Source organism: Paraburkholderia sp. BR10936 (assembly GCF_040965735.1).
GTDB lineage: Bacteria > Pseudomonadota > Gammaproteobacteria > Burkholderiales > Burkholderiaceae > Paraburkholderia > Paraburkholderia nodosa_A.
In genome coordinates this window covers 226,426-283,438 of the sequence record NZ_JBFRCM010000013.1, presented here as the reverse complement: position 1 = coordinate 283,438, position 57,013 = coordinate 226,426, and the positions used below count along the sequence as shown (strand labels likewise).

The 57,013-nt window shown below is 61.7% G+C and carries 49 protein-coding genes and 3 pseudogenes (2 of these 52 running past the window's edge); 23 read left to right on the top strand and 29 right to left on the bottom strand.

Annotated elements, in window-relative coordinates:
* On the bottom strand, positions 1-513 hold the 5' portion of the coding sequence (locus tag AB4Y36_RS26225) for an NAD(P)-binding domain-containing protein (RefSeq protein ID WP_342947617.1). Its footprint begins 168 nt before the window's first position; 513 of the gene's 681 nt are visible here — the first part of the coding sequence; its start codon is at positions 511-513; its stop codon lies beyond the left edge, outside the window.
* 138 nt (positions 514-651) lie between these two features.
* Between AB4Y36_RS26225 and AB4Y36_RS26220 the strand changes: the two genes are divergently transcribed.
* Together AB4Y36_RS26220 and AB4Y36_RS26215 are read left to right on the top strand one after the other, a co-directional pair.
* The gene (locus AB4Y36_RS26220) at positions 652-1,110 is read left to right on the top strand and encodes a nuclear transport factor 2 family protein (RefSeq protein ID WP_368684524.1); all 459 of its coding nucleotides are present in this window, start codon (positions 652-654) and stop codon (positions 1,108-1,110) included.
* Between the two features lie 129 nt (positions 1,111-1,239).
* Entirely contained in the window at positions 1,240-2,151 is a 912-nt protein-coding gene (locus AB4Y36_RS26215; protein WP_342947280.1) for a LysR family transcriptional regulator, read from the top strand.
* A gap of 75 nt (positions 2,152-2,226) precedes the next feature.
* On the opposite strand, the gene AB4Y36_RS26210 is transcribed toward AB4Y36_RS26215, so the two are convergent.
* Entirely contained in the window at positions 2,227-3,138 is a 912-nt protein-coding gene (locus AB4Y36_RS26210) for a LysR family transcriptional regulator (RefSeq protein WP_368602187.1), read from the bottom strand.
* 212 nt (positions 3,139-3,350) lie between these two features.
* Here AB4Y36_RS26210 and AB4Y36_RS26205 point away from each other — a divergent pair, with 212 nt between their 5' ends.
* Positions 3,351-4,328, top strand: a complete 978-nt coding sequence (locus tag AB4Y36_RS26205) for a zinc-binding alcohol dehydrogenase family protein (protein WP_368684523.1) — start codon at positions 3,351-3,353, stop codon at positions 4,326-4,328.
* Positions 4,329-4,371: 43 nt separating this feature from the next.
* Here the strand turns inward: AB4Y36_RS26205 and AB4Y36_RS26200 are convergent, their stop codons facing one another.
* Genes AB4Y36_RS26200 through AB4Y36_RS26185 form a run of 4 tightly spaced genes read right to left on the bottom strand, consistent with a single transcriptional unit; the run spans position 4,372 to position 7,060 of the window.
* On the bottom strand, positions 4,372-5,304 hold the full coding sequence (locus AB4Y36_RS26200) for an MBL fold metallo-hydrolase (RefSeq protein WP_368684522.1): 933 nt from the start codon (positions 5,302-5,304) through the stop codon (positions 4,372-4,374).
* A gap of 53 nt (positions 5,305-5,357) precedes the next feature.
* Positions 5,358-5,756, bottom strand: coding sequence for a cupin domain-containing protein (locus tag AB4Y36_RS26195; RefSeq protein WP_368684521.1), 399 nt, complete (start codon positions 5,754-5,756; stop codon positions 5,358-5,360).
* Positions 5,757-5,779: 23 nt separating this feature from the next.
* The gene (locus AB4Y36_RS26190; protein ID WP_069266424.1) at positions 5,780-6,259 is read right to left on the bottom strand and encodes a carboxymuconolactone decarboxylase family protein; all 480 of its coding nucleotides are present in this window, start codon (positions 6,257-6,259) and stop codon (positions 5,780-5,782) included.
* 45 nt (positions 6,260-6,304) lie between these two features.
* Positions 6,305-7,060, bottom strand: a complete 756-nt coding sequence (locus AB4Y36_RS26185; RefSeq protein ID WP_342947277.1) for an SDR family oxidoreductase — start codon at positions 7,058-7,060, stop codon at positions 6,305-6,307.
* A gap of 182 nt (positions 7,061-7,242) precedes the next feature.
* Here AB4Y36_RS26185 and AB4Y36_RS26180 point away from each other — a divergent pair, with 182 nt between their 5' ends.
* Positions 7,243-8,832 carry a winged helix-turn-helix domain-containing tetratricopeptide repeat protein gene (locus AB4Y36_RS26180; RefSeq protein WP_368684541.1) on the top strand — a complete coding sequence of 530 codons (1,590 nt, stop codon included), beginning with the start codon at positions 7,243-7,245 and terminating at the stop codon, positions 8,830-8,832.
* A gap of 185 nt (positions 8,833-9,017) precedes the next feature.
* Here AB4Y36_RS26180 and AB4Y36_RS26175 read toward each other — a convergent pair whose 3' ends face one another.
* Positions 9,018-10,703 (bottom strand): sialidase family protein, encoded by a 1,686-nt coding sequence (locus tag AB4Y36_RS26175; RefSeq protein ID WP_368684520.1) that lies wholly within the window; start codon positions 10,701-10,703, stop codon positions 9,018-9,020.
* A gap of 468 nt (positions 10,704-11,171) precedes the next feature.
* Here AB4Y36_RS26175 and AB4Y36_RS26170 point away from each other — a divergent pair, with 468 nt between their 5' ends.
* A complete protein-coding gene (locus AB4Y36_RS26170; protein ID WP_368684519.1) occupies positions 11,172-11,432 on the top strand; it encodes a hypothetical protein in 261 nt (86 codons plus the stop codon).
* A gap of 26 nt (positions 11,433-11,458) precedes the next feature.
* Positions 11,459-12,445 (top strand): aldo/keto reductase, encoded by a 987-nt coding sequence (locus AB4Y36_RS26165; protein ID WP_342947273.1) that lies wholly within the window; start codon positions 11,459-11,461, stop codon positions 12,443-12,445.
* On the opposite strand, the gene AB4Y36_RS26160 is transcribed toward AB4Y36_RS26165, so the two are convergent.
* Complete coding sequence (locus AB4Y36_RS26160) at positions 12,442-13,491, bottom strand: methyltransferase (RefSeq protein ID WP_368684518.1); 1,050 nt, start codon at positions 13,489-13,491, stop codon at positions 12,442-12,444. The two genes, AB4Y36_RS26165 and AB4Y36_RS26160, sit on opposite strands and share 4 nt — an antisense overlap.
* Before the next feature lie 402 nt (positions 13,492-13,893).
* Here AB4Y36_RS26160 and AB4Y36_RS26155 point away from each other — a divergent pair, with 402 nt between their 5' ends.
* Complete coding sequence (locus AB4Y36_RS26155; RefSeq protein ID WP_368684517.1) at positions 13,894-14,655, top strand: hypothetical protein; 762 nt, start codon at positions 13,894-13,896, stop codon at positions 14,653-14,655.
* Between the two features lie 66 nt (positions 14,656-14,721).
* Here AB4Y36_RS26155 and AB4Y36_RS26150 read toward each other — a convergent pair whose 3' ends face one another.
* On the bottom strand, positions 14,722-15,639 hold the full coding sequence (locus tag AB4Y36_RS26150) for an AraC family transcriptional regulator (RefSeq protein ID WP_069266417.1): 918 nt from the start codon (positions 15,637-15,639) through the stop codon (positions 14,722-14,724).
* Between the two features lie 96 nt (positions 15,640-15,735).
* On the opposite strand from AB4Y36_RS26150, the gene AB4Y36_RS26145 reads away from it, so the two are divergent.
* The 3 genes from AB4Y36_RS26145 (at position 15,736) to AB4Y36_RS26135 (ending at position 18,007) form a co-directional block, all read left to right on the top strand.
* Complete coding sequence (locus tag AB4Y36_RS26145; RefSeq protein ID WP_342947271.1) at positions 15,736-16,485, top strand: SDR family oxidoreductase; 750 nt, start codon at positions 15,736-15,738, stop codon at positions 16,483-16,485.
* Positions 16,486-16,504: 19 nt separating this feature from the next.
* Positions 16,505-17,263, top strand: a complete 759-nt coding sequence (locus AB4Y36_RS26140; protein ID WP_368684516.1) for an SDR family oxidoreductase — start codon at positions 16,505-16,507, stop codon at positions 17,261-17,263.
* Positions 17,264-17,650: 387 nt separating this feature from the next.
* Positions 17,651-18,007, top strand: a complete 357-nt coding sequence (locus AB4Y36_RS26135) for an STAS/SEC14 domain-containing protein (protein ID WP_368684515.1) — start codon at positions 17,651-17,653, stop codon at positions 18,005-18,007.
* Between the two features lie 210 nt (positions 18,008-18,217).
* Here AB4Y36_RS26135 and AB4Y36_RS26130 read toward each other — a convergent pair whose 3' ends face one another.
* Positions 18,218-19,102, bottom strand: a complete 885-nt coding sequence (locus tag AB4Y36_RS26130; protein ID WP_368684514.1) for an alpha/beta fold hydrolase — start codon at positions 19,100-19,102, stop codon at positions 18,218-18,220.
* A gap of 103 nt (positions 19,103-19,205) precedes the next feature.
* Between AB4Y36_RS26130 and AB4Y36_RS26125 the strand changes: the two genes are divergently transcribed.
* Positions 19,206-20,108, top strand: coding sequence for a LysR substrate-binding domain-containing protein (locus tag AB4Y36_RS26125; protein WP_368684540.1), 903 nt, complete (start codon positions 19,206-19,208; stop codon positions 20,106-20,108).
* Here the strand turns inward: AB4Y36_RS26125 and AB4Y36_RS26120 are convergent, their stop codons facing one another.
* The 4 genes from AB4Y36_RS26120 to AB4Y36_RS26105 form a co-directional block, all read right to left on the bottom strand.
* Positions 20,109-21,581 (bottom strand): NAD-dependent succinate-semialdehyde dehydrogenase, encoded by a 1,473-nt coding sequence (locus tag AB4Y36_RS26120; protein WP_368684513.1) that lies wholly within the window; start codon positions 21,579-21,581, stop codon positions 20,109-20,111.
* Positions 21,582-21,663: 82 nt separating this feature from the next.
* Complete coding sequence (gene hpaI / locus AB4Y36_RS26115) at positions 21,664-22,455, bottom strand: 4-hydroxy-2-oxoheptanedioate aldolase (RefSeq protein WP_368684512.1); 792 nt, start codon at positions 22,453-22,455, stop codon at positions 21,664-21,666.
* Positions 22,430-23,764, bottom strand: coding sequence for an MFS transporter (locus AB4Y36_RS26110; RefSeq protein WP_368684511.1), 1,335 nt, complete (start codon positions 23,762-23,764; stop codon positions 22,430-22,432). Before AB4Y36_RS26110 ends, hpaI begins: the two co-directional genes overlap by 26 nt.
* A 57-nt stretch (positions 23,765-23,821) precedes the next feature.
* Entirely contained in the window at positions 23,822-25,369 is a 1,548-nt protein-coding gene (locus AB4Y36_RS26105) for a UxaA family hydrolase (RefSeq protein WP_368602170.1), read from the bottom strand.
* Between the two features lie 206 nt (positions 25,370-25,575).
* Between AB4Y36_RS26105 and AB4Y36_RS26100 the strand changes: the two genes are divergently transcribed.
* On the top strand, positions 25,576-26,628 hold the full coding sequence (locus AB4Y36_RS26100) for a LacI family DNA-binding transcriptional regulator (RefSeq protein ID WP_069266407.1): 1,053 nt from the start codon (positions 25,576-25,578) through the stop codon (positions 26,626-26,628).
* Between the two features lie 81 nt (positions 26,629-26,709).
* Here AB4Y36_RS26100 and AB4Y36_RS26095 read toward each other — a convergent pair whose 3' ends face one another.
* From AB4Y36_RS26095 to AB4Y36_RS26080, 4 genes and pseudogenes are all read right to left on the bottom strand, one after another.
* Entirely contained in the window at positions 26,710-27,897 is a 1,188-nt protein-coding gene (locus tag AB4Y36_RS26095) for a porin (RefSeq protein WP_342947261.1), read from the bottom strand.
* Positions 27,898-28,005: 108 nt separating this feature from the next.
* Positions 28,006-29,337 carry an MFS transporter gene (locus AB4Y36_RS26090; protein WP_069266405.1) on the bottom strand — a complete coding sequence of 444 codons (1,332 nt, stop codon included), beginning with the start codon at positions 29,335-29,337 and terminating at the stop codon, positions 28,006-28,008.
* 1,530 nt (positions 29,338-30,867) lie between these two features.
* Positions 30,868-31,023, bottom strand: a pseudogene (locus AB4Y36_RS26085) (LysR family transcriptional regulator); the annotation flags it as partial.
* Between the two features lie 23 nt (positions 31,024-31,046).
* Positions 31,047-31,673 carry a response regulator gene (locus tag AB4Y36_RS26080; RefSeq protein WP_368684510.1) on the bottom strand — a complete coding sequence of 209 codons (627 nt, stop codon included), beginning with the start codon at positions 31,671-31,673 and terminating at the stop codon, positions 31,047-31,049.
* 369 nt (positions 31,674-32,042) lie between these two features.
* Here AB4Y36_RS26080 and AB4Y36_RS26075 point away from each other — a divergent pair, with 369 nt between their 5' ends.
* Entirely contained in the window at positions 32,043-34,022 is a 1,980-nt protein-coding gene (locus AB4Y36_RS26075) for an ArnT family glycosyltransferase (protein ID WP_368684509.1), read from the top strand.
* A 177-nt stretch (positions 34,023-34,199) separates the two neighbouring features.
* Here the strand turns inward: AB4Y36_RS26075 and AB4Y36_RS26070 are convergent.
* Both AB4Y36_RS26070 and AB4Y36_RS26065 read right to left on the bottom strand, forming a co-directional pair.
* A pseudogene (locus tag AB4Y36_RS26070) lies at positions 34,200-34,343 on the bottom strand (2-hydroxy-6-oxo-6-phenylhexa-2,4-dienoate hydrolase); the annotation flags it as partial.
* Between the two features lie 219 nt (positions 34,344-34,562).
* Positions 34,563-35,141 (bottom strand): TetR/AcrR family transcriptional regulator, encoded by a 579-nt coding sequence (locus AB4Y36_RS26065; protein ID WP_368602166.1) that lies wholly within the window; start codon positions 35,139-35,141, stop codon positions 34,563-34,565.
* A gap of 129 nt (positions 35,142-35,270) precedes the next feature.
* Here AB4Y36_RS26065 and AB4Y36_RS26060 point away from each other — a divergent pair, with 129 nt between their 5' ends.
* Both AB4Y36_RS26060 and AB4Y36_RS26055 read left to right on the top strand, forming a co-directional pair.
* Positions 35,271-36,005 (top strand): SDR family NAD(P)-dependent oxidoreductase, encoded by a 735-nt coding sequence (locus AB4Y36_RS26060; protein WP_069266401.1) that lies wholly within the window; start codon positions 35,271-35,273, stop codon positions 36,003-36,005.
* Positions 36,006-36,100: 95 nt separating this feature from the next.
* Positions 36,101-36,703: pseudogene (locus tag AB4Y36_RS26055) on the top strand (NADPH-dependent F420 reductase); the annotation flags it as partial.
* Positions 36,704-36,806: 103 nt separating this feature from the next.
* On the opposite strand, the gene AB4Y36_RS26050 reads toward AB4Y36_RS26055, so the two are convergent.
* Positions 36,807-37,274, bottom strand: a complete 468-nt coding sequence (locus AB4Y36_RS26050; RefSeq protein ID WP_368684508.1) for a CBS domain-containing protein — start codon at positions 37,272-37,274, stop codon at positions 36,807-36,809.
* Between the two features lie 155 nt (positions 37,275-37,429).
* Complete coding sequence (gene argC / locus AB4Y36_RS26045; RefSeq protein ID WP_368684507.1) at positions 37,430-38,359, bottom strand: N-acetyl-gamma-glutamyl-phosphate reductase; 930 nt, start codon at positions 38,357-38,359, stop codon at positions 37,430-37,432.
* A gap of 139 nt (positions 38,360-38,498) precedes the next feature.
* Between argC and AB4Y36_RS26040 the strand changes: the two genes are divergently transcribed.
* The 6 genes from AB4Y36_RS26040 (at position 38,499) to AB4Y36_RS26015 (ending at position 47,541) form a co-directional block, all read left to right on the top strand.
* Positions 38,499-39,383, top strand: a complete 885-nt coding sequence (locus tag AB4Y36_RS26040; protein WP_342947253.1) for a LysR family transcriptional regulator — start codon at positions 38,499-38,501, stop codon at positions 39,381-39,383.
* 871 nt (positions 39,384-40,254) lie between these two features.
* On the top strand, positions 40,255-43,065 hold the full coding sequence (locus AB4Y36_RS26035; RefSeq protein ID WP_368684506.1) for a bifunctional YncE family protein/alkaline phosphatase family protein: 2,811 nt from the start codon (positions 40,255-40,257) through the stop codon (positions 43,063-43,065).
* 164 nt (positions 43,066-43,229) lie between these two features.
* The gene (locus tag AB4Y36_RS26030) at positions 43,230-44,006 is read left to right on the top strand and encodes an energy transducer TonB (protein ID WP_368684505.1); all 777 of its coding nucleotides are present in this window, start codon (positions 43,230-43,232) and stop codon (positions 44,004-44,006) included.
* Between the two features lie 25 nt (positions 44,007-44,031).
* A complete protein-coding gene (locus AB4Y36_RS26025) occupies positions 44,032-44,763 on the top strand; it encodes a MotA/TolQ/ExbB proton channel family protein (RefSeq protein ID WP_368684504.1) in 732 nt (243 codons plus the stop codon).
* A gap of 15 nt (positions 44,764-44,778) precedes the next feature.
* On the top strand, positions 44,779-45,195 hold the full coding sequence (locus AB4Y36_RS26020) for a biopolymer transporter ExbD (RefSeq protein WP_069266394.1): 417 nt from the start codon (positions 44,779-44,781) through the stop codon (positions 45,193-45,195).
* A 384-nt stretch (positions 45,196-45,579) separates the two neighbouring features.
* The gene (locus AB4Y36_RS26015; protein ID WP_368684503.1) at positions 45,580-47,541 is read left to right on the top strand and encodes a TonB-dependent receptor; all 1,962 of its coding nucleotides are present in this window, start codon (positions 45,580-45,582) and stop codon (positions 47,539-47,541) included.
* Positions 47,542-47,553: 12 nt separating this feature from the next.
* Here the strand turns inward: AB4Y36_RS26015 and AB4Y36_RS26010 are convergent, their stop codons facing one another.
* The 3 genes from AB4Y36_RS26010 to AB4Y36_RS26000 all read right to left on the bottom strand — a co-directional run bounded on the left by AB4Y36_RS26010 (position 47,554) and on the right by AB4Y36_RS26000 (position 48,971).
* Positions 47,554-47,868, bottom strand: coding sequence for a DUF4148 domain-containing protein (locus AB4Y36_RS26010; protein ID WP_368602160.1), 315 nt, complete (start codon positions 47,866-47,868; stop codon positions 47,554-47,556).
* A gap of 162 nt (positions 47,869-48,030) precedes the next feature.
* Positions 48,031-48,522, bottom strand: coding sequence for an aminoacyl-tRNA deacylase (locus tag AB4Y36_RS26005; protein ID WP_069266391.1), 492 nt, complete (start codon positions 48,520-48,522; stop codon positions 48,031-48,033).
* A 128-nt stretch (positions 48,523-48,650) separates the two neighbouring features.
* Positions 48,651-48,971, bottom strand: coding sequence for a DUF4148 domain-containing protein (locus tag AB4Y36_RS26000; protein ID WP_368684502.1), 321 nt, complete (start codon positions 48,969-48,971; stop codon positions 48,651-48,653).
* Between the two features lie 307 nt (positions 48,972-49,278).
* Between AB4Y36_RS26000 and AB4Y36_RS25995 the strand changes: the two genes are divergently transcribed.
* A complete protein-coding gene (locus AB4Y36_RS25995; protein ID WP_368684539.1) occupies positions 49,279-50,430 on the top strand; it encodes an MFS transporter in 1,152 nt (383 codons plus the stop codon).
* Between the two features lie 56 nt (positions 50,431-50,486).
* On the opposite strand, the gene ccsB is transcribed toward AB4Y36_RS25995, so the two are convergent.
* The 4 genes from ccsB to AB4Y36_RS25975 all read right to left on the bottom strand — a co-directional run bounded on the left by ccsB (position 50,487) and on the right by AB4Y36_RS25975 (position 55,519).
* Positions 50,487-51,677, bottom strand: coding sequence for a c-type cytochrome biogenesis protein CcsB (gene ccsB / locus AB4Y36_RS25990; protein ID WP_368602337.1), 1,191 nt, complete (start codon positions 51,675-51,677; stop codon positions 50,487-50,489).
* Positions 51,678-51,765: 88 nt separating this feature from the next.
* Positions 51,766-52,437, bottom strand: coding sequence for a cytochrome c (locus AB4Y36_RS25985; RefSeq protein WP_368602159.1), 672 nt, complete (start codon positions 52,435-52,437; stop codon positions 51,766-51,768).
* A gap of 52 nt (positions 52,438-52,489) precedes the next feature.
* Entirely contained in the window at positions 52,490-53,998 is a 1,509-nt protein-coding gene (locus AB4Y36_RS25980; RefSeq protein WP_256094851.1) for a cytochrome C, read from the bottom strand.
* A gap of 453 nt (positions 53,999-54,451) precedes the next feature.
* On the bottom strand, positions 54,452-55,519 hold the full coding sequence (locus AB4Y36_RS25975; protein ID WP_368602158.1) for a purine nucleoside permease: 1,068 nt from the start codon (positions 55,517-55,519) through the stop codon (positions 54,452-54,454).
* A 41-nt stretch (positions 55,520-55,560) separates the two neighbouring features.
* On the opposite strand from AB4Y36_RS25975, the gene AB4Y36_RS25970 reads away from it, so the two are divergent.
* Positions 55,561-57,013 carry the 5' portion of a metallophosphoesterase gene (locus AB4Y36_RS25970; protein WP_368684501.1) on the top strand. 152 nt of this gene lie beyond the right edge of the window, so 1,453 of the gene's 1,605 nt are visible here — the first part of the coding sequence; it begins with the start codon at positions 55,561-55,563; the stop codon falls past the right edge of the window.

The window sequence follows — 57,013 nt, the reverse complement described above, 5'->3', positions numbered from 1 at the left end:
ATCGTCCGCTGCATAAAACAGCACGGCCCGCTCCGGCGACCGGTTCGCGCCGGCCTCCAGCGATTGCGCACCCAGCGTGCCGAACGCCTTGACGAGACGCGCCCGAGCCGGGAGCAGCCCGGAAATCAGCACGCCAGAAGATTGCTCGTCAGGAATGGTCTTTCTGTATCCGCCCTTACCGTCCGGGGCGATCGGGTTTGACGGGTCCACGATGATCTTCCCCGCCAGCGCCTCACGATGCGTAACGAGAAATTGCCTGATCGCGTCGAACTGGATCGCCAGGACAATGACGTCCGCCTTGGCGACTGCATCCTCGACCGTCAGCGCTTCGGCATGGCTGCCGAGGTCTCGGGCCACCTCCTCTGCCTCGTCCGGCGTCCTTGCCGCGACGATGATCGTCTCGCCACCCGTTACCAGATTCTTCGCCAGCCGGGAGCCTATGTTTCCAAGGCCGATGATTGCCGTGCTCATGACAGTTGCGCTCCTTTCTGTTTCCCGCTTGCGTGACCGCAATGTGATCTGAATGGTAGCCAACCGTTCGGTCGACCGCTAACGGACAGTGCGGAAATCGGATTTCCATTTCTGGAAAGCTCACGCGAGCGGCCGCGTTTGTATGCTTGAGCGTGTGCCCTGATGAGGAGGAGAAAGCCCATGCTCGCGCCAACCGAAGTGCTGTCTTCGATACTCGAGAAGCCAACCGATATCGAGCGCGTCCGTTCGCTCGTCACACCTGACGTGATCTATGTTTCGCTCAACTACGACAATCCCGATCTGAAGCGGATCATGCCGTGGGCCGGTACGTCTCGTGGTCCCGAGAGCATCGTGAAGACCTTTATGGATGTCGGCCGCTACTGGCAGATTCAATCCTTCGAGCCGGAGGCGCTGTTCGGCACCGACGAATACGCCGCCATGTTCGGTCGTTTCACGTACCGGTCGACGGTACTCTCAAAGGTCGTGACGACGCCCTTCGCGGTGTTCGCCAAGGTCGAACATGGCCGCTGCACGTATCTCCAGTTCATGGAGGACACGTTCGCGACAGGCGCGTCGTTCCGAAGCGGCGGAAGCTGGACTTTTCAAGGCAATCCGAACGGCGAGCGAGTCGTGCTCTAGCCGACTGGTTCCTTTACCTCGCCAGGCGGACTGCCGCCTTGCTGCCGCCCGGTTGCGGCGGTAATCTGCGTCAGACGATGGAAGCTGCAGATCGCCAGCAAGTTGCAGGTCGAACGGAGCGTAACGGTAATGAAAGATCTCAATACGCTGCTCATTTTTGCGAAGGTCGTCGAGGCGAGCAGCTTTTCGGAGGGCGCGAGGCGGCTCAAGATGCCCATTTCCTCTGTGAGCCGCCGCATTGCCGAACTCGAAAATCAGCTGGGTGTTCGTTTGCTCGATCGATCCACGCATCACCTGAGGCTCACGGACTTCGGCACCGAAGTATTCGAGCTCGCAAGACAGGCCACCGAGGTCAGCGAAGCCGTCGACAATGTCATTTCGAACCGCCTGCCCGAGGTGTCCGGCGCCGTACGGCTGTGTGCGCCGCCAAACCTCTCCGACTCGCTGATCGTGCCTGTCGTCGAAGCCTTTCAGCAGTCTTACCCGAACGTGGAGGTCAAGGCGTTCATTACCGAACGCATCGTCGACCAGATAGCCGAGGACGTCGATATCGCGTTCAAGGTCGGAACCTTCACCGACGCGACGCTCGCAGCGCGCACGCTTCTGACTTACCGGCATCAGGTCGTTGCAAGTCCGAAGTACCTCGCCAGATGCCCGCCTCCGCAGTCGCCGCGGGACCTTCCCGCGCACCGGCTTTTCGCGTTCTCTTTCTGGAAGCCGGACTATAGCTGGAGCTTCGTTCATGTCAACGGCCGGGATACCGAAACGGTCTCCTTCCAGCCGACAATGGCCATGAACGACTACACCGGGCTCATTGTGGCGCTGCTCGAGGGCTGCGGCATCGGGGAACTGCCGCCCATCGTCCAGCCAGACCTCGTGCGCAGCGGGCAGCTCGTCGAGGTCTTGCCGGACTGGCATCTGCCTGTGTTCGACCTGACCATCGCCAACCTGCGCGACCGCTATCTGCCCCGGCAGGTACGCATCTTCAGGGACTTCGCCTCGAAGATGGTGCCCGGGCTCTTTGGCACCTTACCATCCTGAAAGGCGAAAACAGGCGATACCATCGAACCCGTTTCAACCATTCGAAATCATTCAGGAGTTCGAATGGTCTGCATCTTACTGCGGAAAATCCGGAAACAACACGGGTGCCATTTCAATCGCGAATTCCTTGAAGAGCCTGCACGGTTTCGAAATGTGCCGGTTGCCCAGGTACACGAGCGAGAGGTCGTATGTCGGGAGGCGCCACTGCGGCATCACCTCCACCAGCTTGCCCTCGCGAACAAGATCGGGCCGGACCACAGGGGGCAGTTCACCAATGCCGGCACCCGCCAGCAACATGGAAGCGAGGCCGGCAAAATCGTTCATCGCGAATAACGGCTGGAACGTGAGCGTCTGCTTTTCCCCTCCATTCTCGTGCACGAAACACCAGCTGCAATCCGCCTTCCAGTGCGAAAACGCAAGGAGGCGATGCTCGAGCAGATCCTGCGGCTTTCGGATCGCCCCGCAGCGCTTGAGGCACGCAGGCGTCGCAACGATGCGATGACGATAGGCCAGAAGGCGCCGCGCGACCAGCGACGAATCGCGCAATGCGCCAACCCGGAACACAAGGTCGACGCCGTCCGCGATATGTTCGACGTAGCGCTCGGTAACGAGTATCTGAAAACGCACGTTCGGATAGCGCTTCTGAAATTCCAGGACAAGCGGCGTCAACAAGGTGTCCGAAACGCTTGGCGGCGCCGAAAGGCGCAAGAGCCCCGACACGTCCGAGAGATGGCTGGACGCGACGCTGTCGATGGCCTCACCCAGCTCGACGCCTCGCACGGCTTGCTCATACACCTCCTTGCCGAGGTCGGTAAGGGTGAGATTACGCGTGGAGCGCTCAAGGAGCCGAACGCCCAGCGCCTGCTCGAACTCAGCGATGTGCCGGCTGACCGTAGAGACCGGCATGCCAAGCCGGCGTGCCGCCCCGGAAAGGCTGCCCGATTCGACCACCTTTGCGAATATCACCAGCGAGTTGAGGTTCGCCATCGCTTTTCCATCCTTGGAAAACCATTGTGCGCCAATCGTCGGCGGCGCCGCAAGGATAGATGCCAACCCGGAGCACGAGCGCCCACGTGACATATCATGGCACGCTGATCTTTCCGGAAGTGGAAAACGATTTTCTGCATTACCGCCTACCGGAAAATCGCAGCTGCTCTATGGTTTCGAATAGACACTCGCGAGCCGCAAAGGAGGCGTCGATGACGACCATGAAAGCAGCAGTGATCCACGAGCCCGGTGGTCCTGAGGTGCTCAAGCTCGAACAACGGCCTATACCGACGCCGCAGCGCGGCGAGGTACTGATCCGCGTGAAGGCGTTCGGACTCAACCGATCCGAAATGTTTACCCGCCAGGGATTTTCTCAGAGCGTGAAGTTTCCACGTGTGCTGGGAATCGAGGCGGTCGGCATCGTGGAAGACGCACCGGGAATGGAGTTCGCCAAGGGCGAGACGGTTGCCACCGCGATGGGAGGCTTGGGGCGTGAGTTCGACGGCAGCTATGCGGAGTACACCTGCGTACCTGCCCGGCAGGTACAAAAACTAGTCACTGGCTTGCCCTGGGAAACGCTCGGCGCAATGCCGGAAATGCTTCAGACCGCGTGGGGCTCGCTGTTCAAGGCCCTCGCGCTGAAAGAGCGGGACCGGCTGCTGGTTCGGGGCGGAACGACATCGGTTGGACTTGCCGCTGCGGCAATCGCCAAAGCGCACGGTGCGTTTGTGATTTCGACGACCCGCAATCCGCAGAAAGGCGACGCGCTGCGTGCGAACGGCGCCGACCGTGTCGTCATAGACTCGGGCACAATCGCGCAGGAGATCGGCGAAGTGTCGCCCGGCGGCGTGGATAAAGTGCTGGAACTCATCGGAACCACGACGCTGAAGGACTCGTTGCGCTGCGCGAAACAAGGCGGTGTGGTGTGCATGACTGGCATTGTTGGCAACCAGTGGTCGTTCGACACCTTCAGTCCGATGGAAGTGATACCGAGCACGGTGAAACTCACCATTTACGACGGCGGAGTCAATGAATTCATGGCGACGCCGTATGACGAATTGCTGGCGCAGGTGAAGGCCGGAACACTTCGCGTCCCCGTTGGGAAGGTTTTTCGACTCGACGAAATCGTAGAAGCACACCGGTGCATGGAAGAGAACATGGCCGGCGGGAAGATCGTCGTGCTGCCATGAAGGCGGCCTTCACGCCCGCCGATGATTGACAGGCGTTCATCAATCAGTAATCCCACTGCACCGGCACGAAACGGAAGCCTTTACCGTTCCTTGCAACGTGACCGATGGACGGGAACGCCACATGTGCTGCGGCCAGCAAAGCGCCGGTTTCAGCGGCGTCGGTGAGCAGCGCGATACGCACGTCCGCAGCCACGTCAGGATCGTGCTCGAAGCCATTCTGCCATTCGGGATGGTCGAAACCGACTTCGAAAATCGCGTCGCCTGCGAACGTCAGTTTCTCGCCGTTCGAGGCGACGTCTACGACGCAATGCCCCGGCGTATGCCCACCCGTTACGCGCGCCGACACGCCCGTTGCGACTTCGACGGTCTGATCGAACTGCATGATGTTTTCGCTGTAGAGTTCCGTGAACTTCGCAGCCGCTTTGCGGAGCGCGGGAGGAACGGCTTCCGGCATCACCGTCTTGCTGAAGTCCGGACTTTTCCAGAATTCCACTTCGGCCGCAGATACGTGAATGCGCACGTCCTGGCGCAGTCTGGCCTTAACGCCATCGACGTTCAGTCCGCCGACGTGATCCATGTGCATATGCGTAATCACGATATCGGTGATCGTAGCCAGGTCGATGCCAGCCGATTCCAGTCGCATCACCGACCGACCTGCACGGGTGAAGTATTCGAAACCGTCGCCCACACCCGAATCGATCAGGATCAGGCGTTCGCCGCTGCGCACGAGCGCAATATTCAGCGCCCAGTCGAACATGTCGCGTTGCAGGAAACGACCGTCGAACCATTCGTTGCGGTCCGCTTCGCTCACGTTGGTGGACATGGTCGAGGTCGGAAGCGGCAGAATGCCATCGCTGATCAGCACGACGTCGACGTCACCCACGCGCACGGCGTAGCGGGAAGGCACGAGTTCGACTGAACCTGCTTTGCCAAGGTTGGCGGTGACAGGCTGCACATTGCGGGTTGCTTTAGTCATTTTAAGTAATCCTATTAATAGATTTCGTGAGCCGCGCCGGGCGACGGCATGGTTTACTTCGCTGGCACGAGAACCGGTGCGCCCTTGTCCTTGAGCAGCACTACGATGAACGTCGCGGGCTTCGTCTGGCTCGCATTGCGCCCAACCGTATGAACGTCGTTCGGCCCCTCATAAAACGTCTGTCCCGGACCGAGCGCGACTTGTTTGCCGCCCCTGACCTGCATCACGATGTTGCCTTCCAGCACGTAGATGAAACCGTGCGCATTGTGCCGATGCACGGGGTCCGACGCGCCGGGCGGATATTCCACGCGGATCATCAGCGCTTCCTTGCCCGGATAGTCGTCCAGCGCCTTGGTCATCAGCGGCGTGACTTGTGCTTGCGCCGGCTCGTGCGCTTGCCCAGCGCCCCCAGCGAGCAGCAGCGATGCGATCAGCAATCTAGAAATTTGCATGACGCTACCCCTTTGCGCCGCGGTCAGGCCAGGCCCGACTTGTCCACGCCGAAGGCTTTGTCGTAGATCCCCGGCGGGATGCGGAAGCCGATGTTGACCCGGTTCCACGCGTTGATCGACATCACCTGGAAGGTGAGATCGGACAGCTCCTTCTCCGAAAACTGGGTCCGCACGCGGTCGTAGATTTCATCGCTCACGCCAAGCGGTGAAATCTGGGTCAGCGCTTCGGTCCAGGCCAGCGCGGCACGCTCGCGCGGCGTGAACAGGTTGGACTCGCGCCACACGGCGACGTGATGAAGGCGCAGCGGACGCTCGCCATGGATCGTGGCTTCCTTCACGTGCATGTCGACGCAGAACGAACAGCCGTTGAGCTGTGAGGCCCGGATATCGACTAGATGGCCGATGGATTCCTCGATAGCGGACTTCTTGAGCACGAGGCTGAATTCGACAAATTTTCTGAACAGTTCCGGGGATTGTTGCTGGTAATCGATGCGCTGGGTCATGGCATGTCCTTTATGGGGTTAAACAGAGGAAAATCGTTGCAGGAATCAGTCTTTCGCAACGGAGAGGCTGAGCCAGGTGTGAAAGCGCGTCGGGCCGACGCGATGGCCACTGCCGGCGACCAGGGTGCGGTCGTCGAGTTCGCTGCCGAAATAGCGCGCGTGGACATCGGCGATCACCGTGCGTGGATCCTTGTGTGCGGCGAGGAACTTGCGGGCCAGGTCGTCCAGCGGGAAGCGGTCCTGACCGGCGACTTCAATGGTGTCGTTCAATGGCATCCCCGCCGCAAGATCGGCGAGGACTGCGGAGACGTCGTCGGCAGCAACCGGCTGGATCAGCGCGGGCGAAAGGTGCACCTCGTCTCGCTGGGTGCCGGAGGCGATGATGCCGCCGACGAATTCGAAGAACTGGGTGGCGCGCAGCAGCGTGTACGGGACCGGCGACGCCTTGATCAGCGTCTCCTGCGCGGCCTTGGCGCGAAAATAGCCGCTTTGCTGCAGGCGTTCGGTGCCCACGACGCAGAGGGCGAGGTGGTGCTCGACGCCCGCAGCGTATTCGGCGGCCAACAGGTTGCGGCCCGCTGTCTGGAAGAAGGCCATCACGGCGTCGTCCTCGAAGGATGGCGCGTTGGCGACATCGACAACGACCTGCGCGCCTTCAAGCGCCCTCACCAACCCCTCGCCCGTCATCAAGTCCACCCCGGTCGAGGGGGATGCGGCCACCACTTCGTGCCCATCGCGGCCAAGCCGCCGCACCACGTTCGAGCCGATCAGTCCGCTGCCACCTATGACGACCACTTTCATGTTGCACTCCCGCTGGCCAAGTTTACGAAGGGCTTGCCGCCTTATCCGATGAGTGCAGTATGATTTCCGGACGCGGGCGCCGCTTTGCCTGCACCTTGTATTTCCGTCCAAAATTCCTTGATCTGCTTCATCGGCGCGCCGGGCACCCCATGCCCGGCGGCCTTCTCGCGCTGGAGCCCCGAATGCAATGGGTTTTCGCTGACTGCACGCTGGACCTGGAACGTCGCGACTTGTGCCGTGCTTCCCAACCGGTCGCCACGACGCCGAAGGTGTTCGATCTGCTGGTTTATCTGGCGAGTCATCGCAACCGTGTCGTGGGCCGTGACGAGTTAATCAATGCGGTGTGGGACGGACGCGTGATTTCCGAATCCACCATGGCGAGCCACGTCAATGCCGCGCGCACCGCGGTCGGCGATGACGGTCAGCAGCAGCGTGTGATCAAAACCGTGGCGCGCAAAGGATTCCGGTTCGTCGCCGATATCACCGAACGACCGCTGGCGCTTCAGTCCGGCGAGACAACCACGCCGTCCGAAGCATCGTCGCCGCACGCGGCGCAGCTCAACAAGCCTTCCATCGCCATCCTGCCGTTCGTCAATCTCAGCGGTGACCCGGAGCAGGATTACCTCGCCGACGGTGTGATCGAGGACGTCATCACGGCGTTGTCGCGATACCGCTGGTTATTCGTCGTGGCACGTAATTCCAGCTTCACGTACAAGCATCGAAACGTGGATGTGAAGCAGATCGGGCGCGAGCTTGGCGTGCGCTACGTGCTCGAAGGAAGTTGGCGCCGGGCACAGGGCCGCGTTCGCATCACCGGTCAGCTCGTCGATGCGAGCACCGGCGCGACTCATTGGGCTGGTCGCTTCGAGGGCGTGCTCGACAATATTTTCGAGTTCCAGGATCAGATCGCCGACAGCGTGGTCGGCGCAATTGCGCCGCAGCTCGAACAGGCGGAGATCGCTCGCGCCCGGTTCAAACCGACCGAAAGTCTGGATGCGTACGACTTCTACCTACGCGGCATGGCGCGGCTTCATCGAGGCACCCGCGAAGCGATTGACGAAGCGTTGCCGCTATTCCAGCGCGCGTTTGAGTGCGACCCGGAATACGCTTCGGCGTATGCAATGGCGGCCTGGTGTCATTGCTGGCGCAAGGTCAACGGCTGGATGCAGGATCGCCCGCGGGAAATGGCCGAAGGCGCGCGTCTGGCGCGCCGCGCGGTCGAGCTTGGCAGATATGACGCCGTGGCCCTGGCGCGTAGCGGGCACGCCCTCGGACATCTTGCCGGTGACCACCTGGCGGAAGGCATTGCGCTTCTGGATCGGGCGTTGGAGCTGAATCACAATCTCGCCGCCGCGTGGTTCCTCGGCGCATTCGTTCGCTTGTGGCACGGCGAAACCGAACAGGCGATCAGGCAATTTACCCATGCGATGCAGCTGAGCCCGTTGGATCCAGAACGCTACCGGATGCAGTTTGGGTTGTCTGCTGCGCATTTGTTCATGGGCAACTTCGTCGAGGCCACCGCGTGGGCAGAAAAGGCGATGCGGGATTTGCCGAGTTTCGGCCTTGCCCATGCAACGCTCGCCGCGAGTCAGGCCTGGCTCGGGAATCAACGGGAGGCTCGACAAGCTGCGATTCGTCTACGTGAACTGGTTCCCGATTTGCGTCTCGGCAACTTGACCGAATGGATGCCGATCCAGCGCAACGAAAATCTTGCCGTTTTCACGGAAGGCTTGGCCAAGGCTGGATTTAATCCACAACCCTGCAAGGATTGATGCGATCCGGCGAGCACACCGCTGTTACTTCATGACAGTTTCTCTCGCAGGTCAACGAGGCGCTCTCGCCGCCGTCCTGACGAGGAATGCGCGCGTGTCCAACTTCCCGCGTCGGCCGGATCGGTCGTCTACACGTGCTTCCCGATTCATGGGCGGCGACCTCCGCCGGCCGCCGCCGTTAGCGCTTACGGCAAGGTGATCTTACGGGTGTATTCGGCCGTCACGTTGGCACTCGTGGCAACACCGAATAAGGGGTAAATAGTTTTCGGTCCGCTAGCGGCCAGACCCATGTAGTCGCCGAGGAAATGTCCGCCCGCTACGGGTGCGTTCAGGATGTTGAACGAGGCGTCAGTCAGTTTCCGTTCGTTACCCCAGTTGGCGGAGTTCGTGCAGGCAGTGGCGGTCGAGCAGAACACCGCGAAATAGTCGCTGCCCTCGAAGCCCACAGGCGTGTTCGTGTCATTACGAAAGTCGTAGTAGGTCACCACGATCGTATTGCCGTCGCCCGAAGGCACTATCGCCGGAATGTACGCCTGCTGACGGCAGGGGTTCGTACCGTTCGGCGGCGTCTTGTTGATCATCACGGGTGCTGACCAGGTCGCCCCGCCGTCATCCGACTCGCTGAAGACGATCCCGACAATCGGAATCGATCCGGTGGGTGTGGTGCAGGTCCCGGACGAAAAGCGATCGTCCTGCCAGGCAAGATAGATAGCCCCCGAGACCGGGTTCACAGCGACACTGTAGAGAATAGCGGCGTCGCGTATCGGCTGACCGCTGTCAGGTGTGACCACGCCGGTGACCACGCCGCCGATCGTATGAATATTGTTGGTGAACGTCGGCCCCGACCAGCTCGCGCCTTTGTCCGTCGACTTGATATAGCCGATGCTCAGTGGCGATGGCGTGACGTTGATCGCGGTGAAGAAGTCGAGCACGGTTCCATCAGGCAGCACGCGCACCATGTTGTCGATTGTCTGCGCGTTCGTGCCAGGCTGGTAGATCGGTGCGGCTGTGCTCCACGTCGCGCCATTGTCGGTGGACCGTGAGAAGAAGCTAGGGCCGGTGAAACTGAATTTGGAGGAGGGGGCACCACCCGCGCACGGCGGCGTCCGACATGTCGAAGAGAGGCCCGCCAATTGGCGCGCGATCTCAACACCGTCACTTTGCGCGAGCAGTTGGGCGCCCTCCTTCGTCGGCGGGAACACGCTCAACTGATCCCAGACCGCATAGACGTATTTGTTCGCGGTCGGATCCGCAGTGAGTGAGTTCTTGTCATTGAGCACGTGCGGCGAGTTGGTGCGGATCAGCGTAACGGGAGGCTGCCACGTCGCGCCATGGTCAGTGGAGCGGCTGACCAGCATTCCGCTATTTCGGGCTCCGAATGGAGTCGTCGGCTGCGCAGGGTCCAGTACCAGAGAGAAGAAGAAGGCCGTTCCGTCTTGCGCGAAATCTACCCAGGGATCGGAAGCTCGCCGGAATTTGCCTGCGGTGCACGCAGTCACGCCGGACGGAATCGTATTGGACCAGGTTGTGCCCGCATCGCTCGAGGCGACGCCGACGAGCCCGCGTGAACCGCCGTCGTTCCAGCGATCCTGCTGGTGGCCGGCGAGGAGACGAGACGGGTCGGTCGGATCGACCGCAATCCATGGCTCAATCGAGGTCGCCGGATACAGGACGCTGCCGAATGCCGATTCCTGCGCATGCACCTGGTCGGCGGCACATCCGCTGAACGGGTCGCCCGCGGCTACCTGGACGAGCGATCCGAGTGTTTGCGCGTTCGCGCCTGGGCCGATCGAGCATGCGAGCGCAATGACCCCGCCGCCTGCCACGCCCTGGAAGGCAAACCGGGATAAGCACCTGATATTGATTTTCATTCTGAGCCTCGCGAAAAAGGGAAAACGCCTGTGCACTTTCCGGCTGTCCGTCACCGGAGCCATGACTGTCATATCGTGATCTTCCGGTATATGTGAAACCGACTTGCCCCCACCGCAAAACCAACGCTTGCTACCGTCCGCGTAAACATGCAGCGAAGATGCCACTACCAAAACACACTAGGTCGCTGTAGGCGCATTTGTGTGAAAAAAACATTACGGATTCCGATTCATCACGCGGCGCCCTCACTAATATTGGCTTGGTACGAGGATTGCAGATCCACGGTCAAATCATGTATACGCTTGCAGAAGCATGGTGACGGAACTCCATGGGAGCCATAGACGACTGCGTGTTCGACGGCTCAGTTCTTTCAAACATCGTCGTTTTATTCGGAATGCTTATTTACCTGAAATGAGAATGATCGCGCTTCCACAAGCGTCACAAAGGAAGCGTTTCACGATATTCCCGGCGTGCTTCTGGACGAGATGGAGGACCTTATCCGGCACATGTCCCAAGCGCAGATCGATGCGAGTGACATCATCGACCAGGCCGGCAAGCCAAGCGCGCAGCTCGACGGCATGGGTCGTGTCTATTGCGCTGACTGCGAGGTCGCACTCGCATCGCCTTGCGACGACTCAATGGAGTTGGTGAGCGTCCCTTATCTGCAGGAGAATCGTGCAAGCAATCAGGAGTATCGTGCTAACACGTATCCGACGCGCGTGCCATGCTAGGTAGCTAGCCACCACAGGAGGGCAATATGCTGAACACGCGCAAGCTTGGACGTGAAGGACTCGCCGTTTCGGAGATCGGGCTGGGATGCATGGGGATGTCCTACGCCTACGGCACGCCCGACGACGCCGAGTCGATCGCCACGATTCATCGGGCGATCGAGCTCGGTTGCACATTCCTCGATACCGCTGAGATCTATGGTCCTTTCGCCAACGAGGAACTGCTCGGACGCGCGCTAAAAGGGCGTCGTCACGCAGTGACGATCGCGACGAAATTCGGCTTCAAGATCGACAACGGCGTACGCGGCCTCGACAGCCGCCCCGAGCATATCAAGGAGGTGATCGACGCGTCGCTCGTCCGGTTGCAGACCGATCACATCGATCTGCTCTACCAGCATCGCGTGGATCCCGACGTGCCGATCGAGGACGTGGCGGGCGCGGTCAAGGACGCGATCGCCGCGGGCAAGGTTCGCTATTTCGGCTTGTCGGAAGCGAGCGTCGATACCATCCGGCGCGCCCATGCCGTGCAACCCGTCTCGGCCGTGCAAAGCGAGTATTCGCTGTTCGAGCGCGGCGTCGAAGACAAGGTGCTGCCGGCGCTGCGCGAACTGGGTATCGGCTTTGTTCCCTACAGTCCGCTTGGCCGGGGCTTCCTGACCGGCAACGCCAGGCGGGCGGAGGACCTTCCCGCCAACGACTGGCGGGCAGCCAACGATCCGCGCATACAGGGCAGCAACTTCGATACGAACGTCAAGCTCGCAGATTTCATCAAGGCCCTTGCCGACGAGAAGTCCGTGACACCGGGCCAGCTCGCGCTCGCCTGGCTGCTCAAGCAAGGTGACGATCTGGTGCCGATCCCCGGCACCAAACGGCGCCAATACCTCGAGGAAAACGTGAACGCAGCTTCAGTTCGGCTGACGCCGGCGGATCTGGATCACATTCGGAGTTTCCTTGCCGGACACCAGACCGCGGGCACACGTTACCTGCCGCCCATGCTGTCGCATCTCGACCGCTAGCGAACGCCAATCACCATCGAGTTCTGCCCGCCCAGCGGTTCGACCCTGATCTCCCGAAAGCCAGCCTCGGTCATCCATTCGCGGCACTGCCTGGCGGTATAGTCGAAACCGCCGGGCGTCTCGACCAGCATGTTCAGACTCATGAGCAAGCCGAACGCATTGCGCCTGCGCTCGTCGTCGATCATCGCGTCGTAGACGATCAGACATCCGCCGGCGGGCAACGCCTGATAACTCCTCGCGAGCAGTTCGCGCTTCTGTTCGAGATCCCAGTCGTGCAGAATGTGTCCCATCACCATAACGTCGGCTGAAGGCAAGGCGTCCACGAAGAAGTCGCCCGGATGAAAGCGAATTCGATCCCCTAGCGCGTTCGCCGCGATGTAGTCGTTGAATACCGGAGCGACGGCGGGCAGATCGAACCCGATTCCCGCAAGATGCTCGTGCGTACGCGCAATCTCGGCCACGAGGGCGCCCTGCGCGGTGCCGACGTCGACGACCGAGCGATAGTTCTGCCAGGGAAACTTTTGCGCAATCTCCTTTGCCAGATCCATGCTGACACCGCTCATTGCGCCCAGAAACTCACGGAGTCCGCGTTCGTCACGATAGATTGCATCGAACGGGTTACCGCCCTCCTTTGCTTCGTTCTGCGGGAGCCCCGTGCGCAATGCTTCGGTCAACGAGCCCCAGAACGGATATAAGCGGTTGTTAGCCATGAGCAAAAATCCGGCGATACAACCCGGCCTGGATCTGTCCAGAAATGCATCGGCCTCGGCGGTATTCCGGTACAGCCCGTCGTCTCGATCCAGGACCCCTAGCGCGACCAGAGCGTCGAGGAAGTCGTGTGCCGATCTCGGATGCAACTGCATTTGATCCATCAGTTGTGTTGCTGTGCGCGGACCCCTTCCCAGAACGGTGAACAGGTCGAGTTCGACCGCGGAGAGCAGCGTCTTCGAGGCCCAGAAACCCATGGCCAGCTGAAGCAGCTTTTGTGGGGAGGCGGCAGATGCGTTCGCGGTTTCAGACGTCAAGGTGCTCAATTGCGTTTCCATTGTCTTGTTTCCTTTCGCAGAGATAGCAAGTTTCTCGATGGCTTTGCTTTGCTACACGAATCGTCTTTGCGTCAACAGAACACCTTGCGGGCGAAGACTATTCCGCGCTTACCTCATCTTCAGGCGGCTGGAAGCGCACGGCGTCTGAAAGAGTGCTTTGCTTCGGCAAGACCTCGACATGCCGCCTTCGAGCCTTCCGGAGCCGAATCGAGTGTATATACGGGAAAGTGAGCCATGATTTTTCCTTGGGAGTCGGACGCATGCATCAAGGGGCGATGACACGACAAACAAAGAGTAGTGATGCGCCGCAGCCTCGCCAATTACATGGGGTGTAATACAAAATAGTCGTTCAGGCATCCGGCGAAGGCAACCACGCCTCCAGCGAAAACGGAGAATCGAACCGTGCCACACCTGGGCATTGCGATCATTGTGTTTGCATGCGTGTTTAGCTGCGCCCTGCTCGGCCTGTATCTGCATACCATGCTGCCAGCGCATCATCTCGGCGACGAATCGGTCAGCGTCATTAAGCTGACGATTGGATTGATAGCCACCATGGCCGCATTGGTGCTCGGGCTGCTGATCTCGTCGGCGAAAAACTCATTCGATGCCGCGAACGCCGCGGTCGTACGCGACGCCACCGAAATCATTCTGCTCGATCGCACACTCGCCCAGTACGGTCCAGAGACGCAGGAGATCCGGGTCTTGCTGAAGCAGGGCGTCGCCACTGGCATCCAGAAGATCACCTCCGGCGATCCGGCTCAGCTGGCAAGCATGCGCAGCCCCGAGGAGCTTAAACGCGGGGAAAATATTCAACGCCGGTTGGCGCAACTGTCACCGAACAGTGAAACGCAACGCCGGCTACAGGCGCGCGCCATTCAGATCGCCGGCGACGTCCTGGCGATGCGCGAGCTTGCACTGCTGCAGGCGGCAGGCTCGACCCCGATGCCGCTGCTGCTCACGCTCGTGTTGTGGCTGTGCATCATCTTCGGCTCGTTTGGGCTGTTCACCTCACCCAACACGACGGTCGTCATCACGTTCTTTCTGGGCGCGATATCCACCTCTATCGCCATTTTTTTGATTCTGGAAATGAACACGCCGCTCGGCGGCATCGTCGCTGTCTCCCTCGCGCCCGTGCATGAGGCGCTCTCCATACTCGGACAGTAGTCGCCGCAGTACCGCCTGGAAATTTGCCGACGCGAACAGCCCTCCCGGCAACCCGCTCGCGCCTGCTTACGCGCCATCCGGGGCCACCTGCTCCTCACGCGCGTACTGCGTAGGCGGCCGGCCGACGTGCCGCGTAAAGGCAACGCTGAACGTGCTGGCCGAGCTGTAGCCGACAAGTTGCGCAATCTCGGCGATACGGCCGTGATTGCGACGCAACAGGTCCTTCGCGAGCGCCATGCGCCAGGTCAGCAAGTATTCCATCGGCGCGACGCCGACTGCGCGGCTGAAGCGTTCGAAAAACGTCGAACGTGAGAGCGCGGCCTCCTTCGCGAGCGCGGCAACCGTCCACGGCTTCGTCGGGTGCTCGTGCATCTCCCGGATCGCGGCCGCGAGGCGGCTGTCGGAGAGTCCGCGCACGAGCCCCGGTGGCGCATACGTTCCCGCCGTGGATCGCAGTGCTTCGATGAGCAGCACTTCCAGCAGGCGAGAGAGCACCACTTCACGCGCAGGCCGCTGCGCTCTCGATTCCTCGCGCACGAGCTTGACGAGTGTGGCCAGCCGTTCCTGGCCGCGGACATGCACGAGTTGCGGCAGCAGCGAAACCAGCAAAGATGAATCCGGCGACCCGAAGCTGCAGTGGCCCGCCACCATGCGCGAATCGACCGGGTGGTCCGCGGCGCCGATTCTGAATTCATTGTTGCCCAGCGCGACGGGCGTCACTGGCTCGACGTCCGGCGGGGGAGGCTCGAGGCTGCTCACCTCGATGCCATAGGACGCAGGAATCAGGACGAAGTCGCCGGCCACGAGTTCGAGCGGCGCGTGATCGTCGATCGTGATGCAGCACCCGCCATCGAGGATGACGCAATAGAAAGGCTCGCCCGCACCCGAACGACTGATGCGCCAGGGGCCGGCGCCGAGGACGAGTTTGGAGAAGCGCGCACTCGGCTGCAGCAGCGTCACGACTTCAGCCAACGGATCGATCATGGCCGGACTCCTGCAAACGAAATTCGGACCTTTGATTGTAGCAAGTACGGTCTGCGCGATCTATCGTATGGACACACGCAAACCAAAGGAGATTCCATGCAAACCGTGCTGATCACCGGCTGCTCGTCCGGCTTCGGGCTCGAGATCGCCCGCTACTTCCTGGCCCGTGACTGGCGGGTCGTCGCCACGATGCGTACGCCGCGTGACGACGTGCTGCCGCCTTCGGAACATCTGCGCGTGCTGGCGCTCGACGTCACGAAGCCGGAAAGCATACGCGCGGCCGTCATGGCTGCGGGCCCGATCGACGTCCTCGTCAACAATGCGGGCTTTGGCGCGGCTTCCCCGGCTGAGCTTGTTCCGATCGACGCCGTGCGCGAGGTCTTCGAGACCAACACGTTCGGCACGATCGCGGTGACGCAAGCCGTGCTGCCCCAGTTCCGCGCGCGCAAGGCCGGCGTCGTCGTGAACGTTACGTCGAGCGTGACGCTGAAGGCGCTGCCGCTGATCGGCGCGTACCGCGCGAGCAAGGCGGCGGTGAACGCGTTCACCGAGTCGATGGCGCTGGAACTCGAACCGTTCGGCGTGCGCGTGCGCCTCGTGCTACCAGGCCGTTCGCTGGAGACGCGCTTTGGAGAGAACGCGCGTGCCCATATCCACGGCTTCGACAATGAGGCCTATGCGGGTCTCGTCAAAGAAGTCATCGCGCGTCTGGAGGACACGGCGTCCCCGCTCACCCAGGCACAGGACGTCGCCGAAGCCGTGTGGCGCGCGGCGACCGATCCCTCGACTCCGATGCACATTCCCGCCGGTGCCGATGCACAGGCGTGGGCAGCTGAGGCGAGCTAATCAACACCAGGAGATTTGCATGCAGGACAATGTCATCGCGCTCGTCACCGGCGCCAATCAGGGAATCGGTCTGCAGATCGCGAAGGATCTCACGTCACACGGCCTCACGGTGCTCGTCGGGTCGCGCAATTTCGAACGCGGTGAGGCCGCGGCCAGGGAGATTGGGCCGAACGCGCGTGCGCTCCAGCTCGACGTGACGGATCAGGCTTCGATCGCCGCCGCCGCGCAGCGCATTCGCGACGAGCATGGCCGCCTCGACGTGCTCGTCAACAACGCCGCGATTTCGAGCACGAACCGGCAGCCCGGCCAGTCCGTGGAGGACTTCGCGAAGACCACCCGCCCGAGCAATGTCTCTTTCGACGAAATGCGCGCGGTGTGGGACACCAACGTGTTCGGCGTGCTGGCCGTTTATCAGGCGATGCTGCCGCTCCTGCGCAAATCGATGGCCGCCTGCATCCTCAACGTGTCGAGTGGTGTGGGATCGCTCACGACAAACTCGGACCCTGCGTTCCCGTGGCGCTCGATCTTCGGTCCGGTGTACCCCGCGTCCAAGACGGCGCTCAACGCATTGACCGTTGCCATGGCGATCGAACTGGAACCGGAGGGCATCAGGGTCAACGCCGTTTCGCCGGGCTACACGCGCACGAACCTGAACGGCTTCACCGGCACGGAGACCGTCGAGGAAGGTGCCCGCGAAGCGGTACGCGTCATTCTGCTGGGTCCGAACGGCCCGTCGGGGACATTCACCCGCTGGGAAAATCAGACGATTCCGTGGTGAACGAGGGGCCGCCGCTGAAGCACCTTCATCAAAAGCGACGCGGCCGATCTAGCCCAGACTGCAGCGCACCGCAAGATTCCCTAATTTGTTGTTGCGCCGTGTCGACACGAAGCGCCGTTATTTTTGTCGGCTAGATGAATGTCACACAGCTTGAGTAATCTGGCTATGCGCCTGCACACGGAATAGCCCCCGTCAGGTGCCCCCCTCGGCCGCGTCCCTGTATGCGGCTTTTTTTCTGCACTGCAAACATTTGAGGCGGCTTTCAAAAGGCACACCACTTTCTTGCGGGCAGCATGGCGCATGAAAAGGGGTACTATGAAAGTGCTGTCGAACGCCAGGCCTCGCCGCGCCTGAGCGTGTAACGTCTCCTTACCGTGGGGGCCCGCCATGATCCAGTATCACTCCACTCCCGATTCGCCCGTCGTCGAAATCACCGTCGAAGGCAAAATCACCGACCACGATTTGCGCGAAGCCATCGAGCGCATGCGTGGCGATCTTGAACTGAACGGGAAGACCCGTGTGCTCGAACGCATCGAGCATTTCAGCGGTATCGAGCCAAAGGCGGTGTGGACCGACATGACGCTAGGCGTGTCCGTCGCCCGCAAGGTCACGCGCGCCGCGGTGGTGGCCGATGCGGCCTGGATTCGCGCCTCGATGCATTTGGCGCGATTCTTTACCAAGGCTGAAATCAAGGCGTTCCACGTCAACGAGCTGGAACAGGCGCGTGCCTGGATCAACGCGTGAACGTCGCCTGCAACCGCACGCTTCGGACGGTGGGCGGCGAGGAGCCGCCCACTGTTCCCCAACGTCGGATTGACTGATTTCGTAGTCACGATGCGTTTCGCCTTCATGGCAGCAGGGAGCGCCGTATCGAGGACGGCGTGGACACAATTTATTCCGGCAGATTGACGAAGGGTCGCCAAGTACCCGCCGCCAAGCCCCTGCGCGTAGCGCCTATCGGCAGAACCGCAAAATCGCATCGGCAACGTCCTTTGGCGCTTCGCGCTGCGGGAAGTGGCCTACGCCATCGAGTACCTTCCTCTCATACCGTCCAAGGAACAACGACTCCCGCCCGCTGGAACTTTCGGGATGGTTGCAGGTGTCCGCGCCGCCGTGCAGCACCAACGTTGCGACCGACAGCCTCGGCGCGGGATTCAGACGCGCCTCATCCTCGGCATAGGCAGGGTCGCCGTCGACAAAGCCCCAACGGTGCCGGTAGCTATGAAGCACGACCTCTGCCCAATCGTCGCCCTCGAATGCCTGCGCCGCTTCGTCGAAGTCGGCCGGCGCATACCAGCCAGCCGGCGCCCAGGTATCCCACATCTGCCGGGCGAAAACCTCACGTTCGTCCCGCACCACGCGAGCGCCTCGCGGCGTCGCCATGAACCAGTGGTACCAGTAATTGCGCACCTGCTGCAGGGTCAGAATCTGGTTCGGATCATTGGTACCGTATCCCACCGATAGCATCACCAGATGAGAAGCCACGCCGTCACGCAGGCCGCACGCATTCGCGACCGCGCGTGCGCCCCAATCATGGCCGACCAATACCGGCTGCTCAACGCCCAGCACGGCGAGAAAATCCAGAAGATCGCGGCCCAGCGCGGACAACTGGCCGCTGCGCGGCGTGGCCGTATCGCGGAAGCGGGTGGGTGCGAAGCCCCGCAGCGCCGGCGCGAGAACGCGGTAACCCGCATCGGCCAGAATGGGCGCGACGTTCTTCCAGGACTGGGGGCTGTCCGGCCAGCCGTGCACCAGCACCGCTGTGCGCGCCCCCTGCGGGTTCCATTCGAGCCAGGCGATGTCGAGCCGCCCGGTGGCGGCATGCTGGTAGGTGTTCATCGTGTTCCTCGTGCAAACAGGGAAGTCCCACGATAGCTCGACGCCTCGTGCCGATTGGTGAATAATCACTAATCATTGGTGATTTTTCGCGTTGAATGATCTGATGGACACGCTGCCCACTGCCGACGGTGTTCCGCTCGATACCGTGTTGCTGCGCACTTTTTTCGAAGTCGTGGACAGCGGCAGCTTTGCCACGGCCGCCGAGCGTCTGGCGCTGACCCCTTCGGCCGTGAGCGGACATATCAAGCGCCTCGAACAGATCGTCGGTGTCGGACTACTGACACGCACGACTCGCCACCTGGAATTGACGCAAGCCGGCGACACCTTGTACGCCTACGGCCGAAACATCCTGGATCTGGAACGCGAAGTCCGCGCGAAACTACGCGGTACGCCGCTGCGCGGGCTGCTGCGAGTCGGTGCATCGGAAGATTTCGCGGGCGCGTGGCTGCCCCAGGTGTTGCAGCGTTTTCGCCGCCAGCATCCCGAAGCGACAATCGACCTGAGAGTCGGCATCACGGCCGATCTGTTGCGTCAGCAGGAGCGCGGCCGTCTGGATCTCGTGTTCGGCAAGCAATGCAGCCGTGTCGGCAAAGGCGGCACGCTGCTGTGGGAAGAGCCGCTAGTCTGGGCCTACGCGGAAGATGCGGATCTGGATCTCGACCAGCCGCTGCCGCTGGCCGCTTTCCCCGATCCCTGCATTTATCGCGAGTCGGCGATCACCGCACTGAACAAAGCCGGTCGAGCGTGGCGCCTGGTGTTCGAGAGCAGCAGCATGGCGGGCTGCCTGTCGGCGGCGAGATCGGGTTTCGCAGTGACGGTCATCGCCGATAGTCAGCGAGTCGATGGCTTGCGCTTGCTGGGTCGCAAGGAAGGACTGCCCGCGTTGCCAGTTGCGCGTTTCTACGCGTTTCCTCGTACCGACTCGCCGGCCTGCGCGGCTTTGATCGATGCTGCATGCCGCGCAGGCCAGCAGGGCCGCTTCAGCCCACGCGCACTTCGCGGGTGATCAGTCGAGCCCGCCCTGGCACAAATACTTGATGCTCAGGTAGTCGTCGAGGCCGTACTTCGAGCCTTCGCGCCCATAGCCAGACTCCTTCACGCCGCCAAAAGGCGCCGCCTCGCTGGCCACGGCGCCTTCATTGATGCCAACGATGCCGACTTCCAGTTTTCGCGCCACGCGATCGATCCGGCGCACGTCGTTCGTGTAGAAGTAAGCCGCGAGACCGAAAGGCGTGTCGTTTGCGATCCTGATGACCTCGTTCTCGTCCGTGAAGCGGAACAGCGGCGCGACAGGGCCGAACGTTTCCTCGCAGCACAGCACCATTGCGTCGGTCGCGTCGGCGAGCACGGTGGGCGCGTAATAGTTCGGCCCCAGCTCGGCGAGCCGCTTGCCGCCCGCTAGTGCGCGCGCGCCATTCGCCACGGCGTCCTCGACGTGCTTCGCGATCTTCTCGATCGCACGCTCGTTGATCATCGGACCGATCTGCGCCTTCGGGTCCGTTGCGGGTCCCACGTGAAGCGCTGCGACGCGCTTCGCCAGCAGATCGCCAAATCGTTCGTACACCGATTCATGCACGTAGATGCGGTTGGGGCACACGCAGGTCTGCCCGCCGTTGCGGAACTTGGCCGCCATCAAGCCGTTGACGGCTGCCTCGAGGTCGGCGTCCTCGAACACGATAAACGGCGCGTTGCCGCCCAGTTCCAGCGAGAGCTTCTTGAGCGTGGCTGCCGATTCGCGCGCCAGATGCTTGCCCACTGCGGTCGAGCCTGTGAAGGTGATCTTGCGCACGCGGTCGTCGGCGAGCCAGTCGGCAACAGCGGCGATCCCTTTGTCCCGCGCGGCCGAGATCATGTTGAGCACGCCGTCGGGCAAGCCCGCTTCCTGCGCGAGCGCGGCCAGTGCGAGCGCCGTAAGTGGCGTGTCCTCGGCGGGCTTAGCCACGACCGTGCAGCCAGCAGCGAGCGCCGGTGCGATCTTGCGCGCGATCATTGCGAGCGGGAAGTTCCACGGCGTGATCGCGGCGACCACGCCAATCGGCTCCTTGATCGCGCTCATGCGCTTGCCGCGCTGTGTCTGCGGAATGATGTCGCCGTAGACCTTGGTCGCCTCTTCGGCAAACCATGCGACGTACGACGCACCATACGCAACCTCGCCGCGCGCCTCCGCAAGCGGCTTGCCCTGCTCCATCGACATGAGGCGCGCGAGGTCCTCGGTGTTCTCGACAATGAGCGCGTGCCAACGGTTGAGCACGTGCGCCCGCTCGCGGGGCAGCCTGTCGCGCCAGGCGGGCAAGGCGCGGCTCGCCGCGTCCGTCGCCGCGCGGGCGTCGGCGGCGCTGCTGCTGGCCACCTGCGCGAGCGTGCCCTGCGTCGCCGGATTCGTCACGGCGTAACGGTTGCCTCCGGCGGCGGCGATCCACTTGCCGTCGATGAAATTATCCTGTCGAAGCAGTTCGCCTCGCGTCAACTCCAAACTCACTGCGTGCTCCTTTCTACAAGGGATGTCGTGATCCGTTAAACCGTCGCGACGGGTGTGACCGGCGAACCGAACGCGCGCGGCATTAGCCCGCCGTGCGCACGTCCGCGAAATCGCGCGCGAGCTTGCGCGCCGCGTTCGCGAACATCAGGATGTCCACGCCGGTCGCGACAAACGTGCAGCCGAGCTCCAGGTAGTGACGCGCGAGCGCCGGGTCGGACGTGAGTGTGCCCGCCGCCTTGCCCGACGCGACGATCGTGCGGATCGCGTTGTCGATCGCCTGCTGCACTTCGGGATGCGTGGCCTTGCCGCGATGGCCCATCGAGGCCGCGAGATCGGCCGGTCCGATGAACACGCCGTCCACGCCGTCCACCGCGCAGATCGATTCGAGGTTGCCCAGCGCCGTCGCCGTTTCGGCTTGCACGAGCAGGCACACTTCGTCATCCGAAATATCTAGATAATCGGTCCGTAGACTCCAGCGCGACGCACGGCCCACGGCGCTGCCCACGCCGCGAATGCCATGCGGCGGATAGCGCACGGCGGCGACGAGCGCGCGTGCTTCTTCGGCGGTATCGACCATCGGCACAAGCAGGTTGCGCGCGCCGATATCGAGCAGCCGCTTGAGCAGCGCCGGATCGCCGTTCACGGGGCGAACGACCGGCTCGGCCGGGTACGCCGCCACGGCCTGCAATTGCGCGAGGATCGTGCGCAGTTCGTTGGGTGCGTGCTCGCTGTCGATGAGGAGCCAGTCGAAACCGGCCGTCGCGCTCACTTCGGCGAGATACGGATCGGCCATGGAAAGCCAGAAGCCGACTTGCTTCCTGCGCGCGGCGAGCGCGGCTTTGAACGGATTAAGCCCTGACGTCTGCGGGTTCATGAATGCGTGTCTCCTGTGAGGGGTCGCCGAATTGAATGGGTTCCACCTTCCCGAGGAGGAACAGATAGTTGAGGATCGCTATGCCGATCAGCGCCGCCGAGAACAGCAGCGCGGCAACGAACGAGCCGGTCGCGCCGACGATGGCGCCCGTGACGATCGGGCCGACCACACCGCCGAGATTCGACACCGTGTTTTGCAGCCCCGCGATCATCGAAACCGCATTGGGCGGCGCGACGTCGCCGGGCAGCGCCCACACCTGCGAGGCCGCGACCGTCGTGCCGGACTTCGCGATGCACAGCAGCAGCACCGCCACGAGCGCCGAATGCGCGAACGCCGCGAAGCCGATGCTCGACGCCATCACGAGCCCGATCACGAGAAAGAGCTTGCGCGTTGCCGTGAGAGAAAGCTTGCCGCTCGCGAAGACGCGATCCGACGCCCAGCCCGCGAAAATCTCGACGACGATCGACACGAGCAGCGGCAACGAGGCCATCCAGCCCATTTGCAGCACGCTCATGCCGCGTTCCTTCATCAAATACGTGGGCAGCCACGTGATGAAGAAGTACGAGTTGTAATTGATCATGAAAAAGCCGATGCACATCGCCCACACATTGCGGTGCGCAAGCAGCTTGCGCCACGGCGGACGCACGGGCGGCTGCGCGCTGTGCACGCCTTTATCGCTTTCGATGTGCGCGAGTTCCGCCGCATTCACGCGCCGATGATCGGCGGGTGAATCGGTGAAGCTCACTAGCCACACGACGAACCACACAACGCCGAGCAGGCCCGTGAGCACGAAGGTCATCTTCCAGTCGAATGCGGCCAGCATCCACGCGATCAGCGGCAAGGCAATCGCGCCGCCCAGCTTCGAGCCGCTGTCGAAGATGCCCGCGACGGTCGCGCGTTCCTTGCGCGGAAACCAGCGCGTGGCGATACCGGCGTTGCTCGGGTACGCACCCGCCTCGCCCACGCCCAGCGCCACGCGCAACGCGACGAGCGAGCGAAAGCCGCTCGCGAGGCCCGTCATCGCGGTTGCGAGCGACCACCAGAGCACCGCGAAACCCAGCACTTTCTTCTGGCCCAGGCGATCGGCGAGCAAGCCCGCGGGCAATTGCAACAGCGCATACGACCAGAAGAACGCCGACATGACGATGCCCATCTGCATCGCGTCGAGATGAAACTCCGACTGAATTTTCGGGGCTGCCGCCGAGAGCACCGTGCGATCGATATAGTTGATCGCGATGGCGGCCCACATGAGGCCCGCGACCCACCAGCGCATCTTCGATCGGCCATGCCGTCGTGCAGATTCGAGCATCTGCTGTCTCCCTTCCTGTTCTATTGATACCGATTCGAGGCGCGCAGTTACGCGCCTTCAGCTCACGATGCCCATGTGCCAGGGCACGAATTCGTTGTCGCCGAGTCCGAGCAGTTCGCTCTTCGTGCGCTCGCCGGAAGCCGCGCGAACTATCAGATCGAAGATGTCCTGACCCATTTCCTCGATCGTGCGTTCGCCGTCGATCACGAGACCGCAGTTGATGTCCATGTCCTCTTCGAGGCGCGTGAACATAGGTGTGTTGCTCGCGAGCTTGAGCGTCGGCGCGGGCTTCGAGCCGAACATGGAGCCGCGCCCCGTCGTGAAGCAGATCAGGTTCGCGCCGCTCGCGATCTGCCCCGTCACCGCGACGGGATCATAGCCGGGCGAGTCCATGAACACGAAGCCCGCGCGATCGATCGGTTCTGCGTATTCGTACACGGCCTGCAGCGGCGTCGTGCCGCCCTTCATCGCGGAACCGAGCGACTTTTCGAAGATGTTGGCGAGACCGCCCTGCTGGTTGCCCGGCCCGACCACGCCGTTGAACTGACCATTCTGGCCGCGCGTATAGCGCTCCCACCACGCGAGCCGGTCGAGCAGCTTCTGGCCGACTTCGGGCGACACGGCGCGGCGGGTGAGCATGTATTCGACGCCATGAATCTCGGGCGTTTCGGAGAGGATCGCGGTGCCGCCGTGCCGCACGAGCAGGTCCATCGCCGCGCCCAGCGCCGGATTCGCGGTGATGCCCGAGAAGCCGTCCGAGCCGCCGCATTCGAGACCGATCTTCAGATGGCTGACGGGCACCGGCGTACGGACGATGTCGTTTGCGGCAGGCAGCATGTCCTGCACGGCCTGGATGCCGGCTTCGATCGTCGCGCGCGTGCCGCCCGTGTCCTGCATCACCAGCGCGTGCACGGCCTTGCCCGTCTCCAACCCTTGCGAGTCGAGCAGATCGCCGACCTGGTTGCGCTCGCAACCCAGTCCGACGATGAGCACGCCGCCCAGGTTAGGATGACGCGCGTAGCCCGCAATGGTGCGGCGGAGCACGTCGAAGTGCTCGCTCGGCGAGGACATGCCGCAACCGCTGGTTTGCGCGAACGCGACCACGCCGTCGACATTGGGATAATCGCGCAGGCGTTCGGGCGTGAAGTAATCGGCGATATGGCGAATGACCGTGGCCGAACAATTGACCGACGCGATGATGCCGACGAAGTTGCGCGTGGCGACGCGGCCGTCGGGCCGCACGATGCCGTTGAACGTCGCGCGCTGCTCGGGCGCAACGTAATCGACTGGCTTTACGTCGAGACCGAAGCCTGGATCGCGGTCGAAATCGACGAGCGTGATGTTGTGCGTGTGAACGTGGTCGCCGGGCTCGATGTCGCGCGCGGCCACCCCGATCACGGTGTCGTACTTGCGGATGGGCTCGCCCGACGCAATGCGCCGCGCCGCCACCTTGTGGCCCGCGGCGACCTGCGCGCGCAGGCGAATCGCTTCGCCTTCGATCAGGACTTGATGCCCGATCGTCAGCGGCTCGCGCGCGATCAGGACGTTGTCGTTTGGGTTGAGCCGGATCAACGGCCCGCTATAGGACTTGTTGGACTGGAGCATTCGCCTGTCTCCGCTGACGATCCGGACGGCGCGCAGGGGCACCTGCTCCGGTCCCATGCGAGATGGTTGCTGGCGGCGCCGGGAAACGCGCTGCCTATCGTTCTGGAACAAAGTTACCGGTTAATGTAACCGGTAACATAGATGCCATCGTAGTACAGTTTTGGGATAATTGCCAACACCTTTTTGCAGCAGGAGCGCCCGCGCCCGTGACCAAGACCTCGACAGAATTCGCCCCGCCCGCCACCGGGACCGCGTCGCGGCGTGCCCGCAAGAACACCGGCCGGGTCACGCTCAGCGATCTGGCCCGTCTGACCGGGGTCACGAAGGTCACGGTTTCGCGCGCCCTCAACAACCCCGAGCTCGTTTCGGTCGAAACGTTGGAGCGCGTGCGCGAGGCCGTGCGGCAAACTGGCTACACGCCCGACCTGATCGCGGGCTCGCTCGCCTCGAATCGCAGCCACCTCGTCGTCGCGCTGATCCCGGCGATGGCGGGCAGCGTGTTCCAGGAAACCGTCGCGGCCCTGACCGCAGAGCTGGAGACGGCCGGCTATCAGTTGCTGCTCGGCCAGAGCGGCTACGACGAATCGCGCGAAGAGGCGCTGCTCGACGCCATCATCGGCCGGCGTCCGGCCGGCATCGTGCTCACCGGCGTGATCCACTCGGAGGCGTCGCGGCAGAAACTGCGCGCGGCCGGCATTCCCGTGGTCGAAACGTGGGACATCACGCGCTCGCCGCTCGACATGCTGATCGGTTTCTCGCACACGCGCGTGGGCGAAGCGGCTGCGCGCTACCTGCGTGAGCGCGGCGCGCGGCATCCGGCCATCGTCACCCCGGGCGACCGCCGGGCGAAGCTGCGCGCCGACGCCTTCATCGAAGCCTTCGGCAGCGAGCGCGAGATTCCCGTGGCCGCCGTGCCCTCACCCGCGCATCTCGGCGACGGACGACGCGCGTTCGCAAAGCTGCTCGACGACCATCCGCAGATCGACGCAATCTTCTGCGGCGCCGACATCATGGCGCTCGGCGTGCTCATGGAAGCCCATGCGCGCAAGCTCGACGTGCCGGGACGCCTCAGGGTGATTGGCTACGGCGACCAGAATTTCGCCGCCGACGCCGACCCGCCGCTCACGACGATTCGCATCGACGGCACGAAGATCGGCAAGCTGGCGGCGTCCATGCTGATCGAGAAAATCGAGACCGGCACGAGCAAGCGCGCGAAAGTGGACGTCGGTTTCACGCTGATCGAGCGCGGCTCGGCCTGAGATTCGTCGTCTCGCGATGACTACGCAAAAAGGCCTCGCAAACATCGCGAGGCCTTTTGCTTTTAGCGCCTGAAAGCGCGCTCAGAACTTCGTGCGGATACCCGTGAACACGTCGACCTGGCGATTCGTGGACGATGCGCCGCCCGCATAGGCGATCGCCGCGATCCGGCTGTAAGTCGAACCCACGCGCGTCGACGCGTCGCCGGCCGCGAGCTGATACGTGCCCGAAAGGTAGACGTCCGTGCGCTTCGAGAGCGCGTAATCCACGCCCAGCGTGAACTGATGCCACTTCGGCTTGAGCGTCGCGCCGCCCGTGCCCGGCAGACCGTTTGCGCGGCCGTCGGTGAACGTGTACACGCCGATCAGCGTCGTGGCCGGCGTGAGCAGGTAGCGCAGGTTCGCGTCGTAGTTGTTGAACTTGCGCGTGGAACCGTCGTTGTAGTTGAGTTCGGTGTGGCTGAACGCAAAGCCCGCAATCGCGCTGCCGATCTTGTAGTTCGCGCCGGCCACCGCAATCTGCTGACGGGCTACGCCGCCGTCGAGCCCGTAGAAGAATCCGCCGCTGTAGTCGTCGCCGGTCGTGCTCGACGCGCCGCCGATCGCGCCGCTCGTGTTGGTCGTCGTGTTCGGATGATCGAGCAGCACGTAGCCGCCGCCGATCGAGAGCGGTCCGTTCACGTAATTCGCGGCGACGCCCCAGGCGCGATTGTTGCCGAAGCCTTGCCCGGCCGAGCCGCTCGCCTGGTTGCTGAACGCGTACATGCCGTCGACAGTGAAGCCCGCGATGGTGTCGCTGCGGAACTTCAACGCGTTGTTGATGCGGAACGTCTGGTTCAGGTTGTCGTTGTCGCCCACATGGGTGGACGGCGACCATGTGCCCGGACCTGCGTACTGCGCAACGAGATCCGCCAGCGGTTCATACTGACGGCCGAGCGTGAACGTGCCGATGCCGCTCTTCGCAATGCCTACGAACGCGCTGCGGCCGAACAAACGCCCGCCTTGCGCGGCCGTGCCGTCGTTGGGCTTGAAACCGCCTTCGAGCGTGAACACCGCGCTCAATCCACCGCCGAGATCCTCGTTGCCTTTCAGGCCCCACCGGCTGCCGCTCAGGCGGCCGCTCGTCAGCTGGAACGCCGAGCCGCCCTTGATGTTGTTGACGTAGCCAATACCGGCATCGACGAGACCATACAGCGTGACGGAACTCTGGGCCTGCGCCACGACGGGTGCGACGGACAAAAGCCCGGCCGCTGTGAAAAGTGCTTTTTTCATACAGGTGACCTGTCTGGTTTTAATATTTACAGGAGTACTACGCATTCCGGCTTGAAAGGAATTAGCGGGAATTTTTCCATCGACAAAACGAGGGCCGAGCCGGTGGATTTACGGGGCGTTGCTGTACTCGCGCGCCTGCGGCTGCGTCGAGGCACCGTCGAGACGAATCGGCTCGACCTTGCCCAGCAGGAACAGATAGTTGATGATCGCCACGCCGATCAGCGCCGACGACACCACGAGCGCGGGCACGAACGAACCCGTCGCGCCGACGATCGCGCCCGTCACGATCGGGCCAACCACACCGCCGATGTTCGATACCGTGTTCTGGACGCCCGCAACCATCGACACGGCGTTGCGCGGTGCGACGTCAGCTGGGAGCGCCCAGACCTGCGAAGCCGCCACGGTCGTGCCCGACTTCGCGATGCATAGGAGCAGCACCGCAACGGCGGCCGAGTCGGCGAACGCGGCGAAACCAATGCTCGATGCCATCAGCAAGCCGATCACGAGAAAGAGCTTGCGCGTGGCGGTGAGCGAAAGCTTGCCCGAGGCAAACACGCGATCCGAGGCCCAGCCCGCGAAAATCTCCACCACGATCGAGGCGAGCAGCGGCAGCGACGCCATCCAGCCCATTTCCATCATCGTCATGCCACGCGCCTTCACGAGATACGTGGGCAGCCACGTGATGAAGAAGTACGAGTTGTAGTTGATCATGAAGAAGCCGATACACATCGCCCAGATGTTGCGATGCGCGAGCAGCTTGCGCAGCGGCGGCCTCGCCGCCCGGTCGCTTTGCTCCGCCAGCAAATCGCTCTCGATGTGCGCGAGTTCCTCGGAATTGACCCGCTTGTGGTCACGCGGCGAATCGCTGAACGTGAACTGCCACACGACGTACCAGATCAGGCCGAGCAATCCAGTCAGCGCGAAGGTGATCTTCCAGTCGAACGCCGTGAGCATCGCGGCGATGAGCGGCAGCGCAATGGCGCCGCCGAGCTTCGAACCGCTGTCGAAAATGCCCGCGACCGTCGCGCGCTCGCTGCGCGGGAACCACTTCGACGCAATGCCCGCGTTGCTCGGATACGCGCCCGCCTCGCCCACGCCAAGCGCCACGCGCAACGCGACGAGCGATTTGAAACCGTTCGCCACGCCCGTGGCCGCCGTCGCCAGCGACCACCAGAGCACCGCGAAACCCAGTACTTTCTTCTGGCCCAAACGATCGGCGAGAAACCCCGCAGGCAATTGCAGCAGCGCGTATGACCAAAAGAACGCCGACATGACGACACCCATTTCGACCGCGCTCAAATGGAATTGCGACTGGATGCGCGGCGCCGCCGCCGACAACACCGTGCGGTCGATGTAGTTGATCGCGATCGCCGCCCACATGAGGCCGGCAACCCACCAGCGAATCCTGGAACGGCTCCGCGCGTTGGTGGCGAGATGCATCTCGTGTCTCCTGTTCTATTAATAATGGTCGCTTCCGGCCGCGCCGGGGTGAATCCCGGCTTTGCCCGCCGCAATGTTACCGTTTACTGTAACCGGTAACATTGGGCGCAATCGTAGTATGCCCGCCGGAGAAATGCCAGCGTCTTTTCCTTGGGGTAATTGCGGATACCCGCCTTTCAATTCGCAAGGATTGCCTGCGTTGGCGAGTATGAAACGGCGGAGGACTGGCAAGCGGAACAGGTTGATTTGATATTCCCGCAGGCTCTCGTGCAGACAAGTTACGGACCTCGCGCCATCAACCCAGTATTCGGCGTGGATTTGTTCGTGTGACCAGTAGGAGTCTTAACTAAATTGACAGGCGTTCGCCGCGTGCAGCGAATCTGTCGATGCTTTCGGAGCCTGGCGCGCCCGACTTCTAAGCTATACACCGCCCCTGACACGTTCCCAACCGTGCCTCACAGCCGTCTTGAAGCGTTCCCATCCACTTTCCGGATATCGCGACTCCCAGTTCGCGCGCGCACTCGCTTCCACGCCCTGCCAGTCTGACCCGCGAAACCGCTCGTCGCGTCCGAGCGTGGCGCCGTGTGAGTAGGCACGTCGATACTCGTCGAATGACGCACCCGTGTTCGCGTAATGTGCGTCGTAGTCCTTTTTAAATTCGCTGTCGTACGGGTGTGGGTCGTCATGCTGGGCGCCGAGACCGGGGTCGCCCATGAAGCCCGTCATTGGACGCTGGGCGTTTGCCGCGGCGGCGTTGCCGTCGGGCGCTTGCGCGGCGTGAGGCTGCTTCTCCCCTGCCGGGGTCGGCCCTCGCCCTGCCGCGGCAGGAGCACCCGGGGAAGACGCCGGCCGCGCCGCCGATGCGGCCCGCGTGTCGCCTGGCCACCCGTGTGTGACTTCCAGCGGCTTGGCGCGTTCGCCGATCACGCCGCCGCCTGGATGCGCTGTGTGTTCCGGACCTTGCGCCTTCGCAGAGCCCGTACGCCACGCATTGGCGCGCTCCTCGATGTCGGCAGCGCCCATGCGGCTCATCGTTTCAATCGCCTGATCGACCTGTGATTCAGAAACATCGGCGCTGACTACCGTGCCACCGCGACGGATGAATTCCCTGTAATCCTCCGCATCGGGTGGATACGCTCCCTTCGTGAAGATGCGCGTGAACAACTGCTCCAGTCGATCGAAGACTTTCTTGTGGTGGTGCGTATCGACAGCGCCCTGCACATAGACACGTGGCCCCTTTTCGCGGGGAGCATCAGCCGATATCGAGTAGATGGCAATATCCGCCTGCGCTATCCCAGCCTCGCCCAGTGCGCGCTGCGCCGAACTCGCATTCGCGTAGCTGTCGTACACGCCTAACACGGTTGGCCTCATGACTTTCCCCTCCGCAATTGCGCGCGGCGTCCTCGCCGCCTGTCGGCGCGAGCCGCATAACTCGTGCCCGCGTTCGTCGTATAGACCGCCACGAAGAAGCTCGCACGCCTTGGATTGTAGGCCGTGACCGATATGCGCGTAACATGATCCACGAGCTCGCACGAGATCGACAGTCGCATCGGAGAGATGCAGGTCGATCGACACCTCGGGGTAGAAGCCCGGCAGCAGCGGCGCGACCCAGCGCAGGCCGAACGACATCGGCACGGCCAGGCGCACCGGTCCGCCCGGCTGCACCGACATTTCGCGCGCCGCGCTTTATCGGCATCGCAGACGCAAGATCAGCTTGGGGCGGTATTGATCGGGTCAACTGTAATCTGCTCAAAGCGCGTCAGCGTCGCAACGCTACACACCATGATCTCGTACAAGTCGATTGCCAGCCCGGTCTCGATACCGCGCCGTTCAAGCCCGGATATCCGGCGCTCCTGCTCGGCCACCAGTTCGAAGGCGCGCGCAACGCGCTGATGCTGCCGATTCGCGCTTGCCGATGTCATGCCCGATTTTCCCACCCCGTACGCGGCGCGATGCGACTTCGTGAATTCGCTTGCGCTTCCATACTTCTTGCGCTCTGAAAGGCTCGCAAGGGCATCGAGAAGCAGGCTTGGGTCAAAAGGTTTGTGGAGAAAACCTTCGGCAACGATACCTGCGCGTGTGTCGTCTCCAGACATGAGAATGACTGAAACATCGCAAAACCGTGGGATAGCTCGCAACATCGATACGGCGTCCGGCCCTTCGAGAACAGGCATGTGGACGTCGGAGACAATCACCTCTGGCGTGGCGGCCAGGGCCGCCGAAACCGTTTCCAGGCCATTGCCGGCGGTCGCGACTTCATGGCCGGCGTCGCCCAGCAAGGTCTGAAGTGCATCACGAAAAGCGGTATCGTCGTCAGCCAGTAGTACGCGGCTCATCGCTATTTCCCATACAGTTGGCTACTTCGCCGCATCGGTCGTTCCCACCGACAAATACCAGAAACTGATTTCGGAAACCACGGAGCGGTCGTGCCCCGAATTGGCTCATTGCTCCACTAACGAGGTGCTAGAAAATTTGCGACGTCCTGCACGGCGTCACTGGCGCTTGTTAGGGATGCAAATAAATGAGGCAGGCCGGACGGCTTGTGTAGTGCTCCAGTTGCGTAGTGGGAAGCAAACCCTTCAAATACACTACACCCTGTAATGTTTGGTAATAATCGGCGCATACAATCGTATTCGTGACAGCTGTCCGTCGACGGCGATAACGAAAGGTGCTGACCAGATAGGCGCGCCGGGAGCAGAGGTTACATGCAGGAAAGCAAGGGTGACGCCGGCGTCGCACAAGTTAGCCTCGAACAGGCTTCCGTCTCCACTGGCGTGGCGCACCTGCGGGACTTGACCACGGGCGGTCAGCCGGCGCCGCCCGTCACTCCGTTGCCCCCGGAATTACCAGCTACCCGCAAAGGCGCGCGGGCATTGGCGACTTCACGATTGTTCGTCGGGCTGCTTGCATTCGCGCTCGTTTGCGCCTGGCTCCTGCCTGGCACGCTCGGCCACGATCCCTGGAAGCAGGACGAAACGTACACCTTCGGCATCATCGAGCACATGCTCGACACCGGCGATCTGGTCGTCCCGACCAGCGCCGGGCAGCCCTTCGTGGAAAAACCGCCCGTCTACGATTGGGTAGCCGCCTCACTCGCGTGGATGTTCGGCCGCTTTCTGCCGCTGCACGACGCGGCCCGTCTCGCGAGCGTCGTCTTCGCTGCACTCACGCTTGCCTGCACGGCGCGTCTCGCCCGGCGCGCTACCGGCGCCGTGCGGTGGACCGATCCGCGCGTGCCCGGAACACTCGCACTCTTCGCCAGCACGCTGGTAGTCGTCAAGCATATCCACGACATGATGACGGATGTCGCGCTGATGGCCGGCGCCGCGCTGGCATTCTGCGCACTTTACGAGCTTGTCTGCGCTCACTTGTGGATGGACGGCGGCTTGCGTCGTTCTCCTAACGGAGGCTGCAACACAGCACCCGCATGGCCAGCATCCACAACTTCACAGCAAGTGTCCAGCGACTGCGAGAACAGCCGCATTCAAGGGCGCGCTGCCCGTCATGCCGCTGCGATGTTCGGTGTTGGCGTCGGCATCGCCTTTCTGGCGAAAGGCCTGTTCGTGCCGCTCGTGTTGGGTGCGACCATCTGCGCGGCGATGCTGCTTTACCCTGCGTGCCGCAGCAGCCGTTTTGCGCGCTCACTGGCACGTTCGGCGCTCTACTTCGCTCCCTTCGCGCTGATCTGGCCGCTTTGCTTCTATCTGCGCTCCGAAGCGCTATTCAAGATCTGGCTGTGGGACAACAACATCGGCCGCTTCTTCGGCTTTTCGGTGGCGCAACTCGGCTCGGAAAACGTCGGGCACCTGTTTGTGCTGCGCACGGCGTTGACAGTCGGCTTTCCGGTCGTTCCGCTCGCCCTCGTGGCGCTTGCGGGCGGCGCATGGCGACGTCTACGCGATCCCGAAGTCGCACTGCCGGTGCTGTTTTCGGGGATTGGCTTCGCGGTACTGCAGGCGTCGTCGACAGTGCGCGAACTCTACATCCTGCCGTTCATTGCCCCGCTCTCGCTGTTAGCCATGCAGGGAATCCGCTATCTGCCGCCGCGCGTGCACCTCGCGTGGGATATCACGAGCCGTATCGTGTTCGGATCGTTCGTGGTGCTTGTATGGGTCGTGTGGTGGAAGATGACGGGCGCCCCCGAGACCCACGGTGTCCTGCATTTGCTTGGCCGCTGGCTGCCGCTCGAATGGGTGATGCCCATTCAGCCGAAGCTGATCATCGCGGCGCTCGCCCTCACGCTCGGGTGGGTATTGCTGCTTCCCCGGCTCAAGTCAGCGGGCAACTGGCGCGGCGCATTCAGCTGGTGTCTGGGCGCCATCGTCGCATGGGGGCTCGTCGGCACGCTGCTGCTGCCCTGGCTCGACGTCGCGAAGAGCTATCGCGCACCGTTCGAGGATCTGCGTGCCAAACTGAACAGCACCTGGAAAGCCGGAGACTGCATGGCGAGCAGTGGGCTGGGCGAATCTGAAGCGCCCATGCTCTATTACTTCGCCGGTGTCATGCACGTGCCCACCGCGGACCCTCAGACCACGTCCTGCAACTGGCTCATCGAACAGGGTCGACCTGCAGACGGTCAGTCGCCCGTCGGGGGCTGGCGACTGTACTGGGAAGGCAGCCGTCCGGGTGACAACGACGAGGTGCTGCGCGTCTATCAGCGCATGGCGACGAAGACGGCTTCGTAATCGGTGCCGCTGAGCCGTTTGAAGATCGCTTCGCCGAAGGGCATGCCGCGCGGTTGAAGCCGTCCCTGACCTCCAGGACTGGCAAACTCATTTGCCGATTGGCTACACAATCCGTCTCAGGTCACGGTTGCAAAACTACCCGGACCGAAGAACAGGCGGCTTCCACACAAGCGACGCTTAGTTGGACAGGAAGTCCAGCACCATGCGATTGAACTTGTCCACGTGTTCCCATTGCACCCAGTGACCACAGCGGTTGAACATATGGAATTCGGCAATGGGGAGACCCGCCATCAGACGAAGACCCATGTCGTAGGGAAGGAACTATCCACTATCCCGATACTGCAAGAACCGTAGCCCGACTGAGTCAACGCTGAGCAAGAAGGGGGCAAGGGCGAAGACTTGAACTCACAACTCGACCGGTTTCGACTCGCCGGCGCGATAGCGGTCAGTTGCCGGCGCACGAGACGGTGGGCCGGCACTTACGCCATCAACCGCAAATGTGCGACGTCTCGGCCCCGTGCATCCGATCGCCGATCCGATTCAACACCTTGCTTTCCTGACATCGCCGCTCGTGCGCTCAGACAGAATGGCGCTCGCGATGACCTGAAAGAGATGGTCGGCCCGTGGTGCGAATGAGGGTTGGTCACCGAGCCAGCCGAGCGCCGACATCAGGGCGAACAGGTCGTCGCCATTCACATCGGCACGCGCGGACCCCTCGGCCTGAGCACGGAGCAGCAAGCGCTCGCCCGCTGAGTGCACCGCTGCACATGAAGCGTAAAGCGCGGAGTCCGGGGTCGCGTGGGCACTCGCCATCATCGCGACAACGCCGCTATAGCTATGGACGAATGCCACCCCTTCGCGAAACCAGGACACGAGCGCTTCATCAGGTGGATTCGACCTTTCGAGTTCAACTGCCTTCTGCGTCAGCGCGTCCAGATCCTCTCGCAGCAACGCTTCGAACAAGGCTTCTCGAGTCGGGAAATGACGAAACAGCGTGGCCAACCCGACGTCGGCCCGGCGGGCGATATCTCGCATTGACGCATCGGCACCATGCTCGGTGACGACGTCCCGCGCGACTGCTAATAGATGGTCGTAATTCTTTCTGGCGTCGGCCCGCATAGTTTTCTTGACAAGTGGATCGGTGATCCGTATCTTCGGAATCTGGATGTGGATCAGTGATCCACAAGATACAGCGAATTTGTGCAAATGGGAACAGAGACGCTGTCCGACACCACGAAAGGAGCCATTATGGGAAAGCTCGAGGGTAAGGTTGCAGTCATCACCGGTGGATCGAGCGGCATGGCGCTGGCAAGCGCCAAGCGGTTCGTTGAAGAAGGTGCCTACGTTTTCATCACGGGCCGGCGGCAGCAAACGCTGGACGAAGCCGTCAACGCGATTGGCCGGAACGTCACCGGCGTGCGCGGCGACGCCGCCAATCTCAACGATCTCGACCGCTTGTTCGATACCGTCAAGCGGGAAAAAGGCAAGATCGATATCCTCTACGCGAGCGCCGGCTGGGGCGAAGCCGTACCACTGGGCGAGATTACCGAGCAGCACTACGACGCGATCTTCGACCTGAATGCGCGCGGCACGCTGTTTACGGTTCAGAAGGCGTTGCCGCTGTTCAACGATGGCGGATCGATCTTCATGACCGGGTCAGTCGCTTCGGTAAAAGGCTTTCCTGGTTACGGCGTGTATGCGGCGAGCAAGGCGGCGTTGCACTCATTCGCACGCACGTGGCTCAACGAGCTAAAGGGCAGGAATATCCGCGTGAACGTGCTGAGCCCGGGGCCGATCGCCACACCGATGCAAGACCAGGTTCTCGACGAAGAGGCGAAGCGGATGTTCGAATCCGTGATCCCGCGGGGAAAGATGGGGCGCCCCGAGGAAATCGCGACGGTCGCGCTGTTTCTTGCTTCAGACGATTCGAGTTTCGTGAATGGGGTGGAGTTGTCCGTCGACGGCGGCCTGTCGGCTATCTGAAATCGTGCCGTAGAGCCAGGAGTGAGTGATCCAGATTGTGTATATAAATATGGATTCCTGATCAATAGGCGGATTTTCCGCCTGCATGGAGAGTTCGCATGAGCTATTCGATTATTGGCTTTGGCGCCGTAGGCCAGGCGCTCGCCCGAGCGTTTGCAAGAAAGAACATCGACGTGAGCGTCGCCAGCCGGCGCCCACCCGATGCGTTGATGGAGCAGGCACGAGCGATCGGCCCCACCGTTGTCCCGAGAACGCTGCGGGATGCGATCACGTCCGACACGATCTTCCTGGCAGTTCCGTTTTGGGAACATCGCGAAGTCGCGAAACTGCTCACGACCTGGCAGGACAAGACGATCATCGACACGACAAATGCTTTCGGCGTTCCCGTCGCAGACCTGGAAGGACTGCCGTCGTCCGCGGTTGTCGCCCGGGCGTTTACCGGCGCCAGGTTCGTAAAGGGCTTTAACCATCTGCCCGCTGCCGTTCTGGCCGCTGATCCGAACGTGAAGGGCGGCTGCCGTGTCGTATTTCTGTCGAGCGATGACGAAAATGCGGTGGCACCGGTCGCAGCTTTGGCCGAACAGCTCGGTTTCGCGCCCATTGCGCTAGGCCCGCTCAAGGATGGCGGATCGCTTGTCCAGGCCAAGGGGAATAGCTGGGCTCAGCTGATCTTCAAGGATCTCGTCAAGTTCAAATAGCGGCGCGTTGCGACAAAGTCAGATCGGCCACGCGCATCGCTAAATGCGTGCTGGTGATCTGGCCGGGAATCAGTTGGCGCGCTCCTCGCCGCCCGCGAATGAATTAATAGGCGCCACCCGTATCGACGGTCAGGTAAAGCATGTCATGCTCGAGAATGCTGATGAAATGTTCGTCTTCCTGGATCAATTCTTCGAGGACATCGCTAGTGGATAGCACGCCGATTACCTGTCCTGAATCGATGACCGGCAGATGCCGGATCCGCCTCGTATGCATCAACGCCAGGCACTGGTCACAGATATGCTCTGGCGTGACGTAAATCACCTCGGAAGTCATGATCTCGCCGACCTTCGTCTCTGCCGCGTTGCGCCCGGCCAGTTCGACCTTGCGCGCGTAATCGCGCTGAGACAGGATGCCGACAAGATTGCTGCCCTGCAGCACCAGCACGGTGGTGACATCCTTATCGGCCATCAGACGCAGCGCTGTCAGCACTGAGTCCGCGGGGCCGACCGAGATCACCTCCCGGGGGTTCCCGGACAGAATTTGCCGGGCTGTTTTTCGCTCCTTTTTCATGGTCGTCTCCTATAGAAGACTGGCAGTTGCGCGCCGACGCCATCAGTCGGCTCACAACGAAAGGGTACGCTCCTTCGCGTCGCTACAGGAATGTCTGCTGCCGCGAAAACCAGGAGACATTCAGCGTCGAAAACGGAAGCTCGAGGCATGGGCCACTATTGCCGCGTGAGCATGAGGTTCAGGTTCTGAACCGCAGCTCCGGATGCGCCTTTGCCAAGATTGTCGAAAACTGCCGACAGCAGGACGTGCCCGTGTTCCTCGTCGTGAAATACGCTCAAGTGCATGTCGTTCGTGCCGTTCAGTACTTGCGGATCCAGCTGTTTTAAGGCGCTCGATTCGTGCAACGGCAAAACTCGTACGTGAGTTGCCTCGGCATAGTGGCGTGCGAGGCATGCGTGTAGCGTGGCGCCATCCACGCCGGGTGCCAGCAGCGGCAACGCCAGCGGCACCGTCAGCACGATGCCCTGACGGAACGATCCGTACGCAGGAACGAAGATGGGACGCTGCGCAAGCCCGGCATGCTGCTGGATCTCCGGCGTGTGTTTGTGCGCGAGTTCCAGGCCATAGACCTGGTATGAGGGCGCGTTGGCGGCTCGCGGCCCCTCATGTTCCTCCACACCGGCACGTCCGCGCCCGGAGTAGCCGGATACAGCATGAATGCTGATCGGGTAATTGCCCGGTATGAGCCCGGCGTGCACCAACGGACGCAGCAGGCCGACTGCACCGGTCGGATAGCAACCAGGATTGGTGACCCGACATGCGTTCGCAATTTTCTCAGCCTGCCCCGGCGTCATTTCCGGAAAACCGTAAGTCCAGTCCGGCTGCGTGCGGTGAGCGGAGCTTGCGTCGATCACCCGGACGGCAGGATTGGCAATGGCGCCCACTGCCTCGCGCGCGGCGGCATCCGGCAAACAGAGGATAGCGATGTCGCAGGCATTGATGGCTTCTGCGCGACGCCGCGAATCCTTGCGCTGCGCAGCGGCAAGTGTGAACAGTCTGATGTCGGTCCGGTTGCGCAGCCGGTCGTGGATTTGCAGCCCGGTGGTGCCTTGGTCGCCGTCGATGAAAACTACGGGAGAGCTCATATGTGGATGACTCCGCTGACTATGGATCGGAACAGTTGAACCGAGGTAAAGCGAACCCCTATGTTGCGCGGACGGCTAGAATAGGGAAAGTTGAATTTCACAACGCAAACATTCAGTTTTTCTGAATCTGGACGTCGTCATGCGAGAGATCAGCCTGGACCGCCTGCGCACTCTGGTCGCCGTCACCGACCGTGGTTCATTTGCCGATGCGGCGCGTGCATTGCACCTGGCGCCGCCAACGGTCAGCCTTCACATCGCCGAACTCGAAGACCGCGTTGGGGCTCCCCTCCTGTTACGCAAGCGCGGAAATGTGGGGCCGACCTCGATCGGCGAGGTGCTGGTGGAGCGCGCGCGCCGACTGCTGGCCGACGCGGAGCAGGCGTTAGACGATATTCAACGCCAGGTAGAGGGGCTCGAAGGGCGTGCGCGTCTCGGCGCGTCCACGGGCGTGATTGCGCACCTGCTGCCGCAAGCGCTCGAGGTCCTGCGCGAGCACCACCCTGCCATCGACATTCAGATTGCAGTGCTGACTTCGCAAGAAACGCTGTCCCGGCTGGTGGATGGAACGCTGGATGTCGGGCTGGTCGCGCTGCCTCAGCCCCCGGTGCCAGGACTCGTGATAAAGCCTTGGCGCCGCGACCCTGTGATGGCCTTTGTGCCGGCGCATTGGCGGTGTCCGGCCCGCGTCACCCCCGAATGGCTCGCCGCCCAACCGCTCATTCTCAATGACTCGACCACGCGTCTCTCGCGTCTGACTGCGGAGTGGTTCGCGACCGCGGGGCACCATCCTTCGCCGCGCATACAGCTCAACTACAACGACGCGATCAAGAGTCTGGTAGCGGCGGGTTACGGCGCAGCGCTCTTGCCCCATGAGGCCACCACGCCATTACCCGACAATCGCATTGTCATGCGTCCACTGCGCCCGGCGTTGTGGCGACGGCTCGGCATTGCATATCGCGCGGGGTACGTTGAACGTTCCACGCAACACGTACTCGATGTGTTGTGGGATTTGCGATTTGCGTAGGAGTTACCGGTTGTCGCTCAGATTCCTTTTCGCTGATCCATGCTCTTGCCCGCGACGACGATCTGCCTCGCGTCAAAGCTCTAGGCGTAGCGGCATCTATTCTTTCTTGTTTAGGGAATTCCGCGGGCAGTGCCGAGGAAGCTCCGTCAATCTTGCGAAATGAAAGGCAAATAAAAGGGTAGAGAAAGGTATGGCGTGTCCTCGACGTGGCGCATCCCGGCCATCAACACGGTAAAACTGCCCATTTTGGGCAACCTGATTTCGACGCGAGGGACAACATGCGAGTAGACATGCCATCTTACGTATCGAAGAATCTGCGCATCTTGCTTGCGGACACAACGAGACGATAGCCGGCCTCTGCAACCTTCACCTATCTGTCATGCAAGACTCGTAGCCTCTATGGCGAACCGTTGCGCAACCACACAGGCATTGAGTGCCACAATGCACCGGGCCCCGACCGCGCACCAAAGACGGCTAGCGACACCCCCTGCATCGCACCTCGACCTCACTTTTCGGCACATATATAACTCAGTATGCCGAAATAACCGACGAAGCAACAGAGAACGATTCGCATTCTGAATATCCACGCTCAGAACATGTCATTCGATTGACATTCGAAACTGACTAAATGTTACCGGGCTGAAAGCGCCGGGATGGCGCCACTGCAATACATCCCACCTGGTCCAATCGCTTGCACGTCTCCGCAATCAGGGGCAACAGACCTGACAAATGATTCCGCTTGAATCGAATTTGGCTTTTCTGTTTTGATTATCTGGAGAGAACCAAAATGAATCGAAACGTCGTTCAATCTGGCATTGCATTAGGATTACTGACTAGCTGTATTGCATTTGCAGCACCGCCGCAAGGCAACATGGAACTTCTGCCGACGGGCCAGTTCATCTCCCCGGGAGCCATTCCGGGTGCTGTGCAGCAGTTGCTCAACCCGCAACTCGCCGCAAAGCCGACCCAGGTCGTCAGCGGCGCCATCCGGTCGCAACTCAGCCCGGACGGTAATACCCTCGCCGTGATCACGGCAGGCTACAACACCGTCTACACGGGCCCCAGTAACAGCACGCTCGACAAGACTGACTCGACTCAGTACATATTCATCTATGACGTGTCGGGCGCCAACAAGGCCAATCCGAAGTTCGTCCAGGCCATTCACCAGAACAACGCGTTCGATGGCCTCGTCTGGAATGGAAACCAGACCCTGTACGGCACCGGCGGCGCTGACGACGCGGTCTACGTGTACGGCCGCCCATCGGCGCTTCCGTCGGCCCAATGGTCGCAAACCGCAGCCATCGCCCTGAATCACAGCAAGGGGATCGGCAACGGTGTGAAACCGAACGCCGGTGGTCTCGCCCTCTCCGGCAATGGCCGGATCCTCGTCGTTGCGAACAACTACAACGACTCGATTACCATCATCGACACGACGACGAACACGGTTACGTCCGAATACGATCTGCGTCCGTTCAACACATCGGGCACGCAAGGCGCCGCAGGTGGCGAATACCCGTGGGCCGTCTCACTGAAGTCCGACGACACCGCGTTTATCTCGTCGGTGCGGGACCGTGAAGTCGTGGTGCTGAACCTGTCGAACCCGGCCGCACCGCAATTCATCACTCGCATCCCGGTGAAAGGCAATGCTTATGGCATGACCCTCTCGCCCGATCAGTCGAAACTCTATGTCGCCGTAGCGAACACCGACCAGGTTGCGGTCATCAATACCGCCAGCCACAGGGTCGAGAGGACGATCGACATCGCCAGCCAGTCCGGCGACGGCGACCGCGACGATCAGGGCCACGGCAACAACAGGAAATACAGCGGCCGCGACACGGTGAACGTGACCGTGTCACGCGACGGCAGAACCCTGTATGCGGTCAACAATGGCGACAACTCGATCGCCGTGATCTCGCTCGATGGCGACGAAGGCTACCACGTCACCGGCCTGATCCCGACGGCCTATGCGCCCAAGGACATCACGCTGAGCGCCGACGGGTCGCAGATGTACATCATCAATGGCAAGTCGAACACCGGACCGAACCCGCTGTACACCTCGGGTACCTCGGCGCAGTACCAGTTCGGTCTCGAGCAGAGCAGCCTCGTGAGCGCACCGGTTCCGCGGGGCGACGCGCTTGCCCGGCTGACCAGCCAGGTCGCTGAAAACAATCACTACTCGATCAGAGAGTCGGAAAGCGAGCGCCAAACGATGCATTTCCTGCGCGATCACATCAAGCATGTGATTTATGTCGTCAAGGAAAATCGCACGTTCGACCAGATCCTCGGCGACCTTGGCAACGGCTCGAACGGAGATCCCTCGCTGACGATGTATGGCAAGTCGACCACGCCGAACTTCCACAATATCGCCGGCAACTTCGTCACGATCGACAACTTCACCGATCCGGGCGATGGTTCGATGGACGGCTGGTCGTGGGTGCAGCATGCGCACGTCACGCCGACCGAGGAGGTTTCGCAGCAGGAAAACTACGCTGGCGTAAGCCGCGGCATGTCGTATGAATCCGAAGGCGCCAACCGCGGTCTGCCGGTCGGCCTCGCCACGACTGCCATGCGCGACACCGTCTCGGGCGGCGCCTACTCCACGGTAACGTCGTCGCTGCCGGGCGGCACGGCGAACGCGTTGCCGGGAATCGCCGATATCTCGGTGCCGGATGCCCCGTTCGGCTATCAGAAAGCGAGCATCTACGATGCGGTGCTGCAAGCCGGCGGTACGGTCCGCAACTACGGTGGCATGGTCAACAACACCGGCTCGATCGGCACGATCGCCAGCCCCCTCCTCACCCCGTTTGCCTCCGGCAATATTCAGGTCTACCCGCTCAAGCCGTCGCTCGTCACCTTGACGGACCCGTACTATCGCGGCTTCGACCAGGCCTATCCGGACACGTTCCGCGAACTCGAATGGAACCGCGAATTCCAGCAGTACGTCGCGAACGGCCATCTCCCGTCGTTTGAATTCGTCCGCATGGGTTCCGATCACACCGGCAGCTATGCGCAGAACGTCGGCCAGATGGGCACGGCCGAGCAGGAGCAAGCGGACAACGACTTCGCGGTCGGCAAGCTGATCGAGACGGTCGCGCACAGCCCGTACGCGAAAAGCACGCTGATCGTGGTGGTCGAAGACGACTCGCAGGCCGGCTCCGATCACGTCGATTCGCACCGTGCTCCGGCCTACGTCGTTGGCGCGTATGTGAAGAAGAACGCCGTGGTCAGCACCGCCTACAGCCAGGTCAACGCGGTCCGCACCATGGAAGACGTGCTCGGCACCCAGCACATCGACCTGAACACGGCGTACGCGCAACCGATGGCCGATGTCTTCGACACCGGTTCGGACGGTTCGTGGACCTACACCGCCGTTGCGTCGACGATCCTGAAGGGCACGAACGTGGGCAACGTGGCGACTGGCCCGACGTCGAGCGGCAACGACGGCAACCAGTATGCACAGGGTCCGGACATTCATCCGCTGCATGACGCGACCTACTGGGCGAACGCGACGAAGGGCTTCGACTTCTCCAAGGAAGATCGCGTCCCGCCGGAAGTGTTCAACCGCGTGCTGTGGGCGGGCGTGATGGGCAATAAGCCGTATCCGGAGCCGCACTCGGTCTATACGAAGCCCACGACCGATGGCGCGAAGACGGTCGCCGCTGCTGACGACGATGACGATTGAGCGAATCACGTCGTCCGGGCGTTGCGTTGACGGGATCGTGACGCCCGCTGCGTTAAGCGCACTGTAGCTGGCATCGGCGGGCGGCTGTCCATAGGGGCAGCCGCCCGTTGGCATCGACTGCGCAGACGTTCGATAAAGCGAACCGCTTGAACCGGATCTAACGCATGCACATTTCGCTTCCTTTTATTGCCGATCGCGAGCCGGCATGGCCCGACAGACCGAATGTCCGCGCAACGAGCGCCATCGTTGTCGTCGCTGCCATACACGCGGCGCTACTCGCGGTCGTGTCGAGCAGTCGCAACGATCCTGTGCCGCCGGCCGCCGAGCCGCGCACGATCACGGCCGAGCTGCTGAGTCCCGCGCCGGTTACGGCACCTGCCGTCGCGCAGTCGCCTCCTTCCCCGCTCGAGCACCGTGCGACATCCGTCGACATTGCGAAGCCAAAGGTGCAGCCGCAAAATATCAGGAAACCGAATCATGTGACGACACTGCGTGAAACCATGACTCCCTCACCGCGCAGGCTTGCTGCAACCGAACCCGTCTCGGCGCAGTCGAGCTCTACCTCCACCTCGACACCAGCGGCACCCATGGCCGCTGCACAGCAGGCAGCCGCGTCGTCGCCCGATGCCGTCTCCGCCCGCCCAACAATCGCACTGGCCGCTCCGCAGGATATCTCGCATCTGCATTGCAGCATCGCACAACCGCCCTACCCGGCGCTCTCGCAACGACGAGGCGAAACAGGTTCTGTGATGGTGAAATTCATCGTGGGACTGACGGGCCAGCCTGAATCCGTGGAACTGAAGAGCGGCAGCGGGCACGACCGCCTCGACGAAGCGGCGCTTGCCGCTGTGCGCGACAGCACGTGCCAGCCGTATCTCGAGAACGGAACGCCACGCCGTGTGCCGACGTCTGTACCTTTCGTATTCGCCCTGAACAACTAGTGCGGACGTTTATAGGGAACCCGCCATGCAAAACTATGGTATTTCGCACTTCCTGGCAGCCGGAGACTTTGTGACGCGCGGCATCGCGCTCGTACTGCTGGTCATGTCGGTGCTCTCGTGGAGCGTGATCATCGTCAAGGGCTGGAATGTCATCCGGCTCAAAAAACTCTCTCGCGACATCGATCCGACAATCGCACAACTCGACGATTTCACGGACGGGGCATGGCAACCGGAAAACCGCGCAAGCACCACGCGAGACAATCCGTTTCTCGCACTCGCGCTGGCCGGCAAGGAGGCCGCCGATCATCATCGCAGCGCGCAGCCGCTTTTGCGCGAGCGCATGGACGTATCCGACTGGATAACGCGCTGCCTGAAAGACACGATGGACGAGAGTGTCGCCCAAATGCAGGGCGGTCTTTCGATCCTGGCATCGATCGGCAGCACTGCTCCGTTCGTCGGATTGCTGGGTACGGTGTGGGGCATCTATCACGCCATGCTGGCGGTTGGGGCGACTGGCGAGTCGTCGATCGACCAGGTCGCGGGCCCCGTCGGCGAAGCGCTGATCATGACGGCATTCGGCCTTTTCGTGGCCATTCCCGCCGTGCTGGGCTACAACGCGTTGACGCGCGCCAACAAGGCGCTCGCCGGAAAGCTGAGGCGGTTCGCGCATCGGCTTCACGCGTACTTCGTGACCGGTTCGAGCCTCTCGCCGACTGTCCACGACAGCGGCCTGCGGCTCGCCACCGGCAGCGACTGACCTCGAGATACGGCAATGGCCATAACCCCGTTTAGTGACGACGAAGACGATGGTCTGATGGGCGAAATCAACATGACGCCGCTCGTCGACGTCATGCTGGTTTTACTCATCGTCTTTATGGTGACGATCCCTGCGTTGCGCCATGCGGTAAAAATTGAACTACCACACGCAAGCAGTCAGAAGGAGGACGCGAAGGCGGCGCAGGTCAATGTTTCGATCGAGGCCAATGGCACCGTGCTATGGGACGGGCAGCCAGTCACCCCCAGTGCGCTGCGCGCGAAAATCGCCGCGGCCGCACACGAGAACCCGCTTCCCGAACTGCATCTCGGCGCAGATCGCAAGGTGGCATACGAAGCGGTGGCACAAGTGATGTCAGCTGCCTATGCAGGCGGCCTGACGAAGATCGGATTCGTCACCGAGCCCAAACCATAGACCATTGCTTCACCAAGCTGCTTCGAGGTAGCGGGCGGGCTGCTCGTAAAACGGCCCACGCGTTGTCTATTTGCAGCTTACATATGCAAGTCATTTCCGTTCAAGAATATAGGGGGCGACGAATTATCAGAAATCCCCAAAAACAGGATGACGTTAATGAAATCGTCCCCGTCTCGCATCGCAATCGCCGTATCGGTTGCGTTTTCAACGCTGTCTTTTTCTAGCGCAGCGAACGCTCAACAGGCCCAACAATCTCAACCGCCATCCACACTGGACACGGTCGTTGTCCGCGCAACCAGACCGACGACCGCCCCCGACAACGTCAACGATCCTGACCAGACTGCAGACGTCAGCAAGACCGGAACGCCGATAGGCGACCTGCCCATGACTGTGCAGGAAATCCCCAGCGGGCTGCTCAAGGAGCAAGGCGCCACGAAGCTTCAGCAGAGCCTCAGCAACGCCACCGGGGTGAATTCCGGCGGACCGGATGCCAAGGGCTTCTTCGATCACTTCATGATCCGCGGCCTCCAGGCGCAGATTTACACCGACGGGTTTTCCGACGGCGATCAGGTCAACGGCGTTTCGCATTCGCTGAATGGTGTCGAGCGCATCGAGGTTCTCGAAGGACCGGGTTCATCACTTTTTGGCAGCGGACCGCCGGGCGGCACGATCAATATCGTCCACTACACGCCGTCTCCCACGCTTCAATATGGAGGCAGCATCCAGGCCGGTTCATTCGGCACGGTCTGGGGCAGCACGTATGTCACGGGGCCGACCGGCCTCTCTGGCTTGAACTATCGCGTCGACGCGACGGGTGCGAGATCGGACGGATACCGCAGCCTGTCGTACTGGGACAAGGAGATCCGTCCTGCAGTCGAATGGAAGTTCGGCGACCACAAGATCGACTTCTCGCTCGAGGCGCAAGACTCCCGCTCGACGCCGGATTCGTACGGCATCATCTATTACAACGGCACCCCCATCCGGAACGTTCCATTCGACGCGAAATATTCGACGCCGTTCGCCTATGCGCGCGCAAGCTACGTTCGCCCGACCCTCACCGACGAGTGGAAGGTCAGCGACGTGCTGACGATCAACAACCGGCTCTCGTTCCTTCACCGCTCCCTGGAGTTCTTTGGCAATGGGGATAGTTCGAAGACGAAGGTGGTCGGCAACGAGGTCGTCAACCGGCAGTTGCGCCAACAAAACGATTCGGACAATACGCTCGACTATCAGTTCGAACCTGTGTGGAAATTCGCAACGGGAAACGTCAAGCACACGCTGCTGACAGGCTTCGAGTATCAGCATCAGACCATCAATACCGATCGCTCCACGGCGGACCTTCCGAATATCGAAGATGTGTTCGCACCGGTGCCGCCTGAAACTTCGATTGCGAGCCTGCATTTCCTTTGCGATGCGAAGCATTCATGCGACAACGATCATCTGGTTGCCAACTTCTACAGCCTGTACGCCACCGATCAGGTGGATGCGACGAGCAAGCTGAAAATACGAGTCGGTGTGCGAAAGGACTGGTGGCAGACTTCGCTGACACCGAATATCACCGTGCCTGGACGGGTGGACAACGAAGGCGTACCGATACTGGCGGGCAATACCTACTCGCGCAATGATGCGCCGGTGAGCTGGAATATCGGCGCGCTTTACAAGCTCACGCCGTGGATGTCGCCGTACTTCGGCATATCGAAGAGCTATCTGACGAACTTCAACTCGGAGAACACGCAGACGGGTATCGGCGCGCCTGAATCGGCGCTGCAGTACGAGGTGGGCGTCAAGTTTTCATTGCTCGACGGCCAATACGTGCTGAACACGGCACTCTTCGACGTATCGCGCGACAACGTGGCGACGCCGACGACCGTCAACAACATCGAAACCGTCGTGTACGACAGCCAGCGCACACAAGGCGGCGAGGCGTCTCTCGATGCCGGCATTACGGACAACTGGCACGTGATCGCCAATTTCACGGCGCAGCACGCCTATGTCACGAGCAATCCCCAAGGGATAACGGCGGTCGGCCACCGCCCGCAGGACGTGCCCGCGTTCATGGCGAATCTGTGGTCGACCTACACATTCGCTATCGCGGGACATCCCGGGTTTCATTTCGGAGCGGGCATCAATTACATGAGCAAGGTGTACAGCGACATCTCGAACATCAATTCGGTGCCATCCTATGTCATCGCCAATGCGGCGTTCGGCTATCAGGCGAATCACTGGGGCGTGGATCTCAATGTCCACAATCTGACCAACCGGCGCTACTTCATCGCCGCCAATGAGGCCGGCGCCTATCTTGGTGAGCCCCTTAGCGCCTACGTTACCCTGCATGCGGATTTTTGAGGCATTCGGCCGCTATTGACTGGCTCCCTGCCCAATCCCCGCCTTTTTTTGCGCGTTCTGGAGATCCTGCGGATAGTTCTGATCATTGGCGCGGCCGGGTTGATAGCCCGCGGCCTCCAGCTTCTTCAATTCGGCGTTCTTTTTCGCCCGGGCTTCCTTTCGGGCCTGCTTGCGCTCCGCTTTGGTTGGCTTCGCAGACGACGCGCCCCCCGGCACTGCGACATTGGCTGCACCCGAAGCGTCGTCCTGCGCGAAGGTTGGTGTCACTGTGCCACTCCCAAGCGATGCCGCGACGAGCAGGGCCGATATTTGTCTGGCGATAGGCATTTTCTCTCCTGTTCCCGGTTAATTGATACGATTGCGAGGACGGCGCCGTTAATCGTTGCTTACGCAACCACCCATGCGCACGAAACCAGGACGCGATTGCCCCGGCGCGATGTGGTCAATCGGCACCGCCCCCGCCTGAACGTACGCAGTTCGACTACTCACTCACGCACGTCCACCCATGCCTCGCATGCGTCTTGCGAAATGGGCTCGCTCCGCGTCGTCCATTAGCGCCAGAAACTGGTCCCCGTCCATATGAACCAGTTCTTCGTGATCGCCCGCCTCGAAGTAGACGTCCGGCTGGCCGGCCAGGTTCGTCTCGAGGTAGGTTTTCATCCCATACGCCGCACAGATCGGCGGCAGCGCCCCCGCATCGCAGTCCTTGAACAGCTCACGCAGCTCGTCTTCCGTAGCAAGGCCGAGCCTGCGCCCTGTCTTGTTCCAAAGCTCGGACAATTGCACGGCATAGGTTGACGGCAGCACGACGGCCACATAGCCGTGCTCGTCCTCGAGCAGCACCGTTTTTGCTAGACGGTCGCCGGGAATGTGCGCCGCAGCAGCACTTTCCATGCTCGAATGGCTGTATGGGTGGCGCACGATTTCGTAGCGTGAGCCCTTGCTGCGCAGGCGCTCCTGCAAAGTGGTCGACATCGACATGGCACACCTCCTGTCGAATGCGGAGAAGAAAACCAGCCTCCACTAATCCTTTCAGGATAGTCCACTCGCGAGAGACCCGGTAGCAGAACTCCGCGTTGTTGCCGGGAAGTGGAGCGAATCCACCTTTCTCACCCGGGCGCAGACGGGTGGCACTCCGTGTTGAACCAATAGTCGACCACGCGCTGCGCCGCCTGCAGATCGTCTGGGTAGTACGGGTCGTCGTACCAGGGTGACGGGTTGTAACCCGCTTTCCTCAGGGCCGCCAGTTCGCTTTGTTGCTGCGCCATCGTCGGTGGCGCGTTGCTTCTGAGCGCAGCCAGGTCACGGCACTCGGTTGGGCTCAGATGTGGCCCGCTTTGTTGCACGCTTTGTGACACGCCGATGGCACATCCCGCCAGCAGGAGCGCCAACGCAGTCAGCGTCGGGGACATTCTCGAGAGGCTCTTCATGGCGCATCTCCACGCGTCTGATGGGCGCAGCGCAACCCAGGGTTCCATCGCGCCGCAACTCCATGTTACGTGCATGCGAGCCAACGGGCAGGCGAGGCGGAAACACGAATCAGTCGCGACCGATGCAGCCGCAACGCATGGAAGAACTGCGGTAGGATCAGCTTGCTGCACGAGCCGCTGCTGGTGACGGCATTGGACATTGTCGTCATCGCCCTCACGTGGCACGAGTACACGTATCTCCGGAGCAAGCGCAGTGCTGCCTGAGACGCCCGCTACCTCACGCATCCCCATTCCCCGCGCGGTACGCATGCTGGGATACGTGAGCCTTTTCATGGACCTTTCCTCCGAACTCATTCACGCGCTGCTACCTGTCTTCCTCGTCACCACGATGGGTATGAGCGTGAGCGCGCTGGGCTTGCTCGAAGGGGCCGCCGAAGCGACGGCGATGATCGTCAGGATCTTCTCGGGCCCCGTGAGCGACTGGCTCGGCAAGCGCAAGGCGCTGTTGCTGCTCGGCTACGGGCTGGGCGCGCTGTCCAAGCCGCTTTTTCCGCTGGCGCACACGCCCGCGCTTGTCGCGGTGGCGCGTCTCATCGACCGTGCCGGCAAGGGAATTCGCGGTGCGCCGCGCGACGCGCTCCTCGCGGATGTCGCGCCGCCGGAGATTCGCGGTGCGTGCTATGGGCTCAGACAGTCGATGGATACGATAGGCGCGTTCGCCGGGCCCCTCGTGGCCATCGTGCTGATGCTGCGCTTCTCGGATCACATCCGCGCCGTCCTCTGGTTCGCTGTCGTGCCAGCCGTCATTGCGGTCGGTCTGATTGTGTTCGGCATCGAGGAGCCGGCTCATGAACAGGCGTCTCGCAGCTTCCGGTCACCGCTGCGCTGGAAAGCGTTGCGGGAATTTCCGGGGCGCTACTGGTTCGTGGTCGCGATAGGCGCGACCTTCACCCTCGCGCGCTTCAGCGAAGCGTTCCTTGTGTTGCGCGCCCAGCAGACCGGCATCGATATCGCGTGGATTCCCGGCGTCATGGTGGTGATGAGTCTCGCCTATGCACTTAGTGCGTACCCCGCGGGCGCGCTGTCCGATCGAACCGACCGTCGCGTTTTGCTTGCGCTCGGCATCGTCACACTGATCGCGGCGGATCTGGTGCTCGGCGCGAGTGCGTCGATCATCACCGTGCTCATCGGCGTCGCACTGTGGGGCCTGCACATGGGGCTCACGCAAGGCCTTCTCGCTGCGATGGTCGCCGAAACCGCGCCGCAATCGCTCAGGGGCACGGCGTTCGGCGTCTTCAATCTCGCAAGCGGCATCTGCCTGCTGTTTGCAAGCGTCATCGCCGGCTGGTTGTGGGATCGGCACGGCGCGTCCACCACATTCTTTGCCGACGCCGTCCTGGCACTGCTCCCCCTCGTAATGTGCCGCTTCGCACCGCGCCTCGCGAAGCTCAAACCCTGATAGGGCCTTGTGGCGAGAACAGAAGCTTCATACGTCATCGCATTCGTTCGTTATCCTCATAGGCGGCCGTAGCTATGCAACCCGGACAGGAACATATTCACCCCGAGGAATGCGAAGGCGGTGACCATCAGGCCCGTGAGCGCCCACCACGCGGCAACATGCCCCCGCAACCCCTTCATCAGCCGCATATGCAGCCAGGCCGCATAATTCAGCCAGACGATCAGCGCCCACGTTTCCTTCGGATCCCAGCTCCAGTAACCGCCCCACGCCTCGGCAGCCCACAGCGCGCCGAGAATCGTCGCAATGGTGAAAAACCCAAAACCGACAGCGGTCGACTTGTACATGACGTCGTCGAGCACATCGAGCGTCGGCAGCCGGTCCGACAGCACACCCCGCTCCTTCAGCAGGTACGCCACGCCGACCATTGCGGACAGCGCAAAACTGCCGTAGCCGATGAAGTTGGCCGGGACGTGAATCTTCATCCACCAGCTTTGTAGCGCCGGCACCAGCGGCTGGATCTGCTGCGCGTCGCGTGCGATCGAGTACCACATCAGGAACCCGACCGACGCGCTGATCACGAGCAACACGAAGGCGCCAAGCGAGCGCGTGTTGTAGTGCTCCTCGTAGTACAGGTAAAAGAGCGCCGTGATCACGCAGAACAGCACGAACACTTCATAGAGATTCGAAATCGGAATGTGGCCGACGTCCGCACCGATCAGATACGACTCATACCACCGCACCATCATCCCGACGAAACCCATCAATACCGCGGCCCACGTCAGCTTCGAGCCGATTGCGCCGCCAGACGGCGAGCGCGACAGCGTGCCCAGCCAGTAAAACAAGGTGGCGAGCACGAAAAGCACGCTCATCCAGAGAATGGCCGACTGGCTGGACAGGCAATACTTCAGGAAGAACGTGCTGTTGGCGCGCCCCAGGTCGCCCTGGTACAACTGGATTGCAAACAGCGACAGCGCTGCGATTGCCGCGATCAGCAGCCGTGCCGGCTTCCAGCGCCAGCCGAGCACGACGAAGGCCGGCACCGAGCACACCAGCACCAGTTGGTCATAGACGCTCATGTACGCGTGGTAGCGCGACAAGGCAAAGCCAGCGCCTCCAACCATCGCAAGGGCAAACAGCCAGTCGAATGCACCGAGGCGCCTCGCAAAGGGGCGTTCGTCGGACAGCAGGCTCGTTTGAGCCGCTCGCCACGTGGATCGTGGCCGATGTAGTGCCGCTGGCGTCGCCATCGCAGCATCGGAAGACGGTGAGGATGATTTCATGGCATTCGCTATTCAAAGACGACGTCGAAAGATCGCGGTCTGCGCGCCTGATTGCTCATCGATCGTCTGCCGGACTGACGGACGCCTCCCCTTCCGGCGGGAACACCTCGACGTAGGCCGCGACGGCACGCATGTCACGGTCCGACATGTTGGCGCACACAGCCTTCATGACTGCGCCGCGAGGCCGGGTATCCGTTTGCTGGAAGACCTTGAGCTGCTTCATGACGTAGTCCGCGTGCTGGCCCGCGAGCCGGGGAAACTGATTTATCCCTTCGCCATGCTGTCCATGGCAAGCCATGCACGCCGAGACGCCCTTGTCCGGCAGGCCCGAATGATAGATCGCGTTGCCTTCGTTGATGAGCGCGAGATCGCTCGCTTCGCCGAGAACCGCGGGTTGACTCGAGAAGTACGTCGCGAGCTCGTCGATCTGCGCGTCGGTCAAATGGGTGAATCCCCACATGAAACGCTGCGCATTCGGGTCGGCCCGCGAATGACTCTTGAAGTCCGTCAGTTGATCGACCAGATATTCCTTGCGCTGCCCGGCGAGCTTCGGAAACGTAGGCGACACCGAAACGCCGTTCACACCATGGCAGTTCGAGCACACCTGCAAGGCGATGGTCTTTCCGCGCACCTGCGGGTTATCGACCTGTCGCGAATGCTCGAGGTCCTGACACGCCGACCCGGCCAGCAGCATCCCAATGGAGACGATATGCGTCACCTTGTTCATGGCAACAACCTCCTTGCTGCAGCCTTTGCTGTCCCCGGTAGCCACTGGGACATCACCATGAAGCAGCCCACAGATAGATGAAAAGCGTGTCGTTGTCTCTCGCATTACGGCCCGCGCCGTCGTAATTCGACGTCGCACCGAGAAATTTGGTGTAGTGCGTGTACTGAATACCTATCCGGATGCGTTGATTCGGTATCCAGAATATTTCTGGCGTCCATCCCTGCGTATTGGGGTGGAAATTCGCGCTGGCCGCGTAGGCCGTGCTGTCTGGACTACCTGTCGTATTGAAGAACGAAAGACTGAACCCGTACTTGGCCTGATACACATACGATGCCTTGATCCTCAACGAGTCGAGATTCCCCGACGTGCTGTCGCTCAGGACCAGATTATTCGGATCGTGGACGTTCTCACGCACGTAGCGGGCTTGCGCGGTGATCGTGTGCGGCTCGAGCAGGTACTCGTACTGCGCGTCCACGCCGTAATCGCGGTAGCGCGTCACGCCCTGCGTAAAGATCGGGAACTGGTTCGAGTCGTTCGGATAGATGTTCACGTTCAACAGGAACGCGCCGACCATTGCGCTATGAGGCCCCCAGTCCCGCGTCAACGCAATGCGTGCATACGGGTTGTAACCGCGCAGATAAATTTGCGGGTGAGCCGCGTTTCCTTCCCGGTTGCCGTGACTCATGAACGACCAGATGCCATCGGCCGTGCTGTACGCGGTCAGTTCGGCGTAGACCGTCTTGTTCCAGTACAGGTAGCCGCCGAAACCTACCACCTGCGACGCAAGACTTCCCTCGATAACGGGAAGATTGGGGATTTTGGCAACCGGACTGATCGTCGATGAAATGTACGGATAACCCCATGCCGGCGCGGAGTTCCAGACATCCTGCACGGTTGGATTGTTGTGCAGCGTTGCTCCGAGGATCAGGTCGTTCGCTTCGCCCATGATCCGGTCCACGAACCGGAAGTCTGTATTGTCGGATGCCCAGTGGCCTTCCCATTTGTTCGTTTCGCCATTCTGATGGTCGTAGTTCGTGTAGGTGAACTGCGTAAATGCACCAATTTTGTCGGTGATCTTTCCGGCAAGAAAGATGCTCGCAAAGTCGAAGATCGGCAGACCATTCTTGGTGTTGATGGTGTTGCCGCTCGCATCAGTATTGACTCGCGTCTGGCTCAGATTGCCGATTGCCATTGCGGCAATCGGGATCGTGCGTTCACCGAGCGTATAACCGGTGAGCTTGAACATTCGCCCATATGGCGTGAGCTCAGGAAATTGTCCCCCGGCGTGGCAAGCCACACAACTCTGGCCGGTTTGGCGCGCGAAGATCGGCAGCGCGTGTGCGATGGTCGCCGGCAACAACGCGAGCAACACGAATGCGAGTGCCCAGCCACAGAACAGCCAGTGATGAAATGCTGCATGGCTGACGAGTAACTTTGTCATGGCTGCCACTCCTGCGCCGCATGGAGCAAATACATCGCGTCGGCAGTGAGAGCTGGAGTCCGTATTCCGTGTGCCGCGGCGATCGAGGAGCGCGAGGCTCCAACTGGTGAAACCGTTCACGATGAACCCTTTGCACGCACGCGACGTCTTCATTGTGCAAACGCGCAATCAGAATCGCGATGGGTCAACCCCCTCTATTTTTGGTAGGGGGCTCGCTAGCGACATGAACTGAATGCGGACAGTAAACGTGAAGTTTCCATTCGACACCTCCTGCGCGTACGATGGACCTGATCGATCATGACGGGTCGCGCAGCGTTGCTTCGCGCGACTCGCGTCCTGCGTAAACGAGAAGGCACCTCGAATATTCCCGCCGGGTTGTGGCGCGCCAATGGAAAGGCATCCGAAAGAATGCCTGGATAGATGAAGAAAGTTGAGCCGGTGCCGCAAGACGCCACCCGCCTGCGCTGGTTTACACGTGACCACCGCCCACGACGCAGCACATGAATCAATGGCGCAGACACGCGATGCGTGCGCGGGCCGGCACCCGGCCCGCGTCACCGCACCTGCATTGCGTTACCGCTGCGGTACGCCGTTGCGCCACTCGCCCCAATGCGTGACGATGTCCTGAACCAGCGGATTGCCCGCGAGGAACAGATTATCGATCGCGATCGTGAAGCCGCCTTGCGACGCGTAGTTGAGCAGATTATCGGCGCTCGACTGGCCCGCATACGGCCGGTCGAAGTCCGAGCCGGCGCGCAGCACCGCGACGCGATTCAGGTCGACGCGATGCACGTTTGCCGCACGTGTCAGCGCCTCGAAGGTGGCGTTGTCCTCCTGCTGCGTCGTGCAATAGGTGCCCTTGCCGTCGGTCAGAATCTTCGTCCATTGCCGCGCTCGCTCGCCGAGGTCGGTGCCTGACCACCAGGTGTCGCCCGCGAGCGTGTCGCACTGGATCACGCTCGGCGGACGGTTCGCGGGTGCATAGCTGTACCTGGCGCGCGCGGCCTGCGCCTGGGCGTCATCGGTGAGCGTCACGTTGCGAGACAACGCGAATGCCGCCTTCGTGAGCGCGGGGTTCAACTGGAACACTTCGGTGCGATAGTCGAGCGGCGGCTTCTGCGTCGGGCCCGTCGTGTTGATGCCGAGATAGCCGGTGTTCCAGCCCGCCGGAATTTCGCGTCCGTCGATCTCCCACTGAATCCCGAAGTCGACGAGCCAGTTCGCCCACGCAGCGGAACCCACGGTCCCCTGAAGCGGATCGATACCGGCGATGCCCGCCACCATGAAGTATGTGTGGCGCAAGTCGAAACGCGGCGAGAACGTCAGCGCCATGATCGACGCGGCGGCGTTCGCGTGCCCCATGCCCGTCGTCATCACGCAGATATCCTGCCGGTTGCAATGCACGGCCGGGTAATCGGGGGACAGACCCGCGACGGTGATGTCCTGCCACGGTCCGAGATGATCGAGCCACACCTGCCCTTCCGGACCGAACATCGAAATGATCATCACCTTGACTGCTCGGCCATGCGACGCGTCGTCGTCCTGCGCGAAGCTGTCTTCGGCATGCGCGATGGCAGGTGCAGCGGCCGCGCCGGCCACGAGCAACGATGAAATCACTGCGCCAAAAGCACGATTTAGCATAAAAGGTCCCACCTGTCATGTAAGAACCGCGGTTACGAAACGTGAATCGCGTGCCGTGTTGTCGACTGAGGTCGTGGTTTTTTCTCGGCGTGCAGCGTGGGACCTGGGCATGCGCCATTCAGGCGAGAGTGAGTATAAGCGGAGAAAAAAATCGCCTGTTACGACCTGCAACGACTACGACTGAACCTCTCCCGCAAGCCACCGTCTCACCCGGAGCATTCGGCAGGGGATCGCGTCAGTCAAACGCGGTCCCGCCTTTCAACCGCGATCGGAGGAAACAAAACATGCCAAAGAAGCGCTCAGTTCGAACGTCAGCCAGCAATGGCAGTGACGGCGGCAACGGCCGCGTTCTCGCCGCCCCCGTCTTCTCGCAACCGCAGCCAACGCCAGATCCGCAAACCTTCATCGTCAGGCACGCCTCCGATGTGGCGGCCTACCGGATGATCGACGAACTCAACCGCGAGCACAAACTCAAGGCCCTTCCGTTTCCTGCGCCGCGCGGCGGCGTCGAGCCCCGCCTGACACTCGCGGACGTGATCGACAACGATCAGACCGTCCTCGACCAGATCAACGCGAACGCACAGATCGTTTTTCACTCGACGGGCGATTGCGGCAGTACCCGCGGCCCCAAAACGCAGAACGAAGTCTCCGACAAGATGGTCAGCGACTTCGACGAAACCGATCCTGCCGAAGTGCCGCAATTCAACTTTCTGCTGGGCGACATTGTCTACAGCTTCGGCGAAGCGCAGTACTACTACGACCAGTTCTACGAACCCTATCGCGACTATCACGCACCGATCCTCGCCGTTGCCGGCAATCATGACGGGATGATCTCGCCTTTGCAGCACGAAAAGAGTTTGCAGGCGTTTCTGCGAAACTTCTGCTCCGACTGCTTTCAGGTCTCTCCCGATGCAGGCAATCTTTCGCGTACTGCGCAAATTCAGCCGGGCGTCTTCTTTACATTCGAAGCGCCGTTCGTGCGCATCATCGCGTTGTATAGCAATACGCTCGAAGATCCTGGCGTGATCTCGAACAGCGACATCGGCAACAGCCAGCTGAAGTTTCTCAAGGCGGCGTTGACGCGGGTGAAAAAGGAGGGCTACAGGGGCGCATTACTGTTCGCGCATCATCATCCGCCGTATGTCGCTCGCGGACGTCACGGCTGGAGTATCGAGATGCAGCAGCAGATCGATGCGATATGCGAAGAGGTGGGCGTATGGCCTCATGCCGATCTTGCGGGACACGCGCACAACTATCAGCGCTTTACTCGCACGCGTCCGGACGGCACCCACATTCCGTACATCGTGTGCGGCAACGGCGGACACAACGTACAACGACTGACCACCAACGGGCAACCGCCGCTTCGTGCACCGCAACTGATCCAGGCGGCAACGAAGACCACCGATGCCGTCGTCATCGAAAACTACGACGACCAGAATTACGGCTATTTGCGCATCGTCGCAAACGCCACGCAGTTGCGGATCGAATATCACG

Excerpts from the sequence above, each read along its gene's own strand:
- AB4Y36_RS25985 (WP_368602159.1), bottom strand. The coding sequence starts at position 52,437 with ATGAACAAGGTGACGCATATCGTCTCCATTGGGATGCTGCTGGCCGGG.
- AB4Y36_RS26050 (WP_368684508.1), bottom strand. The coding sequence starts at position 37,274 with ATGAAAAAGGAGCGAAAAACAGCCCGGCAAATTCTGTCCGGGAACCCC.
- AB4Y36_RS26190 (WP_069266424.1), bottom strand. The coding sequence starts at position 6,259 with ATGACCCAGCGCATCGATTACCAGCAACAATCCCCGGAACTGTTCAGA.
- AB4Y36_RS26165 (WP_342947273.1), top strand. The coding sequence starts at position 11,459 with ATGCTGAACACGCGCAAGCTTGGACGTGAAGGACTCGCCGTTTCGGAG.
- AB4Y36_RS26185 (WP_342947277.1), bottom strand. The coding sequence starts at position 7,060 with ATGAAAGTGGTCGTCATAGGTGGCAGCGGACTGATCGGCTCGAACGTG.
- AB4Y36_RS26205 (WP_368684523.1), top strand. The coding sequence starts at position 3,351 with ATGACGACCATGAAAGCAGCAGTGATCCACGAGCCCGGTGGTCCTGAG.
- AB4Y36_RS26210 (WP_368602187.1), bottom strand. The coding sequence starts at position 3,138 with ATGGCGAACCTCAACTCGCTGGTGATATTCGCAAAGGTGGTCGAATCG.
- AB4Y36_RS26130 (WP_368684514.1), bottom strand. The coding sequence starts at position 19,102 with ATGAACACCTACCAGCATGCCGCCACCGGGCGGCTCGACATCGCCTGG.
- AB4Y36_RS26035 (WP_368684506.1), top strand. The coding sequence starts at position 40,255 with ATGGAACTTCTGCCGACGGGCCAGTTCATCTCCCCGGGAGCCATTCCG.
- hpaI (WP_368684512.1), bottom strand. The coding sequence starts at position 22,455 with ATGAACCCGCAGACGTCAGGGCTTAATCCGTTCAAAGCCGCGCTCGCC.
- AB4Y36_RS26160 (WP_368684518.1), bottom strand. The coding sequence starts at position 13,491 with ATGGAAACGCAATTGAGCACCTTGACGTCTGAAACCGCGAACGCATCT.
- AB4Y36_RS25995 (WP_368684539.1), top strand. The coding sequence starts at position 49,279 with ATGCTGGGATACGTGAGCCTTTTCATGGACCTTTCCTCCGAACTCATT.
- AB4Y36_RS26145 (WP_342947271.1), top strand. The coding sequence starts at position 15,736 with ATGCAAACCGTGCTGATCACCGGCTGCTCGTCCGGCTTCGGGCTCGAG.
- argC (WP_368684507.1), bottom strand. The coding sequence starts at position 38,359 with ATGAGCTCTCCCGTAGTTTTCATCGACGGCGACCAAGGCACCACCGGG.
- AB4Y36_RS26140 (WP_368684516.1), top strand. The coding sequence starts at position 16,505 with ATGCAGGACAATGTCATCGCGCTCGTCACCGGCGCCAATCAGGGAATC.
- AB4Y36_RS26025 (WP_368684504.1), top strand. The coding sequence starts at position 44,032 with ATGCAAAACTATGGTATTTCGCACTTCCTGGCAGCCGGAGACTTTGTG.
- AB4Y36_RS26220 (WP_368684524.1), top strand. The coding sequence starts at position 652 with ATGCTCGCGCCAACCGAAGTGCTGTCTTCGATACTCGAGAAGCCAACC.
- AB4Y36_RS26080 (WP_368684510.1), bottom strand. The coding sequence starts at position 31,673 with ATGAGCCGCGTACTACTGGCTGACGACGATACCGCTTTTCGTGATGCA.
- AB4Y36_RS26005 (WP_069266391.1), bottom strand. The coding sequence starts at position 48,522 with ATGTCGATGTCGACCACTTTGCAGGAGCGCCTGCGCAGCAAGGGCTCA.
- AB4Y36_RS26105 (WP_368602170.1), bottom strand. The coding sequence starts at position 25,369 with ATGCTCCAGTCCAACAAGTCCTATAGCGGGCCGTTGATCCGGCTCAAC.
- AB4Y36_RS26060 (WP_069266401.1), top strand. The coding sequence starts at position 35,271 with ATGGGAAAGCTCGAGGGTAAGGTTGCAGTCATCACCGGTGGATCGAGC.
- ccsB (WP_368602337.1), bottom strand. The coding sequence starts at position 51,677 with ATGGCGACGCCAGCGGCACTACATCGGCCACGATCCACGTGGCGAGCG.
- AB4Y36_RS26095 (WP_342947261.1), bottom strand. The coding sequence starts at position 27,897 with ATGAAAAAAGCACTTTTCACAGCGGCCGGGCTTTTGTCCGTCGCACCC.
- AB4Y36_RS26090 (WP_069266405.1), bottom strand. The coding sequence starts at position 29,337 with ATGCATCTCGCCACCAACGCGCGGAGCCGTTCCAGGATTCGCTGGTGG.
- AB4Y36_RS26010 (WP_368602160.1), bottom strand. The coding sequence starts at position 47,868 with ATGCCTATCGCCAGACAAATATCGGCCCTGCTCGTCGCGGCATCGCTT.
- AB4Y36_RS26030 (WP_368684505.1), top strand. The coding sequence starts at position 43,230 with ATGCACATTTCGCTTCCTTTTATTGCCGATCGCGAGCCGGCATGGCCC.
- AB4Y36_RS26195 (WP_368684521.1), bottom strand. The coding sequence starts at position 5,756 with ATGCAAATTTCTAGATTGCTGATCGCATCGCTGCTGCTCGCTGGGGGC.
- AB4Y36_RS26180 (WP_368684541.1), top strand. The coding sequence starts at position 7,243 with ATGCAATGGGTTTTCGCTGACTGCACGCTGGACCTGGAACGTCGCGAC.
- AB4Y36_RS26000 (WP_368684502.1), bottom strand. The coding sequence starts at position 48,971 with ATGAAGAGCCTCTCGAGAATGTCCCCGACGCTGACTGCGTTGGCGCTC.
- AB4Y36_RS26040 (WP_342947253.1), top strand. The coding sequence starts at position 38,499 with ATGCGAGAGATCAGCCTGGACCGCCTGCGCACTCTGGTCGCCGTCACC.
- AB4Y36_RS25975 (WP_368602158.1), bottom strand. The coding sequence starts at position 55,519 with ATGCTAAATCGTGCTTTTGGCGCAGTGATTTCATCGTTGCTCGTGGCC.
- AB4Y36_RS26110 (WP_368684511.1), bottom strand. The coding sequence starts at position 23,764 with ATGCTCGAATCTGCACGACGGCATGGCCGATCGAAGATGCGCTGGTGG.
- AB4Y36_RS26075 (WP_368684509.1), top strand. The coding sequence starts at position 32,043 with ATGCAGGAAAGCAAGGGTGACGCCGGCGTCGCACAAGTTAGCCTCGAA.
- AB4Y36_RS26015 (WP_368684503.1), top strand. The coding sequence starts at position 45,580 with ATGACTGTGCAGGAAATCCCCAGCGGGCTGCTCAAGGAGCAAGGCGCC.
- AB4Y36_RS26215 (WP_342947280.1), top strand. The coding sequence starts at position 1,240 with ATGAAAGATCTCAATACGCTGCTCATTTTTGCGAAGGTCGTCGAGGCG.
- AB4Y36_RS26065 (WP_368602166.1), bottom strand. The coding sequence starts at position 35,141 with ATGCGGGCCGACGCCAGAAAGAATTACGACCATCTATTAGCAGTCGCG.
- AB4Y36_RS26135 (WP_368684515.1), top strand. The coding sequence starts at position 17,651 with ATGATCCAGTATCACTCCACTCCCGATTCGCCCGTCGTCGAAATCACC.
- AB4Y36_RS26175 (WP_368684520.1), bottom strand. The coding sequence starts at position 10,703 with ATGAAAATCAATATCAGGTGCTTATCCCGGTTTGCCTTCCAGGGCGTG.
- AB4Y36_RS26150 (WP_069266417.1), bottom strand. The coding sequence starts at position 15,639 with ATGATCGATCCGTTGGCTGAAGTCGTGACGCTGCTGCAGCCGAGTGCG.
- AB4Y36_RS26125 (WP_368684540.1), top strand. The coding sequence starts at position 19,206 with ATGGACACGCTGCCCACTGCCGACGGTGTTCCGCTCGATACCGTGTTG.
- AB4Y36_RS26020 (WP_069266394.1), top strand. The coding sequence starts at position 44,779 with ATGGCCATAACCCCGTTTAGTGACGACGAAGACGATGGTCTGATGGGC.
- AB4Y36_RS26200 (WP_368684522.1), bottom strand. The coding sequence starts at position 5,304 with ATGACTAAAGCAACCCGCAATGTGCAGCCTGTCACCGCCAACCTTGGC.